Raw genomic sequence first — 57671 nt, 5'->3', positions numbered from 1 at the left:
TCTTTGAGAGGGAGAAGGGCCCGAATAGCAAACCCGCCGCGCTCACTTTTATGGATCTCAATATTCCCTTCGTGAGCATCTATAATCCTGCGAATTATCGCGAGTCCCAGTCCTGTACCTTTGTTGCTACGGGCTTTTTCACCCTGTACGAACGGCTGGAATAGGCGTTGAATGTCTTCTTCTTTGATCCCTGCGCCATCATCTTCAACTTGGAACCAAACATAATCTTCATTTTTACCACTGCTGACTTTGATCCAGCCATTTCCGTAGCGATAAGCGTTGACTATCATGTTGGTAATTGCGCGTTTGATAGCGAGATGGTTACCGTTGAACATCACTGGTCCTGGGACTAAATTGGTTTCAATTTCTCCCACGACGTTGGTTTCAGCAACAACAGCTTCGTTGAGAATAGCGTTAAGGTCGCAAAACTCCATATCCATTTCTTGCCCTGTTTTCAGGTAAGACATGAATTGACCGATGATTGCGTCGCACTCTTCAATATCTTTGTTGATAGATTCAGCGAGATAGCCATCTTCTGGTCCCATCATTTCCGTTGCGAGACGAATGCGGGTTAGTGGCGTTCGAAGGTCATGGCTGACCCCTGCCATTAATACAGTGCGGTCATTTTCGAGGGATTTTATCCCTGCCGCCATATGGTTGAACGAGCGAATAGCCGCGCGAACCTCTGTGGCACCTTTCTCTTGCATCGGCGGCATAACATGCCCCTTACCGACCTCACCCGCGTGATATTCCAGCTCTAATAATGGCTTGTTTTGATAGCGAATATAGAGCCAAACCCCCGCAAAAATCGTGAGGAAGACCGTGAGTGTATAGCGGAAAACTTGAGAAAACTGATTTTGGCCGATTTCGGTGAGCGGAACGCGCACCCAAATATCTGGTGCTAGGTAGGATGTTAACCACAATATCGGATACTCACGCCCAAGTTCCAGATGCACGCTGGCCTTGCCACCCAAGTATTCCGACATGTTTTCACTTAGAAAATCATACTCTTTTGCCCAGTTTAATCCCCCTTCCATCGCCGCTGAATGGGCGTAAAAGGTAATACCGAGCTCATTGTAGATTTTTTTACGTAATGCGGGTGAAACTCGCACTGAGGTTCCATCTTGTAGAACCATTTTCTCTGTCATCAATGTACGTACTTCATAGGCAAGCACTTTATTGAACTGCTGTAAGCTTGGCATCACAACAAAATTCAATACAACCATATAGCTGGTCACAAGGCTTGCGAACAGGAGTGCGACAAACAAAAATAACGAGCGAGAAAATGTACTACGTCGTGAGAACCTCAGTCGCTTCATGCTTTACTTCCATCTGGAACAAATACGTATCCTAAGCCCCAAACGGTTTGAATGTAACGTGGGTGCGCAGGATCTTCTTCAATCATACGGCGTAAACGTGAAATTTGAACGTCGATAGAACGCTCCATCGCACTGTATTCACGACCTCGAGCCAAACTCATCAGCTTGTCACGAGATAATGGTTCGCGTGGATAAGAAACTAATACTTTCAACACCGCAAACTCACCACTGGTTAATGGCATATTCTCTTCGCCTTGGAACATTTCACGGGTTCCGAGGTTCAGTTTGAATTTACCAAAAGTGATGACGGCATCATCTTGCGATGGCGCACCTGGTAGCTCATTCGCTTGGCGACGCAGCACCGCACGAATACGCGCTAACAGTTCACGAGGGTTAAACGGTTTAGGGATATAGTCATCCGCACCAATTTCTAAGCCCACAATACGGTCAACTTCTTCGCCTTTCGCGGTAACCATAATGATTGGAATTGGGTTATTTTGACTACGTAAACGACGGCAAATAGATAAGCCATCTTCCCCAGGAAGCATCAAGTCCAATACGATTAAATGAATAGATTCCCGTGTTAGGATCCTGTCCATCTGTTCAGCATTCGCTGCACTTCTTACCTGAAAACCCTGCTCGGTGAGGTAACGTTCAAGCAGAGCACGTAAACGCATATCATCATCGACGACGAGAACTTTATAACTTTCCTGCATTTATAGCCCCCAAAGTGTGGAATTTTAGAATTATTCTGCTGATGAAAGTAACAAAAATAATATTCATGCCATTAATTTACCATTAACACTAACTTTAATGAATCATTTTACTCGTTAACTGATTAATGGTTTATAGCTAATCTCTAGCACAAAATAGGTGACTTTTCCGCCCGGCGTTGTGACGACCACTTCATCATCAACCTGCTTGCCAATTAATGCGCGAGCGACTGGTGAATCGATAGAAATCCACTGCTTAGCAGGATCAAATTCATCCGCCCCCACTAACCGGAAAATTCTGATATTTTCATTATCATCTTCAAGCTTAACCCATGCGCCAAAAAACACACGCCCCTCTTGTCGAGGATCGGGTTCAACAATTCTAAGCTGATCCAACCTTTTGGATAGAAAACGAATACGGCGGTCTATTTCCCGCAACCGTTTTTTACCGTAGATATATTCTGCGTTTTCGGAACGATCCCCCTGGGCTGCGGCTTCAGAGACAGACTGCGTCACTCGAGGGCGCTCTTCTTTCCAAAGATACTTAAGTTCTTTGTCTAAAGCGTCCCATCCTTCACGGGTAATTAAAAGGCTCTTATTCATCTCATTAAAGGTATATAAATCGGATAATTATAATATTTTATAAAATATAATCTGCGACTTGCCTACCACTAGACAAAAATTCTGTCTGGCAATTCTGTCTACCAGCAAGTATAACTGTGCAGTCTATTTTCACTGTTCTTTGAGTAGGTATTTAAACACGACATGAATGAAACTCTAAGCCAAATTATTGCGGCCGAACTACAAGCCCAACCAAAACAGGTGTTTTCAGCCATTACATTATTGGATGAAGGCAATACCGTCCCATTTATCGCCCGCTACCGTAAAGAGGTTACGGGGGGATTGGATGACACTCAGCTACGTCAGCTAGAGAGCCGTTTAGGGTATTTGAGAGAGTTAAACGACCGTAAGCAAACCATTCTAAAATCCATTGATGAACAAGGTAAGCTTACTCCAGAACTCGCTTCTGCTATCAATACAACGCTGAATAAAACCGAACTCGAAGATCTTTACCTCCCTTACAAACCAAAGCGCCGTACTCGTGGGCAAATTGCTATCGAAGCGGGCTTAGAACCCTTAGCGGATACGCTGTGGAACGATCCAAGCCAGTCACCGGATACACTTGCACAAAGCTATGTTGACGCAGATAAAGGCGTTGCGGATACCAAAGCCGCTTTAGATGGTGCTCGCTACATTTTAATGGAGCGTTTCGCCGAAGATGCTACCTTATTAGCGAAAGTTCGCGACTATATTTGGAAGAATGCGCACATTGTTTCTGTTGTTGCTGATGGCAAACAGACTGAGGGTGTAAAATTTAGCGACTATTTTGATCACCATGAACCCGTTGCTCAAGTTCCTTCACACCGCGCTTTGGCCATGTTCCGTGGTCGCAATGAAGGTGTTTTGCAGTTATCCCTCAACTGCGACCCTCAGTTTGAAGAGCCGCCAAAAGAGAGTTATTGCGAAGAAATTATTACTCGCCATTTAGATGTTCGTTTGAACAATGCCCCCGCTGACCAATGGCGTAAAGCTGTCATCAGTTGGACGTGGCGAGTCAAAGTGTTACTGCACCTAGAAACCGAAATCATGAGCGCCCTGCGCGAGAAAGCGGAAGAAGAAGCAATTAACGTATTCGCCCGTAACCTCAGTGACTTATTGATGGCAGCTCCTGCGGGTATGCGTGCCACGATGGGTCTCGATCCGGGTTTACGTACAGGTGTCAAAGTCGCGGTCGTTGATGCGACGGGTAAAGTCATGGCGACAGATACCATTTACCCGCACACAGGCCAAGCTGCCAAAGCGGCTGCTATCGTTGCCGCATTATGCCAGAAATACCACGTTGAGCTGGTCGCGATTGGTAACGGAACTGCATCACGAGAAACCGAACGCTTCTTTGCTGAAGTGCAAAAACAGTTCCCTGACGTCACGGCGCAAAAAGTCATTGTCAGTGAAGCAGGCGCCTCTGTTTATTCCGCTTCTGAGCTGGCAGCATTAGAATTCCCTGATTTAGACGTATCTCTGCGTGGCGCGGTTTCTATTGCTCGTCGCTTACAAGACCCGCTGGCTGAACTGGTGAAAATCGACCCGAAATCTATTGGTGTCGGCCAATATCAGCATGATGTCAGCCAAACTCAGCTAGCCCGTAAGTTAGATGCAGTCGTTGAAGACTGCGTAAACTCCGTCGGCGTCGATTTAAATACCGCTTCCGTGGCACTACTTACCCGCGTTGCTGGCTTGAGCAAAATGATCGCGCAAAATGTTGTTGATTGGCGTGATGCGAATGGTCAATTCAATGACAGAAAACAGTTACTCAAGGTCGCTCGCTTAGGTCCGAAAGCCTTTGAACAGTGTGCGGGTTTCTTGCGTATCACCAATGGGGATAACCCACTGGATGCCTCAACGGTTCACCCGGAAGCCTACCCAATCGTTGAAAAAATCCTTGAAGCTGTACGTCAGCCACTCAAAGAGATCATGGGCAATTCACAGGTATTAAATGGCTTAAGCCCACGTGAATTTACCACCGAACAGTTTGGGGTTCCTACCGTCACAGACATCATCAAAGAGCTGGAAAAACCGGGCCGTGACCCACGCCCTGAGTTTAAAACGGCAACCTTTGCTGACGGCGTCGAAACGATGAATGACTTAACACCGGGAATGATCTTAGAAGGTGCAGTGACTAACGTCACTAATTTCGGGGCATTTGTGGATATTGGTGTTCATCAAGATGGCCTAGTGCATATTTCTTCCCTTTCAAACAGCTATGTTGAAGATCCTCACAAAGTCGTCAAAACGGGTGACATTGTGAAAGTCAAAGTGCTGGATGTGGATATTGCTCGTAAGCGTATTGCGCTCACTATGCGCTTAGATGAACAAGCGGGTGAAGGTAACAGCGCACCTCGCAGTGCGGCTCCAGCGCAAGATAGAAATACCCGCAAAGCCCCTGCTTCACGAGGGAATGCGCGAGGAAATTCATCATCTAGCTCTGCGTCTAGCAACAGTGCGATGAGTGATGCACTGGCTGCTGCTTTTGGTAAAAAGCGCTAAGATATGATGCCCTTGCTGTTTCATCGGTAAGGGCATTTATTAAAATGTATTCAATCATCTCTCCGTACTTAATTTAAACATATTCCATTTTTCTTATAGAAATAAATTAAATAACTAATTCAATTTATTATCTGCATTTTGTCTTATTTAATTATATTAATTAACAATACTAACATCTGCCTTTTCGTTTTAAAAAACTCCGCCAACTAAATCCCTTTTTGATCCACATCATTTAATATTGCCCGAAAAAGAGGCTAAATATAATCATGGTAGATGATTATGATTCTCATTGTTAATTAGATTTAATTTTATCTTCCATTCTATTTCTTTTAAAGATAACCACTTTTATAATAATAATTATCAATATTATTCTTAATAACACTCTCTGTAATTTAACATCGCAGTTTTCATGTTAAATCAACAGAATAAACCGTAATTGGAAGGTACTATGTCCATACTTCCTCAATGCAGTTATAAAATACTTGGCTTTTCACCAGAGATAAGTCCGGCCTATCGCCAAAAATTACTTTCCCTCGGTCTGCTTCCAGGCTCAGTGTTCAAAGTTGTGCGCGTAGCGCCGTTTGGTGATCCCGTGCAAATTGAAACTCATCGCGTCAGCTTAGTATTACGCAAAAAAGATTTAGCTCTGATTAACTTAGATGAAGCTCAAGCGAACTAATTATTTTTGGATTAATTCCAATAAAGATTTTCATTTTCACGACTGGCATACACTATGAAACCATTAACTATCGGCCTTATTGGCAACCCTAACGCAGGTAAAACAACCTTGTTTAACCAGTTAACAGGGTCACGTCAGCGCGTCGGTAACTGGGCAGGAGTGACCGTCGAACGTAAAGTTGGACGCTTCCACACACCTGAACACAAGATTGAACTCGTTGATTTACCAGGTACTTATTCCCTTACAACTATCTCAGAGCAAACCTCCCTCGATGAGCAAATCGCCTGCTACTTTATTTTAAGTGGCGAAGCCGACATGTTGATCAACGTGGTGGATGCCTCAAACCTCGAGCGCAATTTATATCTGACATTACAGCTTGTTGAACTAGGTGTTCCCTGCATCGTCGCACTGAACATGCTGGATATTGCCAAAAGCCAACATATCGATATTGATGTTAAACAGCTCGAAAAACAGCTCGGTTGCCCTGTTATCCCAATGGTCTCTACCCGTGCAACTGGCCTTGAACAGCTCAAACAAGCGATTGATAGCCATCCTCAAAATAGCCAACAGGCCCTAGTGCAATATCCGCCACAACTGTTACAAACCGTGGATATGCTTTCAGAGCAAATTTCTGCTCAGCAATTTAGTCAGCAGCAGCGCCGTTGGTTAGCTCTCCAGATTTTAGAAGGCGATATTTATAGCCGCCAACGAGCTGATATCTCTGAGCAAGTATTTGCTGAAACTCGCCTTAGACTTAAAGATACCTTGCAAGAAGAACCCGAGTTGCTCATTGCGGACGCTCGCTATCAATCCATTGCCTCAATTTGTGACGCCGCGATTAATAACAGTGCCGCTGAGCCGAATAAACTCACTCAAGCGCTGGATAAATTTATCTTGAACCGCTGGCTTGGCGTGCCAATTTTCTTGTTCGTGATGTATCTAATGTTCGTCCTTGCGATCAATATCGGTGGTGCTTTACAACCGTTCTTTGAAGGGGCCTCTGAAGCTATCTTTATTCATGGTATTCAATGGATTGGAGCAACAGCAAACTTCCCTGATTGGTTGACCGTTTTCCTTGCTCAAGGTGTTGGCGGTGGTATCAATACCGTTCTGCCTCTGGTGCCACAAATCGGCATGATGTATCTGTTCTTATCTATCTTGGAAGACTCAGGCTATATGGCTCGAGCAGCTTTCGTTATGGATAGACTGATGCAATCTCTTGGTTTACCGGGTAAATCTTTTGTTCCATTAATTGTTGGCTTCGGTTGTAACGTACCTTCTATCATGGGAGCAAGAACCTTAGATGCACCTCGTGAACGCTTGATCACCGTGCTTATGGCACCGTTTATGTCCTGCGGTGCTCGCTTAGCTATCTTCGCAGTATTTGCAGCGGCATTCTTTGGTAAAAACGGCGCAAGCGTCGTGTTCTCCCTCTACATTCTCGGTATTGTCGTGGCAATCCTAACAGGCCTGCTACTGAAACATACTTTGATGCGCGGTGAAGCGTCCCCGTTTGTGATGGAACTGCCGGTCTACCATGTACCTCATGCAAAAACATTGCTTATCCAAACTTGGCAGCGTTTAAAAGGCTTTGTGATCCGTGCAGGTAAAGTCATTGTGGTAGCGAGTATTTTTATCGGTGCGCTAAATAGCTTTTCGTTATCCGGCAAGCCTGTGGACAACATTAATGACTCTGCGCTGGCTTCCGTCAGTAAAGTGATCACCCCAGTATTACAGCCTATCGGCGTACACAATGATAACTGGCAAGCGACTGTAGGTTTGATCACCGGTGCAATGGCTAAAGAAGTGGTGGTTGGGACCTTAAATACCCTGTACACCGCCGAAGCGATTACCAGTGAACCTTTCGATGCAGAATCGTTCGACCTGCTCGATGAGTTAGGTGCGGCAGTCACGGATACGTGGGATAGCTTAAAAGAGACATTCTCCATCAGTGCATTATCCAACCCAATCGAAGCGAGTATGGGTGATGCCGAGATGGCAACAGGCTCCATGGGTACCATGGCAGCGAAATTTGGTTCAGATATCGCCGCTTATAGTTACCTAATCTTTGTGCTGCTGTATGTGCCTTGTGTGTCAGTAATGGGAGCAATCGCCCGTGAAACCAACAAAAGCTGGATGACATTCTCTATTCTGTGGGGATTAAACGTGGCTTATAGCCTCGCAGCACTGTTCTATCAAACAGCTACATTTAGCGAACATCCACAAAGCAGCTTGATCACCATTGGCGCGGTGCTACTGTTTAATATTGTACTGATCACCGCTCTACGCCGTATGCGCAGCCGTGTGACGTTTAATATTAAATCCAAAACAGCGCAACAATGTTCAGGTTGTTCTAACAACAGTTGCCACTAAGGAAAATACGATGGTCAGCTTGCTGCAAGTCCGAGATTTAATTGCATTATATGGGCAAGCTGACATTGCGCTTCTGAGTTCTCAACTAAACGCCCCTGCTGCACTGGTCAATGCCATGGCTGAAAAACTGGTCAGTATGGGGAAAATTGAAAAAATCGATGTGAGCGCGTGCCTTACGGGTACCAGTTGTAAAGGATGCCCCGAGAGTCACGATTGCTCACATTTTGTCTATAAGATTAAATAGTTGTTTTCATCTCAGCGAATCAGCTTCTAATACACTGATTTAGTTCAATGATTTCGCAAACTGAACCAATGTTTCACAAAACTCATCGGGATGAGAAATAAACGGCGCATGAGCGCTATTACGCATCACAACGGATAATGAATTGGGATACAACTCATCTAATTTCCCTGCGATTTTACGCGGGACCAAGCCATCTAAATAACCATAAACGCGTAAGAAAGGCACCTGTAAATGGGTGAGTTCCTCTCGTAAATCTTCAGTACGTAAAGATTCCAGCCCCATATTCAAGGCTTCAACCGATGGCATTGGCAACGCCAATACCACAGATTTCAATGTACGCGCATCCTCACGGGCGCTTTCAGTTCCCAATGTTTGCAGTGCCAGAAAACGCTCAACGGTACGCTGGAAATTTTCAGCCAGCATCTGCTCAAAATTAAGTAAGACTTCGGGCTTGATACCTTGCCACTCATCATGAGCCCCAAAGCAAGGGGAAGATGCCACGGTGATTAAGGCTTTTACCTCATTAGGGTGATCAAGCGCGATACGGCTTGCTACTAACCCACCTAAAGACCACCCCAGCCAAATCGCATTTTTAGGTGCTTGTTCCCACACAACATTGGCCATTGATTGAATGGTCATCGGAGTGAAATCGTGACTACGCCCATAACCCGGTAAATCAACTAAATGGATGCGAAATTGCGAAGCCAGTCGAGGAATAATTGTTTGCCAGACTTCGGCATTCAGTCCCCATCCGTGCAGTAACACAATATCTTGTTTTCCGTCACCCACTGTCTGCCAATATAACGTCGCCATGGTTACACTCTCTTCAATGTTATTTTCATTCTGATTTTTCAATCTAGGACTCGCCTATGCTAGCAATGGAAGGGGTCTGTTGGCTATGCCGGCAGTTATTAAAAATTCCCCAGCAAGGAATATGCAGCTTTTGTATCAAAAACTTACCGCCAATGCCGAAGGTTTGTCCACAATGCGCTCTTCCTTGTGAATATCATCAATTTCCTTGCGGGCGCTGCCTTGTACAGCCACCGCCTTGGCAAAGGTTGATTACCGTAACGCCATATCAAGCGCCATTACGCCAGCTTATCCATCAATATAAATTTCGTTATCAACCCCAGTTAGCTATCCCCCTGACGCGGATATTTTTACTTTATTGGCTGAATGGATATCGCCAACAGCAATGGAAAAAACCCGACTTATTGATAACCATACCTCCCCACCCTCGACGATGTTGGCGTCGAGGATTTGATCACATGGCATTAATTGGTGGTAATTTAACCACATGGTTAAATATTGCCTATTCGCAAAATTCATTATTGCGCTCTCGTGATACACTGGCGCAAGTTTCATTAACACGTAAGCAGCGCCGCAATAACCTAAAAGAGGCATTTACCCTTGAAACTTCGGTTTCAGGTCTACACATAGCTATTATTGATGATGTGATTACAACTGGCTCAACCATGCATGCCGCCGCTCAATTGTTGATTTGTGCGGGAGCGCATACTGTTGACGCGTGGTCACTCTGTCGCACCTTGTAGGATGGGTGTAAATGGGCGTATTATAACCAACTAAAGCAGTCAACTATTATTGAGCAAGAGATTATGATTAATATTACAGAAGCAGCACAGACTCACTTCTCCAAGTTATTGGAAAGCCAAGAGTCAGGAACCCAAATTCGAGTATTTGTCATTAACCCAGGCACACCAACCGCTGAGTGTGGTGTTTCTTATTGCCCTCCTGGTGCCGTAGAAGCCACCGATAAAGAGCTGAAGTTTGAAAAACTCTCTGCTTATGTTGATGAAATTAGCGCTCCATTCTTAGAAGATGCTGAGATTGATTTCGTCACAGACCAATTAGGCTCTCAGTTAACCTTAAAAGCACCGAACGCGAAAATGCGTAAAGTGTCTGAAGATGCGCCATTAATTGAGCGTGTTGAATACGTTTTACAATCACAAATTAATCCACAATTAGCGAGCCATGGCGGTCGTGTTTCCTTAATGGAAATCACCGAAGATGGTTTTGCTATCCTGCAATTCGGCGGCGGCTGTAATGGTTGCTCCATGGTCGATGTGACGCTGAAAGAAGGTATCGAAAAAGAATTACTGAAAATGTTCGAAGGTGAATTAAAAGGTGTTAAAGACCTGACTGAGCACCAACGCGGCGAGCACTCTTTCTACTAATAGATTCTGCTCACCCGCATTTTCTACTGAGTATTAGAGCATCCTCAGCACTCCTGTGGATGCTCTTTCATGACATTTCCCCTAATTTTCCGGTATTTTATGGACCATTTTGAGACACTAACACCTGAACAAGCTTATCAGCACTGGCTAGATGGCACTGCTATCCTTGTCGATGTTCGCGATCCCCAAAGTTTTCGTGCTGGTCACGCGACAGGCGCTTACCACTTAACCAATGAATCACTTCACCCGTTTGTCGAAAAAACAGATTACGAACAAACGATTATGGTGATGTGCTACCACGGTCACAGCAGCCAAGGTGCGGCGCAATACTTAATTAATATTGGTTTTGAATCTGTATATAGCATTAATGGCGGATTTGAGGCATGGTCACGGGAATACCCACAAGCCATAACGGCGCTCTAAACGAGACAACGTATTTATGATCCACATTATCTCTTTTGAAAACCCACGGATGGCTCAAGCGTTTGTCGATTATATGGCTGGACAAAATATCCAACTACAACTCCATCCTTCCAACGACCAACAACATTATGAACTTTGGCTCGCCGATGAGCAGCATACTGAGCAAGTACGCCAAGAGTTAGAAACCTTTTTGCGTAACCCTAATGATCCTCGTTACCTCGAAGCCAGCTGGCAAACGGGTCGCACAGATGCCCAATTTCAGTATCGAAACTATCTGACATTCAGTTATTTAAAACAGCAATCAGGCCCATTAACTATCGCCGTTATTTTGCTGTCTATCGCGGTCTATCTTTGGGTCACCCTGACAGATCCCCGTGTCGTTCTATACTATCTAGGTTGGCCTATTGGTGATCAGCAAAGTGAATTGTGGCGTTGGATAAGCCCAGCGTTCGTTCACTTTTCTATTTCGCACATCGGTTTCAACCTTGCGCTCTGGTGGTTTCTTGCCGGGCAAGTTGAGAAAAAAATGGGCACAGGAAAACTGTTCACCATTTTATTAGTCTCCGCATTATTCAGTAACTGGGGTCAATCCCTATTCAGTGAAAATAACTTCGGCGGCTTATCGGGTGTCGTTTATGCACTGGTTAGCTATGTTTGGCTCACTGGCGAACGTCGCCCAGAAATTGGTATCGGCATCCCTCGCGGGCTCATGGTATTCTCAATTATCTGGTTATTTTTCGGTTACTTTGACTTGCTTGGTATGGACATTGCTAATGCCGCACATACTTCAGGGTTAATTATCGGATTATTGATGGGAATATGGGATAATAGGCTCAGTTTTAAACACCAAGGTTCCAAATAGAACATTTTATAATTAGAGGCTAATGCTGTGAAACAAACCCAGAGACATGATGCAATTGTTGAACTTGTGCGTCTTCAGGGATATGTCAGTACTGAAGAACTTGTCGAACAGTTTGAGGTTAGCCCTCAGACCATTCGCCGAGACCTCAATGATCTTGCTGAACAAAATAAAATCCTACGACACCATGGTGGCGCAGCCTTGCCTTCGAGTTCCGTCAATACCGCCTATAATGACCGCAAAACTATGTGGTCTGAAGAAAAGGCGCGTATTGCTCAACGTGTGGCAAGCCAAATTCCTGACGGCGCGACCCTATTTATTGATATTGGCACAACCCCTGAGGCTGTTGCTCACGCATTGGTTAATCATAAAAACCTGCGAGTAGTGACCAACAACTTGAACGTCGCAACATTGCTCATGGCAAAAGAGGATTTTCGTTTGATCCTTGCAGGCGGTGAAGTTCGTTCTCGCGATGGCGGAATTGTCGGTGAAGCTACCCTCGACTTTATCTCTCAGTTTAGGCTGGATTACGGCATCCTGGGGATCAGCGGGATTGATATGGACGGCTCATTGCTTGAGTTTGATTATCATGAAGTGCGCACCAAGCGCGCGATTATCGAAAATTCTCGTCATGTCATGTTGGTTACCGACCACTCCAAATTTGGTCGAAATGCGATGGTAAATTTAGGCAATATGAACCTAATCAATACCTTGTTTACCACCCAAGCGCCTCCAGCCAGTATCCTAAAGGTTATCGAACAGCATAACGTTCAATTAGAGCTCTGCTAACCCCCTAGCTTTAACCTCCCAATGATGGTAGCTTGCCTACCATCAATTCTTATTTTTTCCTTTCTTTTCATTCTGTTGTCATCCCTTTGTCATATTGCCAACTTATTAAACAGATTAAATTTATACACAAAATGTTATTAGCATCACGCGCTTGTTATTTTTATGGATTACAGGTTGGCAGACGTACAAAATTTGATTACAATCAAATGAGCGAAAACGAACATTATAGAAAATGGTTCGAACATCTCAGGGGGATGCATGGAAACGAAAGACTTGATTGTAATTGGCGGCGGAATCAACGGCGCTGGTATTGCGGCTGATGCTGCTGGGCGTGGATTATCTGTACTGCTGCTTGAATCTCAAGACTTAGCGAGTGCAACTTCATCTGCAAGTTCGAAACTAATCCACGGTGGTTTACGCTACCTCGAACATTATGAATTTAGACTGGTGAGTGAAGCACTTGCAGAGCGTGAAGTCTTATTGCGACTGGCTCCGCATATCGCATTTCCAATGCGCTTCCGTCTACCTCATCAGCCTCACTTACGCCCAGCTTGGATGATCCGTATCGGCCTGTTCCTGTACGACCATTTAGGTAAACGCGTTAGTCTGCCAAGCAGCAAGAGCTTAAAATTCAACCAGAATTCTGTGTTAAAACCTGAACTAACCAAAGGTTTCGAATACTCAGATTGTTGGGTTGATGATGCGCGTTTAGTAGTATTGAACGCTCAAGAAGTAGTACGCAAGAACGGTGAAGTGCGCACTCGTACAAAAGTGACTCGCGCATACCGTGAAGGTGGTCTTTGGGTGGTTGAAGCTCAAGACTTACGTACTGGCGAAACTCATACTTGGAAAGCTAAAGGTCTGGTCAATGCAACAGGACCTTGGGTTAAAGAGTTCTTCGATGACGGCTTAAAACTGAAATCCCCTTATGGTATTCGTCTGATCAAAGGCAGCCATATCGTGGTTCCACGCGCTCACGATGAACCACAAGCATATATCCTACAAAACGAAGATAACCGAATTGTCTTTGTGATCCCTTGGATGGATGAATTCTCAATTATTGGTACCACCGATGTTGAGTACAAAGGGGATCCAAAAGATGTGAAAATTGACGAAAACGAAGTTAATTATCTGCTGAAAGTGTATAACGACCACTTCAAAAAACAGCTGACTAAACAAGATATTGTGTGGGATTACTCTGGTGTTCGCCCTCTGTGTGATGACGAGTCAGACTCTCCACAAGCTATCACTCGTGACTACACTTTAGATATTCACGATGAAGAGGGTAAAGCGCCATTACTGTCAGTCTTCGGTGGTAAATTAACGACTTACCGTAAACTGGCTGAAGCAGCTGTGGGTAAATTAGCGGCGTACTACCCTAACGCTAGCGGTCCATGGACTAAAAATGGTCAGTTACCGGGTGGCGATATCGAAGGTTGTGACCGCGATGGTTACGCACGTGTATTAACCCAGCATTACCCATGGCTCCCAGAAGGCTTAGCACTGCGTTATGCAAGAACTTACGGCAGCAACAGTAAGTTGATTTTAGCAGGTGCAAACTCACTGTCTGATTTAGGTGAAGCATTTGCCGCAAACGTCTATGAAGCTGAATTACGCTACTTAGTCGAAAATGAGTGGGTTGTAGAATTAGACGATGCAATTTGGCGTCGTACCAAATTGGGCATGTGGCTGAACGACGCTGAGAAACAGCACATTGCACAATGGCTTGCAGAGCACACTAAAGTGGCTGTGACAGCATAATCTCGCAAGAGATACGCAGTAAAGATAGAATCGTAAAAAACTCGTTGTTGTACCAAAAGCGCCTATCTGTGCCCACAGACTGGCGCTTTTACTTTATTATCTTTCTAAGAATTTGATGTTGTCATCAATTCTGGATTGGATCTGTTTCAATGTCGTGGACGTAATTCTATTAGGATAATGTTCATTTGCGATATCGCTAAATTTGCGAGCAACATGGCATAGGCGTGATATCGTCTCATTAGCTTCTTGCGCAGTGATATCCGCATCATCAGCCAATGCTAGCAAATGCCTCTTTCCAATTTTTAGCGCTTCACCCATCACATCCATTTGATGATACCCTCCAGGCCCTTCACAGAACGTCACATCATAGGCAGGCGCCAAAGCCCATTGACCCGACTGAGACAGGGTGTAAGCGAAATTCTTTGGGTGGTCATCACGATTATTAAAGATGACATTAAAGGCCACACGTTCAAATGCAGATTTTTTCTCTCTAATATCATTCGTGCATTTATGTGTTGCACGAAGAAAACTAAGATAATCAATGCTGCCTGGAATTGCATAATCTGCTCCAGTCAAAGCCGCTAAACTTTGAACAGGAATTTTGAAGCCGCCCTGCCTATCAAAACGTTCAGATGCAAATGCAGCTAGCCCATTTTTTAAATTAAACAGCAATGTGTTTGGGGTTGGGATACCGCAACGTCGTAAACATTCCGAATAGACCATTTCAATAGCGCAAACTTCAGGATGCTCATGTTTTGCAGGGAATTTAACTAGCCAAGCCTCAAGATTTGGCGCAGCAACGGTGGTAAAAATATTCGATTTTGGGTCTCGGTAAACAAGCGCTTTTGGTCTAGCACCTTGAGGTGAACCCCCAATTTGCAATAGTTGCTGTAAAAACTGCTCGCCTTCACCATTTAAAACATCTTGTACTTCTTCCGCTAATTGGTCGAGAGGAATATTAATTTGCTCATCAAGAAGCTCCGTGGCAACAGGCTCAAATGACATTGCCCCAATTGCATTATGCCCAACATACACTAAGCGTTCTAATGCACCGATACGAGCCACATTCAGGCCTCTTCGTCGAAATAATCTGTCCATCAACAACATTCCCCAGCCATCAGGTAATGAATCATAGACAGGTCCAGGTAAACCTAATTGATGAGCAGGAAAATCAGTGCGAAGTTGAGTCTCTTTCAGTGGCAGGAGCAGAGGTGAAAGTTCAAGTCCTCTGCGCTTAGCGGCATCGGAGTATTCAAATGCAATAAGTGGGCGACCTGTAATTGCGGTACTAGAAATCAAAGACCCCCATAACCAATGCTCCCCCCAGCCATTATAATAAACATCAACTTGCTTCAGCATTTCACTTATCCTTTTTCACGCGCTGACGGTTTTTGCTTTCATCGTAACGAACAATATCATCAATGCTGTTTAAATTTGGCATAAACAATCCTTCAAGCTCTTTACTGCGACCAAGCACCATCGCAATACGGATCATGTTCTCAAAACTAACATTTCTCCCTGCCTCTAGGTTTGAAACTGTATTCGCACTCACACCCGCACGTTCCGCGACATCTGCCTGCGTCATTTTTAATGTCAGTCGCTCTAAACGTAATCTTTCACAGAGTTTTTTGACAATTTCACTCGGTTTACTCAAGCTTAAATCCAACATATTGCGCCTTAAGTTAAAATATTACCAATAACACACAATATTATGGATTTAGAAGTCGATTACTGCAAGTTTACTTTTCATACAACCCATGCTTGCTTCCACCTCGCAATCCTGTTTATAATTCACCCGCAATTTTGCCCCTTTTAAAGTGAGCCTTTCCGACGATGAACTAAGTACTGCCAGAAAATATCCACAATGCCTTGTTTAAGGTCATTATTTTTCTGTTCTTGGCAGACACAGTTTTCATCGCTTCTTTTTCGAAATATGCTTTTTAAAAGAAAATGCTTCGAAAAATGATCGTGCGAAAGATAGCGTAACGTTGTCTGCCCCTCTATTTGGAGGTCTCTATGACAATAGCTAACCCAGCTCTCGCGTGCCATTTTTCACAATTAACCATCGAGTTCGATCAGTCCACACTCTTTCCGCCATTGAGTGGTAGCTTATTTAGCCAAAAAAATGCGCTGATTGGTCACAATGGTCGTGGAAAATCCGTATTAATGCGATTACTTGCCCGACAACTCACTCCAACTCACGGCAAAGTTGATTGGCATTTACCGATAATTCATGTGGATCAACTCAACCGCTTAACGGGCGACACCCTTGCTCAAGCGCTAGGCATTGATGCACTTTGGCAAGCTTTTTCGCGCATTGAACAAGGTCGCGGCACCATGACCGATTTCGAGCTAACGGAAGATAATTGGCATCTACCCGCAACATGGGAAACGCTGTTAGCGTCTGCGCAGCTAACGGCATCAATGGATGCCGCTATTAAACAACTGAGCGGCGGTGAACGCACTCGCTTAGCGCTATGTCGTGCATTTTTACATCCTGACCACTTTCTTTTGCTCGACGAACCCGACAACCATCTTGACCAACAAGGACGCCAATGGCTAAGTGAAAAACTCAGTCAGCACAAAGCCGGCTGTTTAGTCATCAGCCATAACCGGCATCTTCTCGAAGAGATGGACGCAATTTTTGAATTAACCGATAAAGGCTTAGTGGAATACGGCGGAAATTACACCCTGTATGATGAGCAGAAAACCTTTGCTATCAACGCTATTGAAGCGGAAGGCGAACAACTCGAAAAACAAATTCGCCAAGAGAAAAAACAGCAGCAAGCCAACCTACAAAAAGCCGCTCAACGACGTAAGCAAGGCGAAAATATTCGCTATGGCGGTTCTCAATCCTTACTGTTGCTCGATATGCAGAAAAACAGAGCCGAAAAAAGACAATCCAATGTGGCAGAGCGTCACCAGCGAGTATTAGGCGAATTACAACATCAACATCAGCAAAATCAAGACAAAGTCAGCCATATTCAACCTCAAAAAATGGTACTCAATTACCAAAGCGAAGGTGGGAAAATGCGCATTTTTGTCTCCCAATTAAAGCTACCTTATGGGCAAATTGCGCCACTCTCGTTCACTGCCTATAGCGGTGAGCATTGGCATATTCAAGGACGCAATGGCTCGGGGAAATCCACCTTATTGAAAGTGTTGGCAAATAAGTTGCAGGCACTTTCTGGGGAATCCCGCATTAGCGGTGCTTTTTGCTATTTAGACCAACATCTGAATCTTTTGGATAAATCATTACCAGTTGCCGAAGCTCTCTATCAATATCAACCAGCAATTTCCGTAGAGCACTGGAGAACTCAATTAGGTATGTTGCGTATTCGAGGGGATAAATCGTTACTGCCGTTGTGCCAACTCAGTGGTGGTGAGCAGCTCAAAGCGACGCTCCTAGCTCTGACGCATAGCCCTTATCCTCCCGCTGTTTTACTGCTCGATGAGCCAGACAATCACTTAGATTTAGATTCAAAACAGCTATTGGAAGGGCTATTACGGGATTACCAAGGGACACTATTATTGGTTTCTCACGATGAAACATTCGTGGAACAGTGCAATATTACCCATGATTTACAACTAGGTGGTTAATAAAGGTTAGATAGTTAACTGTGCGGGCTGTGCTTCGCAGCCCTTTCTTTAATTCACAAAGGTATTTTTAACGCGGGCAGAAACCAGAAAATAAGGAACCCAAATCAAGCAATAAAAACTGCCATTAAAAAAACTAGTAATGTAGCTATAGTCGATTTCGAGGTGAAACGCGACAGGAAAAGCGATGCGCGAGGCACCAATTACCACGACATAGAGCATCATCGTAATGATAAACAACCACTTAACCATAGCTTTCTTTTTAACCACCGCAATTAACGACCCCACCATTAATGCGATAATTACCCCAAGGCTGAACTGTACAGTATAAAAACCAGAGGCAAACCCTGACATATAAAAGTCCGATGCTGGATTCGTTGCCAACGACCAAGCACCTTGAACCTCAGAAATATCATTCACCATCATTTTGACCAAATTACCCAGCATATACAGTTGACCTAACAGAGGTAAAATCAGCCAGCCTCCAATCCCTTGGAAGAATTTTTGAGGTTTAGTATGACTCTGCGCAGGTATTTGAGCCGCGGGCAATGATTCGGGATTAGATGATAAATTCACATCCATAGTAATAACCTTTTTATTCTTTACGCTCTTTGAGTTTTTCTTCGATAAATGCTTTCAGAACCAACGCCTGATTATGTTGCGTATCTTTCGCGCTATATAACAACGTGATATCTCCTTGTTGCGCCTTCGTAAATACAGCACACCATTCATCATTTTGCTGAAGTTCTTGCTGATATTTCGTCACAAACTGCTCAAACTGGTCAGTATGTTGATGAAACCATTTGCGCAATTCATTGGAGGGCGCAACCGCTTTGTTCCATTCATCACACTGCAAATCCACCTTTTTGATCCCTCGAGGCCACAGCCTATCCACCAAGATGCGATAGCCATCCTGAGGACTACAAGGGTCATAGACTCGTTTACAGTAAATCATTAGCAGGCTCCACGGTCATTGGGGTTCACTAATTAATAAAAGTATTGCGAACACGCACAGAGACAAAAAAGTAAGGCACCCAAACGAAACAACCAAATAATCCTCGTATCAATTCACGAATATCATTGGAATCTATTTCGAGGTCTAACAATTGATTGGCAAGCACCAAATCAAAAACCATCACAGCCAATGAAAAAATTTGAAAAAAGGCATACACCTTAATAATTAATTTTTTCTTAGTGAAAAAGAGATAACAAAGATACAAGACTGTACCGTAAATAATCGCGTTACCAACCATTTCAAAATATATCACTTCTTTGAATAGCGGAATGAAATAGTCTGAACCCGGTGACGTCAATTCACTCCAATATTCAATCACTTCTTGATTATGATGCCAAAGTCTAAACGGCATAAATAGTGCCGAAAAAATCACCCCAAGTAATGGGAGAATCAACCATCCACCGATACCATTTAATTCAGGCTTAGGTTTTGGTACAGGAGGCATTTCATTATTTACTGCGTTCACCTTCACATCCTTGATTTAATTTATGCAGTTAATCTGCTCATCGATTTGCGCAAGAATTTGCTGAATAGATATGAGCAAGCTAAATTAGCACATGATTATCTGAGTCACCTTTTTGCTAAGCTAACATACTCTAACGGCTAAAAATGTAGCGTTTGACGTTTTTTGTCAAAATTTAACCAAAAATGAGCATAAATCAGAAGAAGACGAACTATGGCATCAACACAATCTGTTTCTATATCACTGCCACCTTATTATCGTATTGATGATTTTTTTGCTTTTCACTTGCGAGATCCGCAAAATATCGCTGAGATTGTTGAAAAAAACACCTTGCGCAAAGGGATTATCTGGCAGGAACGTGCTGCGCAAATTCGCCTATCCATTAACGACCAAGCCACTGACAATAAACAAGCAATATTGCAGCTTGATGTTGATAATGCAGAAACCTCGCCTTCCTTAAATGAGCTACACACACTTGCGATTCATTTACTCGGATTGAATCAACCCGTTGAGCAATTTGAAGAAAAATACCTTACCCACCCAATACTCGGTAAACTGATTGCGCCACAGCGAGGTGTGCGAGTATATCAATCCGCCACCACGTTTGAAGCGCTCGTATGGGCCATTATCGGTCAACAAATTAGTGTTCTTGCCGCCATCGCCATCCGCCGACGTTTTATTCAAGCTGTTGGGCAACAGCACTCATCAGGAATTTGGTGCTTTCCTACCGTTACCTCAGTCATCAATGTGGACGATGAAATTTTACGACAAGCGGGGTTTTCTCTTGGAAAAATCATCGCCTTACGCGGGCTTTGTAACGCTATTCAAGCGGGTGAATTAGACTTAGACAACGCCGTTACCCCCGAAAATGTCCATGATGTCACCGAAAAATTGCTAGCCATCAAAGGCATTGGGCCTTGGACTGTCAGCTATGGTCTCCTGCGGGGATTTAATTACCTAGATGGCTCCCTGCATGGGGATGTTGCCGTGCGGCGCAATCTACAAACTTTATTAGTTCAAGATGCGCAACCATCCGCGAAAGAAACCCAGCAATGGCTAGCCCAATTTGCACCGTGGCGAGCACTGGTTGCAGCCCACCTTTGGCGCAGCCAATCTGCTGCGGGTTATTAAACAAAAATCCCCAATCCAGTACACCGAATTGGGGATTTATTTATGATACTAATTTTAGGGTGCTACTCGATTAGATAACAATTAACGCAACCAGTTGGTTTTCACCAATTGCACCACCTCATCACCACGACCGCTCATAATCGCCTTCAACATATATAAGCTAAAGCCTTTGGCTTCTTGCGCTTCAATTTCCGGAGGCATTGAAAGCTCTTGCTTCGCCGTCAATACATCCACAACAACTGGACCATCATGGGCAAAAGCTTCTTTCAGCGCACCGTCCAGATCTTCACTTTTCTCAACGCGAATGCCTTTGATACCTGCCGCATTGGCAATCGCAGCAAAGTTTGGATTCTGTAAATCGGTGCCCGCAGTCATAAAGCCTGCAACCTTCATTTCCATCGCCACAAAGCCCAACACACCGTTGTTATGAATGATGATTTTTACTGGTAATTTCATCTGCGACAGTGAAATAAAGTCACCCATCAACATACTGAAACCGCCATCACCACACATCGCAACCACTTGGCGATTTTTATCAACAGCTTGCGCACCAATCGCTTGCGGCATTGCGTTGGCCATCGAGCCGTGGTTAAACGAACCGATCAGACGACGTTTACCATTCATTTTTAAGTAACGCGCAGCCCACACCGTTGGTGTGCCCACATCGCAGGTAAAGATAGTGTCGTCGTTCGCCAACTCGCTCAATTTGGTAGCTAAATATTGTGGATGGATCAACCCTTCATGACCCGGCTTAGCCAAATCATCCAACCCTTTACGCGCCTCGGCATAGTGCTTCAGTGCGCCATCCAAATGTTTGCGGTTCTGTTTCGCCGTTAAATGTGGCTGTAAGGCAGTCAATGTCGCCTTAATATCCCCGATTAGCCCCATATCAATATGACAATGGGAGCCTAAGCTTCCGGCATTCAGGTCAATCTGAATAATTTTCGCATCAGTTGGGTAGAACGGACGATACGGGAATTGGGTGCCTAGCAATACAACGGTATCCGCATTCATCATCGCGTGGTAGCCAGATGAGAAACCGATTAACCCCGTCATGCCCACGCTATTTGGGTTATCCCACTCAATATGCTCTTTACCACGCAGCGCATGTACCACTGGTGCATTCAAGGTTTCTGCTAGTTTCACCACTTCATCATGAGCGCCAGCACAACCATTACCGCAGAACAATGTGATATTTTCTGACTGATTCAATGCTTCTGCTAGTTTTTCAATTTCAGGGCGCTGAGGCATGATCAAAGGTGCTTGTGGCTGATACCACTCTTCTTTCGCCGATTCTGGTGCATCTTTCAGGGCGATATCACCCGGTATAACGACAACGGAAACGCCTTTATTCAGGATCGCTTTACGCATCGCAATACCCAGAACTTGTTGAATTTGCTCAGGGTTAGTTACCATTTCACAATAGTGGCTACATTCACGGAACAGTTCTGTTGGGTGGGTTTCTTGGAAGTAATTACTACCGATTTCACTCGATGGGATATGTGCAGCAATGGCTAATACAGGTACACGGTTACGATGGCAATCATACAACCCGTTGATTAAGTGCATGTTACCGGGTCCACAAGACCCCGCGCACACCGCTAGCTCACCCGTTAGTTGCGCTTCTGCGCCCGCGGCAAATGCAGCCACTTCTTCATGACGGGTGCCTAACCACTCAATAGCCCCTTGCTTACGTAAACTATCCGTTAAACCGTTTAATGAGTCCCCAGTGACTCCCCAGATGCGCTTAACACCTGCGTTATCCAGTACTTTCGCAATATAGGATGCAATACTCTGTTTTTTCATAATGGCACTCTTTTTAAGTCGGATTAAATTCAATGTATTCTTGTTAACAATGACATATTTAACAAGAGGTGCTAATTTTCAAATACGCTTAATAATATGTATTTGATTCTAACTAAATCGATTCCCCATTCCTACCAATGCAGCACATTCAAAAACAGAACAAGATATTCATCCGCGAATATCGAAAGAAGAATGAGATAACAGGACAAATTTAAGGTCGTAAAAAGAGGGTTAGTTTCAGTTATGAACAACCCAGCAAAATCCCGTTTATTTTGCGCGCATCGAAAGTCATAAATATCTTTATATTTTCCAAAGAACGATTCCAAATTGATAACCTGCACCTAACGTCCAAAATAAGACAATATCTTCATCACGGAGTAAATTCTTTTTCTGGTGGCAATAATAAGCAATAAATGGGCTGGTTGCCCCTGTATAACCATATTCATCCGCAATATATTCTATTTTTTTATTAGGAATATTTAATGCTTCTGCCAATTCTGAAATATTGCTTTTCATTACCTGAGAAAAGAAAAAACAACTTATATCATCAATAGTTAACCCATTATTTTTTAATAATTTGTCAATGTGATAAATAGCATGAGGCAAACACTCTTTTGTTGTAAATTTACCCCAGTAAATTTTCTCATCTTGCATATTTTGGCTCTGTGAAAAACCATGCTTAGGAAAACGAGTCTCCCGGCAAAAACTCGAATCCGTATAATAAAAGCTATCCATCAAACCAGAGCTTGTCCCGTTTTGTACTTTTTCTAATGTCATAGCAACTGCTGCATCCCCAAAGAGAACTGATGGGAATAGCTCATTTTGATTACATAGATTTGAAAGATGGTCCGAGGCAACAATAAGGGCTTTTTTAGCTGTTTTTTTCATCTTTAGTATGATCGCAGCCTGCTCTAACGCCATTAACATTCCGAGGCAATTACCGTTAATATCAATACATACACACTCATTTTTTAAGGCTAAATGATGATGTAAATATAGGGCATTAAGTGGTGACAAATATTCCATCGTCGTTGAGGCAAATATCAAAACATCGATATCTTTATCACTAATTGGGGCTAATGCATTAATCGACATCGTCAACGCATTTTCATCAGGCTGGATCGTGATATATCGCTGCTTCTGCCCAAAATCATTCAATAATTCCGGTAAATTTTTGACATTTGGATACTTATCAAAATAATATTGGTTATTCCTAATATTTTCAGGATGGTAGATATGAATAGATGAAATTTTTATTGCCTCATTCATTGCATTTCCCTTATCTGTATTAGTTTACCCACATGGTATAACCCACCAATTAATAAAAAACAATCGACACAAACCACCGCATTTTACATTTTGTCGATATTATTGTATTATTGGATCATATTTGACTATCTAAAGGTGACATTTTTGCTTTATTTTAAAAACACAATAAATCAGTATTTCCCTATCAATACACTTCGTTATAAAAACTTGATATAGCTTATTCAACAAGTTTATTAATCAATAAATTTCCATTCAATTAGTTTAGATACTGCATTTAATTATCCATACTAATTTTCATTATTTGCAGATTGTCCGAGCAAATCGGATCGGGAAACCCACATCTTAAAATTCAAATAAGAGGATGGTTCCATGAAGATCAGAAAGAAAAAAGAAAAACCATTAAATATCAACGACATTACAATTATTGATGATGGAAAATTGAAAAAAGCAATCACAGCGGCTTCGCTGGGTAATGCGATGGAATGGTTCGACTTCGGTGTTTACGGCTTCTTAGCCTATGTACTGGGTCAAGTCTTCTTTCCGGACGCATCACCGAGCGTTCAGATGATTGCGGCGTTAGCCACTTTCTCCGTGCCTTTCTTGGTTAGACCCCTTGGGGGCGTTGTCTTCGGTATTCTCGGGGATAAATACGGCCGACAAAAAGTGTTGTCCATGACCATTATTATTATGGCAATCAGTACCTTCTGTATCGGTCTGATCCCATCATACGAGAGAATTGGTATTTGGGCGCCTATCTTATTACTGCTCGCTAAACTGGCTCAAGGTTTCTCCGTGGGTGGTGAATACTCTGGTGCTGCTATCTTTGTTGCTGAGTATTCCCCAGACCGTAAACGTGGCTTTATGGGCAGCTGGTTAGACTTCGGTTCTATCGCAGGTTTTGTGATGGGTGCGGGTGTCGTCGTGCTGATTTCAAGCCTTGTCGGTGAAGCTAACTTCCACGATTGGGGATGGAGAATTCCGTTCTTCTTAGCCTTACCGCTAGGTATTATCGGTCTCTATTTACGTCATTCATTGGAAGAAACCCCTGCATTCCAGCAACATATTGAAAGTTTAGAGCAGCAAGACAAAGCCAATATCCAGAATCCACCGAAAGTCTCTTTCCGTGAAGTTGCATCTAAGTATTGGAAAAGCTTGATGATTTGTGTCGGCTTAGTTATCGCCACTAACGTGACGTACTATATGCTGCTGACCTATATGCCGAGCTATTTATCCCATAATTTGAACTACTCAACCGACCACGGTGTGTTGATTATTATCGCCATTATGATTGGTATGCTGTTTGTACAGCCAATCATTGGTTTAGCCAGTGACAAAATTGGTCGCCGACCTTTCGTTATCATGGGCAGCGTGGGGTTAATTGTGTTGGCTTACCCCGCATTTATGATGATTAATAGCGGTTCTGTTGGCTTAATTTTTGTCGGATTGTTGATTCTTGCGGTATTACTCAACTGCTTTACAGGGGTGATGGCATCGATTTTACCGGCTATTTTCCCTACCCATATTCGTTATAGCGCATTAGCCATCGCTTTTAATATTTCGGTATTAATTGCGGGTGCAACACCAACAGCGGCGGCATGGTTAGTTGAAGCGACTAATGACTTGTATATGCCTGCATATTATCTGATAGTCATTGCATTGATTGGTCTGTATACCGGTATTAGAATGCCAGAAACAGCTAATAAACCACTACGTGGTGCAACGCCTGCAGCCTCAGATAAAGCGGAAGCAAAAGAAATTTTGAGTGAGCATTTTGACAATATCGAACAGAAAGTTGAAGATATCGAACAACAAATTGCTGAGCTGGAAAAACAGCGTCAATCGCTAATCAACCAGCACCCAAAATTAGATTAACCCTTAAAAAATAGCGAGGAAAGCGATGTCGGCTTGTCACTTAGTTTGGTTTCGCAACGATCTACGAGTCACCGATAATAAAGCGCTTACCTTTGCTTGTGAGGATCCTACTGCCACTGTGATTGGCGTCTATATTGCGACGCCAGAACAGTGGGCAACTCACAACGTATCACCAAGGCAAATTGCCTTTTTGCATCAAAACCTGGTGGAGCTACAACACGCTTTAGCGAAACGAGGTATTCCCCTGATTTGCCATACCACTGCGACCTTTGCGGATTCCGTGAAATGGTTGCTGGATTTTGCCCAACAGCAAAATGCCACAGGGTTATATTTCAATCACCAGTACGAGTTAAATGAACGCTTGCGAGATGAACAGTTACGCCAGCAGGCGCAACATCTGAATATTTTCACCTATGATGATGCGCTATTACTTACGCCAGGTTTAGTGACGACGCAAAAAGGGGATATGTACCAAGTCTATACCCCGTTTCGCCGCGCCTTTTTGAGCCAATTGATGATGAGTGATTTTCGCTCGTTTCCCGCCCCCAAACCACGGGAAGCGGCATTAGCCGTTGAAAATACACTTCCACTTTTTGCTCACCAATCCGTTGAAATTTCACCGCAATTTATTGCCGGAGAACAAGCTGCATTAGCAAAGTTACGGCAGTTTTGCAGCGAGCGCGTACAAGATTACCAACGCAACCGAGATATTCCCGCCATTGATGGTACTAGCCAATTATCCCCCTATTTAGCCCTTGGAGTGCTTTCGCCTCGCCAATGTGTGAATCGCTTATTGGCAGAGAACCCGCAGGTTTTTGACTCCCAAGAAAGTGGCGGTTTTAGCTGGCTAAATGAATTAATTTGGCGAGAATTTTATAGTCATCTATTGGTCGCTTTTCCGCGCCTTTGTCGTCACCAACCGTTTATTGAATGGACGCAGCATATTCAATGGAACCCCGATGATGCTGTATTTTCGGCATGGAAAAACGGGCAAACAGGCTACCCGATAGTAGATGCCGCCATGCGCCAACTCAATCAAACAGGCTGGATGCATAATCGACTACGGATGATTGTAGCGAGTTTTTTAGTCAAGGATTTGCTGGTCGATTGGCGCAAAGGGGAACACTACTTTATGAGCCAGTTAATTGATGGCACTTTGGCGGCGAATAATGGCGGCTGGCAATGGTCAGCGTCAACGGGTGTTGATGCCTCACCGTGGTTCCGTATTTTTAACCCAACCACTCAGGGGAAAAAATTCGACCCACAAGGGACGTTTATCCGCGAGTGGCTCCCCGAACTTCGCGATGTTCCCGAGAAGTTTATTCACGAACCCCATACATGGGCTGAATCTCACCAAGTTTCTCTGAGCTACCCAACCCCGATTGTTGACCATAAGCAGGCAAGGTTGATGACGTTAGAAGCGTTTGAGGCGGGGAAGCGGGACAGCATAAAAATAGAATAAATTTTATTGATTTAACTTAAACCAATCCCTTATCGTTGAATTCTTGCAAAACCCGTCTATAACCCGACGCCATTACCGATATAAATAATTTTGACAATAAAAATTTTATATCACCCATCCCAAAAGTAACGTCTAGTTACTATAACCACGGCGATAATAAATATTTTTCAGCTTAGATTATATTAATTACTCGTATTTAGACTAAACTTAAAAGTGAAAGCCAATACAGCCAACTTGCTTGTATTTGAATTAACTCTCAATACTCGAGATACCAAAGTACGACAAGCGAATAAACCATACTGGATATCAAAGCACTGCTAATTGCATAAATAAATATTGCCTCTATTACGTGATAAATGTCGCTGCAGCTTGAAAGTTGGCAAGTATAAAACTAGCTCAGTTAGGAGATCCGTCATGAAATACTTATCCTTAATTGCAACCGTTATTACGGTACTAATCTCTAGTTTTTCGTTTGCTTATGCTATTTCTAATGCAGCTAATTCCGCTAGCGGTGGCACTATCACTATAACTGGCGCTATCTATGAACCTCTATGTAACGTGAGAATTAGCAATAGCGAAAAGATTGATCTTATATGTTACCGAAATGGTCAGAATTTAGCTAAAACAAGTTCGCTGAAAAATGCGAAAACACTTAGCTCTAATCTCTTAAAAATGAAATATAGCCAGTTCAACAATAAACCAACTTTAAATATAAATTATAATTAACTATTCATTTATGTTCGGGATGTTTATTTAATATCCCGAATCATCTATTTTATAGGATTAATCCATATACTTATATGATATTTTATATGGATGTATTTATTATATATTAAGTCGCAAAGTTGCTAGCTAGACGAGTTTATCACCTAGCTAAATCTCAAATTATTCAGAGCATTAAAAATATTAGTGTTTGTTTAGCATAAAGGTTGCTTTACTACGTACAATACCAGGCACAACAGCTTCGCTGCCATATCGAACAATTCGAGCAGAAAATGCAACATTGACTGAGGACGCTGCTCCTGATGATGGTATTGATAATGATTGCCAGTTATTTGTATTTGAAATAACACCTCCTGTAGCCGCGAGATTCAAAAGTGGTATTTTAGTGTTATTTGAATTAAGAATTTCAATAGCAACCCCTTTTGCTGTAGACCCCATATTAGAGTCAAGTAGCAATACATCCGTTACGTTTTTGCTTATATTCTCTATTCCAGGTGCAAAACCATAATATATACCTGTTGAACCAGCATCGCATTTTACCGTAACAGAAAAATTAACTGGCGTTGACGGTAAAGCGTTAGCAGAATGAGAGCCCAGTTGTACATTTGTATCATTTTTTTCTATGTAGCATGAATTTACTGCGGTTGTACTCGTCCCGCGCAATCCTACTGTGAAGAATGAAAATACTTCAGGGGCACCAAATCCAAGATTCCCTGCTATTTGCTCGTTAATGCCAGGACCTTTAAAATAAACAAACCCTCTTACATACGGGGGAATTACCGGATTAAAACCGCTGGCCGTTACAGCTACATTAGAACGAACCTGTCTGTTAGTCACTCCAGAAAAATGCTTCCCTTTTATCAAAATATAATTTGAGTTTTTTGGATCAATATCGTACCCAATTCTTTTTGTCCTATTCGGCTGATTGTTAAATGCAGTGCCTGCACTAACTCCATTCCCTAAAAAAAATTCAAAGTTAACACCTGAAATAGGGGTGTTATTGGCACCAGTAATCCACATTGCCCAGTACGGTATCCCACCTATGGTTTGAGCAGGCGTTAAATGTTCATCATATGCTCTAAAGACATAATAACCTTCAAAAATTTGAGATGCATCTGATAATGCACAGCGAAATATTACCGTCTCTGCGGTGATTCCATATACTTCTGCCATTTGTGCGCCAGAAATATAGTCCTGACTTAATTGCGTTCCTGCTGGTTGAAACTGCAATCCAGAAATCGTAATTGGGTTTGACGTTCCTATTTGAATAAATCCACCTGTATTTAAAGGTGTTACTATACTGCAAATTGCATTAGCCAAGAAAGATGTAAACATTAGGCTTGCACACATAATTAATTTCACTTTTTCATTAATCAACATGTTTACCTCAATAAAAATAACAAATAGAATCAGAGACAGTATTTTTATTAGAAATGCTGTAATCTAATTTACAACGTTGGTTTTCTTTATCGCCCCATTTAATAAAAATAGTGCCACTATCAGATTGAGAAATAAAATGAACTAACCCACCCTGACCAACTAAACCAATTTTATTATTGGAACTATCATAGACATCAGAGCCAAATGGTATAGCTGATTTATCTTGTAATAAAATTCGATAAGAAATATTAATGCCTTTTTGGGTATTAAATTTAACTAATACAGCAGTTCCAGCGTAAGGCGCAACTTTTGCCATATTATTATCAATCTCAACATCTGAGCTCATATTTTGAGAATCAAGGTATAAAGTATTATATTGGTATGGCATTAGCGATGGAACAACAGCTTGCCCATGCTTATTCAAAACAATATTACTCCATGAAGATATAGATGCACCTTCACCACCTTCTGCCTCAACAATCGCAAACGTATCACCTAAATAACGTGAAGGGATAGCCCCCCCCTCGTAAATAACAAATGCGCCATTTGCACCTGCCGAGAGTGAACTATAATCACGCCCTTGCGAATACCCAGCATTCACCGAAGCTGATGACAACTCTTTTTGAATACTCGTTGAAAAATTACTATTTGAATGACCAACATCACTTGCTGTCGCATTCCATGAAATAGAATTGTCCTCACCAAAAGAACTACTCACACTGGTATTATTTGACCAACGATCACTAGAATCAGAACGTGTCACAGAGCTACTTAAAACCGTATTTTGTTCAGGATACCAAAGAGAAAACGGTATTGTGACACTCAACATGTAGTTGTTATCACTACCTTGCTCACCATTACGATATAATTTCATATAAGTAAGACTATAGCCGATACCTTTAAAATTATTCATGTAGCCAGCTTGTAATTGCTTACTATCTGGTAAGTTATCACGCCAAGTTTGTAGTGCCCCACTCACATATATGGAACCGTAATAAGCTAGACTCTGATTGACGGTTAAAACATATTGAGCTTTCCTTGGGTTAATTGATTCACCGTTATATAAATAGCTATCACGATATGTATCTGCCTCATATAAACTTAAATAATTTTGTGATTCATAACGGTAGCCTGCTAACGCAATGTTAGTGCTTGTAGATTGGATATCTTTATTCCAAGTCATCCTAGCTCGTGTGCCTTTATATGTTTCATTGTTATTTAATTGAGACTTTGAGCTAGCCATATCAAAACTAAAAGCACCAATTTGAGTATTAACCGCTAAACCTAGCATTCCTGATTGATATTTATTGGTGTATTGCATACCTACAAATGGAGTTAAAATATTATTTAAACCGTATTGCACGGTTGATTGCACAAATACATTTGAAGATGTGTTTGGCCCTCGCAATTCACCACTCACAATACTGTAATCAACCTGTCCAGGTCTCAATAAACCAGGAACTGTGGCAAATGGAACAATATATGTTGAGATACTACCATTTGCCTCGGTTACTTCTACGGTTAAATCACCACCATAACCCGTGGCATAAAGGTCATTAATCACAAACTCGCCTGGCGATACGTTCGTTTCATAGATCGTATAACCATTTTGAATAATTTTTACTCGCGCATTACTATTGGCAATTCCTCTAACTGTTGGGGCAAATCCTTGTAAAGATTGTGGTCGCATGCGATTATCGGTAGCTAACTCTGCACCTGTATAGGAAAAACTGTCAAAAAGACTACCACTAGTAAATGATTGCCCTACGGTTAATTCACTCTCAATTTGAGGGAATGCGCGTTGAATATAAGTTCTAATACTTTCATGATGAAATTTATCATTTTGGTTGTATTGAATATTTGATTGATGACGGACTCGATATAATCCTAAATTTAGTCCTGCATTAATATTTCCATAGGCAGAATGCTCATTCTCACCATGACTACGACTACTATAAGCATTGACGTTATAGTTCATAAATAGTGCAGGGACTCCTTCATTGAGAGAGTTAATGGGTACATAGCCACGAGCATATTCTTCCATCATTGCTTGAGGAATCAATATATCCAACCGTAAAACATCTTGTTTCAAATTAATTTTTACATCGTTTGAAAGCGCGGAAAGATCTTCACATTGACCATTTGATTTCACTAACGACAAAAATTCCGGCTTTATATTAAAGCTATTGATCTCATTTAGAGTTAAGCAAGGAATAACTCGACCTTTATCATTCTCATAAAATAAAATATTTTTGTTATAAATAAATTCATTATTTAGATAAATATCAACCGACCAATCTCCAGGAGAAATTTGATCTTCTGAAATTTTGTCAATAGAAATAGACTTTGCATTACCAACTAAAAAGCCTTCATTATATGAGTATTTTTTTTCATTCTGAATTTGTTCAATAGCAAAAGAAAAACTACTCATTCCTAAACTCAAGGATACAAGTGCAAATATTAATTTAATTTTCATATCAATACCGTATTGTTATATATTCGACTCATATGAATCTACACCACCGTAATCATTAATTACGCTGTAGTTCATTTTTTTAGAGTTAAGAAATTCATTCGGTATCGAATTACCATTTTCATTACCAAGTGAAATGGTTGAGAATGGCGCCACCATATTATTTTCTAATTTTAATTTTTTTGAATTATTCGAAATGGTAATATCCTGTAAAGTAACATACCATGGTGAATCATTTTTTACTAAAACCCTATTACCTTTCTCTGATTTCTCAAATGAAAATTTGAGCTTTTCATTTATTAACGCAGGCATACCAATCCCTTCGGGTCTAAAAAATAATTTTATTCTCGTCCTAATCGCAATTTGCATGGTATTTTGTTGTTTTTCAATCGCATCTTCATTTTCTGGTGGAACTTCTAATATATTTAAATAATAGATGGATTCTTTATTTTTAGGTAATGGTTCACCAAGATAGGTTATGCGTAAATTTTGTCCTGAGTTTGATCCCATTTTAAAAATAGGTGGAGTAATAGCAAATGGTGTTTTAATATTTTCAGGCGGCTCATCGGGGTTACCATTATCCAACCACACTTGAACAAGTGCTGGCCATTTATTTTCATTAACGAGTTGTACAATTTTACTTTTAGAGTTTTCATTATAAACCACGCGAGTGCCATTTATAATCACACTAGCATAAATCGATGTTGATATAGCAAATAATGAGAAAAATAAAATAATTTTATTTCTGATTGATGCTTGAGTTATCATAATGACCTAACCTTGAAATCATCTACTTTATTAAAAATATTTTCCTGAGGTACTGAAATTAATAATCATTATATTAATTAAAAATCATTATTAATTTTTTAATACAGCAAAGTGGGAAATATATTTCCACTTTGCTGATTATCTATATCATGAGGGTATTTTCTCTGACATTACTACACTTATGGGTATGTAATTGAATAGTTCACTTGTGCTACAACAACACCTGCGTTAGTAACCGGGGTTTTAGCAAAATAGTAAGCTTGGAATGGTAATGTTGCACTACCGCTAACAATAGTTGTCTGTCCTGCTACACCGCCATTAACTACAGCCTGCGTACCTGCAGCATCAGCTAAACGAATTTGGACACCCGCAGGACCTTGTGTTGGATTTAAATTTCCATTGCTAGTATCCGTATTTGTTGTATTTTCAAAGTTGGCTGCTACAGCGACGTTTGAAGTACAATTTGATAATAGCAAATCAAACTGTGTTACACCGGCAATATCCCCAGCATTTGCTAACGCCGTTGTTGAGACTTTAGGTAAGGTAACAGTGAAATCTTTGCTGCCCTCACTTGAAGAGATATCGCAAGTTGTTGCAGTAATTTCACCATTAAAAGTAATAACACCATTTTCAGCCATAACTGATGCCGAAATTGAAGATGTAACTAACAAAACTAAAAGAGATTTTTTCATATTTGACCTTTGTAGAATAAAACGAATGCTATCCTTTATTAATAGTAATAAGGATAATTAATAACCTATATTGATAAATAGATTTTAGCTAAATCCCTTTAGTACAACTTCCGAAAACTAAATAACTATAGAATTTGCAATGAATATGTTTTTTTCATAAATTGCCTTATCATAATCTGATAATAAAACTGCGATGCTCACATTAAATGCATTGGCAAATTTAACTAATGATTCAACATCAAGTCTATTTATTCCTCGTTCGAAACGCGAGATTTGCTGTTGGCTTATTCCTGTTATCTTTCCTAACACTTCACCACTCCAACCATTTTGTAATCTGAGTGATTTAATTCTTTGACCAATTTCCAATGAGTATTTATATCTTTCCATTTCCATGAGGGTACCTCTGAATTAATTATTCATGACTTGATTCAGACTGGTTCATAGCAAACATATTACCCACTTAAAGTTTAAAGACAAATAACCTCACTCATTAAAGAGTAAATTGAAATTAAGCAATTACTTGTTCTAGCCATACAATTCTCACAAAAATAAAATCAATTTAAACAAAATGTTACAAAACAACACACAGGCAGAATTAACACCTAAATCAATAAAATTAAACGAGACAAATAAGATAAAACACCTACTTTAAATTATAATATCGACATTAAATCCAAAAAAACTCATTTTATAATCTAATATATAACATTTTAGTTACATTTTTAGAGTGCTATAGCTATCATGTATATACCTAATTTAAATCCTTATTAAAAAACATCTAAATATAGCCGTCAGATAATGATTTGAAAATGAGTAAAGAATTATTTTTTGTTAATGTAATAATAAAAATACTTATTTTTACATATCTTTTATTTATTTCACTTTCCAGACAAATTATAAAAAAATCTAAAAATTATTTTTATAACTGACATTGAAATCATCAAAAATAATTCATGTTAATAAATTACAGATTATCAATAAAATAAGTAAATGATTTTTATTATTCTTATAATACAATAGTTACTCCATTTTGGTGTATAACTACCCCGCAGAAGCGGATTCAATATATTTAAGTTTGCCTGAATTGTTCATAAAGAAATTAAAATATAAGTGAAAATTAATAGAATAACCCATTTCCATTTCCAACATAAATTAAGTAGCAATTCACCATTATTCTTATCTGGTTAGTAAATATTATAACCCTTTGTTTTTTATTAAATTATATTGCATACCGTATAGCTAAATCGATGATTAAATTCTTTCTGTATCCACCGCTCATTCAGCTCCATCACCAATATTTTCCGTACTAACACCGAAACACACCATGCTGAATATGTAATAACCTATGAAAAAATAGTAAATATCCGTACTCCCTACACTTTTTTCCCCCAATCCCCAATTTGATCAATCCTAAATAAAAATTACTGGTTATGATAATCAGACAACAACAATAGGAGGCAATAATGCAGGTGATTTTACAGGTTGATTTCCCATACCAAGGCCCATGGGGTGAAGAGATGGCAACGGCAATGGAAGGATTAGCGCAATCCATTAACCAAGAGCCGGGGTTTATTTGGAAGATTTGGACTGAAAACCAACAAACTCAACGGGCGGGAGGCATTTACTTATTTGCTAACCAAGCCGATGCGCAAGCATATCTCGAGATGCACAGTGCGCGACTCAAATCCTTTGGTGTACCTGAAGTCAGCGGGCAAATTTTTAGTGTGAATACCGCACTCAGCCAGCTTAACCAAGCACAATTTATTCAAAAATAGTTTTAATGGAGAGGGCATTTTGCCTTCTCTTATCCCGTTAAAATTTACTCAGTAAAATCCAATTCATCGACATCCACAGATTGATGAATAACGCGGGAGATAAAAATAAATGGGGTTTGGGGCATGTAATAAATGGAATGTTTTTTAAACTCAAATCGCCTCATCCCTTCACATACCCAATGACATTCTTTACCTATCCATGGCGAACTAGCCAGTAACTCAAACGTTTTTTTTAATTCATTATGGTATTTTTTCGCTTGATTGACACCGAACTGCCGTATTGTGTAACGAGCAATTTGATAAATATCCTCTTCCGCAACTTGAGAAATTTTATACATTTAAATCCTTTTCCGCTCTGGCAAAAATGTCATCCATGCTGCTTTCACTTTCCGGTGAATTCAGTCCATCCAATACCATCTTTCTCACATACTCAAGGCGTTGTTCTCTCTCTTCCATCATACGCAATGCGTCCCTTATCACTTCTGATGTATTACCATAGCGGCCAGACTGGATCATATCGCCAATAAAACGGTTGAAATGCTCCCCCAATGTCACACTTGTTACTCTCGCCATAAACTCACCTGCCATCGAATTGTATTACTCAGTCATACAACTATAGCAATGAATTTCTGTTGCTTCCAGCCAGCGAAAAAGAGGGCATTTGCCCTCTCTGATAACTTCGCCCTCTACCACAGCATCAAAAATCCCCGTGGCGACGCTCCACAAGCGTTAAAATACTGTACAGCGCCACAATGTCATTGTGCTGATTAAACACTTGGACATCCCACTCGATAACTCCATTAGGTTTATCTTCGGCTTTTTTCTGGGCTTTTTTGATCTTTTTCTTGCACGTTAAGCGCACTTGGATGGTATCGCCAATTTTGACTGGCTCGATAAAACGCAAGTTTTCCATCCCATAGTTCGCGATAACAGGCCCGACTCCCGCATCCACAAACAGCCCTGCTGCTGCCGATACCACAAAATAACCGTGGGCGATGCGCTCACCAAACATGGATTGCTCGGCGCCAAGTTTATCCACATGCACATAGAAATTATCCCCGCTGAGACAGGCAAAATTCACAATATCCGCTTCAGTTACTGTGCGTCTCGCGGTCAGTAGAGTGTCGCCAATCACTAACTCTTCGAAATATTTACGGAACGGATGTACTACATCAGCAATAGCCTCAGCGCCGCGCATCCACTGCTTACTAATCGCAGTCAACATGGATGGGCTGCCTTGAAGTGCCGTGCGCTGCATATAATGTTTTACGGCTCGTAAGCCGCCCAGCTCTTCACCGCCCCCAGCACGCCCCGGTCCACCATGTACCAACATTGGCAAAGGTGAGCCGTGCCCCGTGGATTCTTTTGATGCCGCTTCATCCAGAATAAACATCCGCCCATGCGCCCGTGCCGTTGCGCGGATCACCGTCTGCGCTACTTGGCTATCGGCAGTCACCAGCGAACCGACTAAGCTTCCGCCTCCTAGCGCCGCCAATTGCACCGCTTGATCTAACCCGTCATAACTCATTAATGTCGCCACGGGACCAAACGCCTCGGTTTCGTGTACCGCTTGATGCACAAATGGCTCGGCACAGTACAGCAATGTCGGTGGGAAAAATGCCCCTTTCTCGCTATCGCCACCCACCACCTGCATATTGACAAAGCTACCACCACATAAGCGTTCGCAGCCATTGGCTAGCAGATAATTCACTTTGTCCTGCACATCTTGGCGCTGTTCAAGGTTAATCAATGCGCCCATTCGAACCCCTTCGGCAGCAGGGTCACCCACCACGACATTCGAGATGCGTTTTAGGAGGGCATTTTTCACATTTTCCAACTGAGTTTTAGGGACGATAATGCGGCGAATTGCAGTACATTTTTGCCCTGCCTTCGTCGTCATTTCATTAACCACTTCTTTGATAAACAGTGCAAATTCAGGTTGCTCAGGCTGAACATCTGAACCTAAAATGGCGCAGTTTAATGAGTCCGCTTCCATGGTAAAAGGCACAGATTTTTGATTGATGCGCGGGTGAGATTTGAGTTTTTGTCCAGTGCCAGCTGAGCCTGTAAAGGTCACCACATCTTCAAAATCCAAGTGGTCGAACATATCCCCAACGCCGCCACAAATTAATTGAATCGCCCCTTCGGGAACTAACCCGCTCTCCATCATCAGTTTCACCATTGCGTGAGTCAGTTGGGCGGATGCGGTGGCAGGTTTGATAATAGCAGGCATCCCCGCTAACCACGTTGGCGCTAGTTTTTCTAGCATACCCCAGCACGGAAAGTTGAACGCATTGATGTGCAAAGCCACGCCACGGCGCGATGTTAAAATATGGCGGGCAACAAACTGCCCCTGTTTTGATAGCGGGATCATCTCGTCTTCTGACCACACGGTATCATCCGGCAGCTCACGGCTTGCCAGTCCCGCATAGGAAAATAGGGTGCCGATCCCCCCTTCGATATCCACCCAACTGTCTGATTTAGTGGCGCCAGTCTGGGCAGAAATGACATATAACGCCTCTTTATGGGCAAGTAAATGTCGAGCAACTGCTTTAAGCATCTCTCCACGCTGTTGAAACGTTAATTTCCCTAGCGCCTCGCCACCGACATCACGCCCGTACTGTAAGCTTTGCGCTAACGGTAGTCCTTCAGAGGTCACGGCATAGAGTGCTTCATTGGTCAGCGCATGAAAAATCGGACGACCTTCCCCTGCTCCCGTTGCCCACTTCCCCATAATGTAACTTGTTAAATGTTGCATGTTCCATCTCCAGAAAAACGACAATAAACTAGATTTAGATATTAAATATGTATCATATAAACAATCATAGATGCCAATCGAAATTTAACAAATAAAATACAAATAGGGTTAATTTGAATGTTTGCGGCAAGAACCAAACAAAAAATGATGATTTCATTACATTGATTTATATGAATATAATTTAATTACTTGTGAGGTGAATCGCAAAAACCCCACAAACAGCATTGATCTTATTGTTAACTATTCCTAGCATTAATGTTAAATAAATGTGTTCCATATTTTTACATTAGCTTAATTTTTATGAATCACTTTAATGGAAAATAACAATGAGCGAGCAAAACCAAATCCACTTCGATGCCAAAATCGAAGCCGACATCGCCATCGAGCCAAAAGATTGGATGCCCGATGCTTACAGACAAAACCTCATTCGCCAGATTGGGCAACACGCCCATTCAGAAGTGATTGGCATGCTGCCGGAAGCTAACTGGCTCACTCGCGCCCCAACCCTACGCCGTAAGGCTGTTCTGCTGGCAAAAATTCAAGATGAAGCAGGACACGGTTTGTACCTCTATAGCGCCGCAGAAACGTTGGGATGTACTCGCCAAGATATCTACCAAAAAATGCTCGACGAAAAGATGAAATACTCCTCCATTTTCAACTATCCGACGCTCAATTGGGCGGACGTGGGCGTGATTGGCTGGCTGGTTGATGGTGCAGCGATAGTTAACCAAGTGGCACTGTGCCGCGCTTCTTACGGACCTTACGCCCGTGCGATGGTAAAAATCTGCAAAGAGGAGAGTTTTCACCAACGCCAAGGTTATGAAGCCGTCATGGCACTGGCTGAAGGGACTGATGAGCAAAAAGCCATGTTGCAAGACTCTATCAACCGCTTTTGGTGGCCAGTATTAATGATGTTTGGTCCGAATGATTCTGACTCCCCTCATAGCGCGCAAAGTATGGCGTGGAAAATCAAGCGCTTCAGTAATGACGAGCTGCGCCAGAAATTTGTGGATAACACCGTGCCGCAGGTGGAAGCCCTTGGCATGACCATCCCCGATCCTGATCTGCACTGGGATGACGCGCTAGGTCACTACCGTTTTGGTGAGATTGATTGGGAAGAGTTCTACCAAGTGATTAAAGGGCAAGGGATCTGCAACCAAGAACGCCTTGATGCGAAACGCAAAGGTTGGGAAGACGGAGCTTGGGTGCGTGAAGGCGCAATGGCTCACAGCCAAAAACAAAAAGCCATTAAATCTGCAGCTTAACCACCAAGAAGGAAAAGACCATGAACAATCAAGATTGGCCACTGTACGAAGTGTTTGTTCGCAGTAAACAAGGTTTAGCCCATCGCCATGTGGGAAGTTTACATGCCGCCGATGACCAAATGGCGTTGGAAAATGCCCGCGATGCTTACACTCGCCGTAGTGAAGGCTGCTCCATTTGGGTCGTCAAAGCCGCCCATTTGGTCGCATCTCAACCTGATGAAAAAGATCAATTTTTTGCCCCCGCGGACAGCAAGGTTTACCGCCATCCAACCTTTTACACCATCCCTGATGGCATCAAAAACATGTAAGGAGCTTGAAATGACCGAAAAACAGCAGCTCCAACATTATGTGTTACGCCTCGGAGATACCCCACTGATTCTGGCACAACGCCTGTGTGAGTGGTGTGGTCACGCCCCTGAAATCGAAATTGACCTAGCGCTATCTAACATCGGCTTAGATTTACTGGGGCAAGCGCGCAACTTTCTTAGCTACGCCGCTGAACTCAAAGGCGCAGGTTACAACGAAGATAAGCTGGCTTACTTGCGTGATGAGCGTGAATTTAGCAATTTACTGCTTGTTGAGCAGCCAAATGACGGCTTCAACGACACCCTCGTTCGCCAGTTTTTTATCGATGCCTACCATGTGCCTCTTTACAGCGCACTGACCCAAAGCCGCGACCCGCAGCTGGCCGCCATTGCCGCAAAATCCCTTAAAGAAGCCTTGTACCATCTACGTTTTAGTCGTGGATGGATGATCCGTTTAGGGGATGGCACCCCACTGAGCCAGCAGAAATTGCAGCAATCTATCAACCGCTTATGGCGCTTTACCGGTGAATTGTTCCATGCCGATGCCATTGAAATGGCATTAAGCGAGGCAGGCATTGCCGTTGACCCGCGTACGCTGCGCGATATTTGGCTGCAAACTGTGAATGAAACCTTTGAAGAAGCCACTCTCAGCCTGCCTGAACAAGCAGCTTACCGATTAGGCGGTAAACAAGGCAGCCATACTGAGCACCTCGGTTTAATTCTCACGCAGCTGCAATTTGTGCAACGCGCTTACCCCAACAGCCAATGGTGATAGTGATGGAACAGAGAATGCAACTTCAATCCCCCGATATTCATCAGATCTGGCAGCAACTTCAGCAGATCCCAGACCCTGAATTGCCGGCTCTGTCTATTACTGATCTTGGTATGGTGCGCCATGTGAAGCCAACCGAACAAGGCTGGAAAATTGGGTTTACCCCAACCTATTCAGGCTGCCCCGCCACCGAATTTTTAATCAATGAAATCAAAACGGTTCTCGATAGCGCGGGCTTCTCGCCTGTGGATGTGGAAGTAGTATTAACCCCCGCATGGACCACTGACTGGATGAACCAAGATGCCAAAAGGCGCTTACGTGAATTTGGCATTGCGCCCCCACAAGGCGTTGCCTGTGAGCATCCTGAACATACTGGGGCAATTTGTTGCCCACGTTGTGACAGCGAACAGACGGAAAAAATTAGCGAGTTTGGCTCTACCGCCTGCAAAGCGCTATATCGCTGCAACGAATGCTTAGAACCGTTTGATTACTTTAAATGTATTTAAGGGCACACTCATGACTGTCTTTCACCGTTTAAGTATTGCCGCTATTGATCGTGACACACCCGATGCTGTGGCGGTCACCTTTCATATTCCTGAATCGCTGCAAGCGCAGTATCGTTACCGCCCAGGTCAACATTTGACGCTAAAAGCCGCGATTAATGGCGAAAATCTTCGTCGCTGCTACTCCATTTGTAGCGCCCCCGATGAAAACGGGCTCAAAATTGGCGTTAAAGCTATCTACGAAGGGCGATTTTCTAACTTTATCAACCAACAACTGAATGTTGGAGATAGCTTAGAAGTGATGATCCCTCAAGGGCAATTTGGCTACCAACCCGATAGCCAGCAACAAGGACACTATTTAGCCGTGGCGGCAGGCTCCGGTATTACCCCGCTGTTATCCATCATCAAAGCTACGCTGCAAACCGAGCCAAATAGCCGCTTTGTGCTGATTTACGGTAATCGCAATAGCCGCTCAGTGATGTTCAAAGAAGCCATCGCTGACTTAAAAAACCGCTTTGCCACCCGTTTTCAAGTGCTGTATCTGTTTAGCCAAGAGCCTCAAGAAAGCGCGTTGCTCAGCGGGCGCATTGATGCGCAACAACTTAGTGCCTTAGGAAAATCCCTTCTCAATTTTAGCCAATTCAACCGCGCCTTTATTTGTGGTCCAGAGTCCATGATGGATGAGGTTCAAGAAACCTTAATTCATCACGGCATGGCACAAGAGCGCGTACACACTGAGCGCTTTAATACCTCTGGCGCGAAATTCAAACCGACCCTTGCCACCAGCGAAAACCGCCAAGTCACCCTTCAATTAGATGGGCGCACCTTAAATATCAATATGGATGGGCAAGATGACAGCATCCTCGATGCCGCACTGCGCCAAGGCGCTGACCTGCCTTATGCCTGTAAAGGCGGTGTTTGCGCCACTTGCAAATGTAAGTTGCGCTCAGGAGAAGTTGAAATGGGCGTGAACTACAGTCTCGAACCTGACCAAATTGCCGCCGGTTATATCCTCAGTTGCCAAGCATGGCCAAAAGGGGATGGCGTGGTATTGGACTTTGATGTGTAGGGATGAGCAATGGAAAATAATTGGATTTTATCTCAACAACATCACCGCGTTCTGACGCTGACGCTTAATCGCCCCGATGTGCGCAACGCACTGAGTACACCGTGCCTTGAATTACTGGTTAAGCATCTTGAACATGCGCAAACCGACGACAATATCGGCGCTATCGTCATCACGGGTAATCCGCGTTTCTTTGCCGCAGGGGCTGATCTTAAAGAGCTTCAGCAGCAAACCGTTGCCAGCGCTATAACAGATAAACGTCCGCAAGTTTGGCGCCGCTTTGCGCAAATCAGTAAGCCGATTATTTGTGCCGCTAATGGCTATGCGTTAGGCGCGGGGTTCGAGTTATTGCTCGCCAGCGACATCATTATTGCAGGGGAATCCGCTCGCTTTGGTCTACCGGAAATTACCCTTGGACTGATCCCCGGAGCGGGCGGTACTCAGCGACTTATTCGTGCCGTGGGTAAATCCCTTGCAATGCAGATGGTACTTACCGGAGAAACCATCAGCGCTGAGCAAGCCCAACAAGCCGGATTGGTCAGTGAAGTGTGTGTGGACGCACTCACCCTTGAACGCGCTCAAGCCATTGCCAAACGCATTGCAGGTCATGCGCCTTTAGCCGTAAACGCCGCCAAAGCTGCGCTAGTGAGCGCCCAAGAAACTCACCTGACCGAAGGCTTAAAACTGGAGCGCCAATACTTTGTCAGCCTTGCGGGTACTGACGATCGCCAAGAGGGGATCGCCGCCTTTTTCGAAAAACGATCCCCCCAATTTACAGGACGCTAATCATGATAAATGACACTGTGATCACCGACGAGATGATCCTTACAACGCTGGAAAATGGGGTGCTCACGATTACCTTAAACCGCCCTGACCGCCTAAACAGCTTTAACGATGAGATGCATCGCCAGCTGAGCGCAGCCATTAAAATCGCCGAACAAGACGAAACCGTCCGTTGCTTAGTGATCACCGGAGCGGGCCGTGGATTCTGTGCGGGGCAAGATCTTAACGATCGTAATGTCTCCGTCGGATCCAAAGCCCCTGATCTGGGCTTTTCCGTCGAAACCTACTACAACCCGCTGATCCGCCGTTTAGTCGCATTACCCAAACCGATTATTTGTGCCGTGAACGGCGTTGCCGCAGGCGCGGGTGCGGCGATTGCTCTTGCGGGAGATCTTGTTATCGCGGCGAAAAGTGCCAGCTTTATTCAATCATTTTGCCGCCTTGGGCTGGTGCCTGACTCCGGGGGAAGCTGGTTTTTACCGCAATTAGTCGGTCGTGCTCGTGCCATGGGTATGGCGATGCTAGGGGATAAAATTAGCGCGGAACAAGCATTGCAGTGGGGTATGATTTGGCAAGTCACGGAAAATGACCAACTCGCCACCACCGTCAACAACCTCGCGAAGCACCTTGCAACTCAACCGACCTATGGGTTGGGGCTGATCAAAAAAGCGATTCACAGTGCCGCCACCAATACCCTTGATGAGCAGCTCAATTTAGAGCGAGATTTACAGCGCTTAGGCGGGCGCAGCCAAGATTATCGCGAAGGCGTCGATGCGTTTTTAAATAAACGTGAACCGACGTTCCAAGGGAAATAACCATGAAGACTTCACTAAGCTCATCAATACAAAATGTCGCTGTGATTGGTGCAGGTACTATGGGGATTGGAATTGCGCAAGTCGCTGCGAGTGTAGGTCTACAAGTGCACATTTTTGACGTGAACGCCCAAGTGTTGCAGCAATCTTTAACAGCACTCACCACTCGTTTACGCAAACGCGTTGAGCAAGGAAAAGCCGACGCCAAATGCACGGAAGAAACCCTTGATCGCCTCCATGTTGTCGACAGTCTTGCCGCCCTTGCTGACGCCGATTTAGTGATTGAAGCAGTCGCAGAGAAACTTGCCATTAAGCAGGCTATTTTCAGTGAACTTGAAGACATTTGCCGCGAAAATACTATTTTTTCCAGCAACACCTCGTCATTATCTATCACGGCAATTGCCAGCGTACTCAAACACCCTGAGCGTATGGCTGGATTGCACTTTTTTAACCCTGCCCCCGTGATGAAACTGGTAGAAGTGATCCGCGGACTCGAAACCGCGGAGAACGTGATTGAAATCCTAAAAACCCTGACACTGTCATTCAATAAAATTCCGGTGATTTGCCACTCCACGCCAGGCTTTATTGTTAATCGTGTAGCAAGACCTTTTTATGCAGAAGCCTTACGCGCATTAGAAGAGCAAGTGGGCAACCCCGCCACATTAGACAGTGTCATGCGTGATGCTGGAGGCTTTTCCATGGGTCCTTTGCAGCTCACCGATTTAATCGGACATGATGTTAATTACGCCGTGACAGAATCCATGTTCCAAGCATTTGGCTATGACCCGCGTTTCCAAACCGCCTTTGCGCAATTGGCATTAGTACAAGCAGGGCACCTAGGACGTAAATCAGGTCGCGGATTTTATGATTACACCGCCGATAATCATGATGATCATAATAAATCCGCATCTCGGGTCGATATTGCGCCTGCCGTGACACAGCCTCGCCAGCTCGACATCAAAGCCTATGGAAATTGGCAAATATTTCCTGAACTTAAGCAACTCTTACAGCAAAACGGGATCTGCCTCGAAGAAGTTGAACAAAAAACGCGCCCGTCACCCTCACTGGTTGTTAACGGAGTTATTATTATGTTAACAAATGGTGAAATGACATCCACCCTTGTGCAAAAACTTGATAAGCCCGTAGTGCAATTTGATTTATCCGCCAACTACGTTGCGGCAACCACTATCGCTATCAGTTGCGCAGTACAAAATAGCCACCAGCAAAACCAAGATGCGATTGCCTTTTTTCAGTCCCTCGGTAAGCAAGTGATTGTGCTGCCGGACTACCCTGCACTGTTAACCCTGCGTACCGTTGCCATGTTGTGCAATGAGGCTTTGGATGTGGTGAATAAAGGGGTCTCAAGCGCCCAAGATACTGATCTGGCGATGCGTTTCGGCGTGAATTACCCGAAAGGGCCATTAGCATGGGGCGCGCAAATCGGTTGGTCACATATTTTGCACACCCTTGAACAGTTAACTGATTTCTATGGGGACACGCGCTATCGCCCCAACCCATTACTACGCCAGCTTGCTGCCGGTTTTCAATCACTCTCATTGGAGGCGTTGTCATGAATTCACTGCCCAACATCACCCTCGCTCAACAAGCGGCACATGCCATGTATCGCGATGATACTTGCGCTAAAGCCATGGGCATGGTGATTGAAGATGTTGCTGAAGGCTATGCGCAACTCACCATGGTGGTTATGCCCAATATGCTTAACGGGCATAAAACCTGCCACGGCGGGCAGTTGTTTAGTCTGGCAGATACCGCGTTTGCGTATGCCTGCAACAGCCAAGGTTATGCCGCCGTCGCCTCTATGTGCTCTATCGATTTTTTGCGCCCCGGTTTTGAAGGGGATGTACTGACTGCCACCGCAAAAATGCAGCACCAAGGTAAGCGCAGCGGGCTGTATGAAGTAGAGATCATCAACCAAGATGGCAAGCCACTGGCGCTGTTTCAAGGCCGTTCCCACCGTTTAGGTCACCGTTTAGTTGGAGAAGCCTCATGAATGACGCCTATATTTGCGATGGTATTCGCACCCCGATTGGTCGCTATGGCGGCGCATTATCCTCACTGCGTCCCGATGACCTTTCTGCCGTCACTCTTAAAGCATTGATGGCACGTAACCCACAACTGGACTGGACACTGACCGATGACATTATCCTCGGTTGCGCCAACCAAGCGGGGGAAGATAACCGCAACGTCGCGCGAATGGCGGGGCTACTGTCTGGCTTACCAATTTCAGTTTCCGGCACCACCATCAATCGCCTGTGTGGCTCTGGCTTAGATGCCATAGCTCTTGCCGCTCGCAGTATCAAAGCAGGGGAATCGGGATTGATGATTGCCGGTGGTGTAGAATCCATGAGCCGCGCGCCGTTCGTGATGGGAAAACAAGATTCTGCCTTTTCTCGCCAAGCGCAAATTTTTGATACCACTATTGGCTGGCGGTTTATCAACCCATTAATGGAGCAGCAATTCTCCACCGACTCCATGCCAGAAACCGCGGAAAACGTGGCGCACACCTACAATATCAGCCGCGAAGACCAAGATGCCTTTGCCCTGCGCAGCCAACAGCGCACCGAAGCGGCTCGCCTTAAAGGTATCTTTGCCGAAGAGATTGTTCCCGTCACCGTGACATTGCGCAAAGCACAGAAGCAAGTCACTGAAGATGAGCACCCACGCCCTGAAACCACACACGAACAGCTGCAAAAACTAAAAACACCGTTTCGTGAAAATGGCAGCGTCACCGCAGGCAATGCTTCTGGAGTCAATGATGGCGCCGCAGCCTTAATCATCGCCTCCGAAGCGGTTGCCAAGCAGCAAGGATTAACCCCACGAGCGCGAGTGATTGCCACTGCCACCTGTGGCGTCGAACCGCGTTTAATGGGTATCGGCCCTCTGCCTGCCACTCAAAAAGTGTTGAAAATGGCAGGGCTGACTATCGAACAAATGGATGTGATTGAACTTAACGAAGCCTTTGCCGCTCAAGCACTGGCTGTATTACGGGGCTTAGGTCTGCCAGATGACGCCCCACAGGTTAACCCCAATGGTGGGGCTATCTCCTTAGGGCATCCGCTGGGTATGAGCGGGTCTCGCTTGGTGATTTCCGCCATGAATGAACTGCACCGCAAGCAAGGTCGCTACGGGTTATGCACCATGTGCATCGGTGTGGGTCAAGGTATTGCAATGATTATTGAACGCGTCTGAATAACAAAACTGCCTGACTCCCCTACACCTGTTCAGGCAAGTATCAATAATAATAAGGATTGGCAATTATGAGCATGACACAACACGATAATATCGACCCGATCGAGTTTGCTTCCCGCGATGAGATCGAGGCGTTGCAGTTCTCACGAATGAAGTGGACACTCACTCACGCATACGAAAATGTGCCAATGTACCGCAAAAAATTCGATGCCGCAGGCGTACACCCTGACGATTTTAAACAGCTTAGCGACATCGAAAAATTTCCCTATACCACAAAGCAGGATTTACGTGAAAACTACCCATTCGATACTTTTGCCGTACCAATGGATCAAATTATCCGTATTCACGCCTCTTCCGGTACCACAGGGCGCCCGACGGTTGTCGGTTATACCCAACAAGATATTGATAATTGGGCAGATTTAATCGCTCGTAGCCTGCGCTCTGCGGGTGCCACTCGCGGGGATAAAGTCCACGTTGCTTACGGTTACGGGCTATTTACTGGCGGACTCGGAGCACACTATGGTGCTGAGCGTCTTGGCGCGGCAGTTATTCCCATGTCCGGCGGTCAAACCGAGAAACAAGCGCAGCTGATTGTCGATTTTAAGCCCGATATCATCATGGTAACGCCATCTTACTGCCTTAGTATTATCGACGAACTTGAGAAAATCATGGGCGGAGACGCTAGTAAGTGCTCACTAAGAATTGGCGTCTTTGGAGCAGAACCGTGGACAGAATCCCTCAGAACTGAAATTGAAACTCGCTTGGGGATCAAAGCCTTAGATATTTATGGCTTATCTGAAGTGATGGGACCTGGCGTTGCCATGGAGTGTGCAGACTCCGACGAAAGCGGTCCAACTATCTGGGAAGACCACTTTTACCCTGAAATTATCTGCCCAAATAGCCTAAAAACCCTCGGTCATGGGGAGCATGGTGAGTTAGTGTTCACTACCCTTACAAAAGAAGCCATGCCAGTGATCCGCTATCGAACCCGCGACCTTACTCACCTAAAATCCGGTGGAAACCGCCAGATGCGCAGTATCGGAAAAATCACGGGGCGCTCCGATGACATGATGATTATCCGTGGCGTGAACGTTTTCCCGTCTCAAATTGAAGAGCAAATTATGCAATTCAAAGAGTTATCTCCACACTACCAGCTGGAAATCGGTCGCCAAGGCAACATGGATAACCTCTCTGTTCGTGTTGAGCTCAAACACCCTGAACAACTGACCTTTGATGAACGCTGTAATATCTGCCACAACCTCAAACACCGTATTAAATCCATGGTGGGGATCAGCACCCGCGTAAGCATAGTCAACTGTGGGGATATCCCCCGCTCACAAGGCAAAGCCCAACGAGTGATTGATACACGAATTGCCATTTAATCTCCGAGAATGAGGTGTATTCATAATGAATACGCCTCTCGGCAGGTTTCCTCACAATGCTCACACTCTTTGGTATGAAAACAAGACAACCTTCTGGTTTTTGTCTAAGATTTGCCAAGTACCTGATACATTAATTTTAGGGATAAAAGCATAATGGAAACCAAACTCAGCCAATTTATACACTACGCCATCGAGAGCCAACCTATCAGCGGAACATCGCTTATCAGCTCCCTATATGGGGATGCCCTGCACCACCGTGGGGGCGAGGTTTGGCTAGGTAGCCTGACCAAATTGCTTGAGCCTATGGGTTTTTCCGACCGCTTTGTGCGTACTTCCGTATTTCGTCTACAAAAAGAAAACTGGCTGGATGTCGAGAAAATAGGACGCCGTAGCTATTACCGTATTTCAGAGCGTGGGCAAAATCGCTTTCGTCGAGCGGAAAGCAAGATTTACCTCAGCGAACAACCTGAATGGGATGGAACATGGGATTTATTGCTGCTGGAAAGCGCAGATAAAGATGAAAAGATTCGCCTTAAAAAAGAGTTTGGTTGGCTCGGGTTTGGGCAATTTAATAGCGGCTTGATGGCAGCGCCAAGCCGGACACAAAGCGACATTCCCGCCTTACTGGGGGAGTTAAACGCGGCTGATCAAGTCATTTACTTCCGTGCCGATTATCCCTTCAACCGCTCCGAGAAAAAATTAAAAGAGTTAGTGTTTGATGCCTGGTCTCTCCCTGAAATTTCAGAGCATTATCATCAATTTATCAGCTTATTCCGCCCAGTCGCATTATTACTGAAAGAGCATGGAGAACAGGCGATTTCCCCTGAATTATGCTTCCAGCTACGCCTATTACTGATCCATTTTTATCGCCGCGTGATATTAAAAGACCCGTTGCTGCCCGATGAGCTGCTTCCTGCACAGTGGGAAGGACACATTGCGCGCCATTTGTGCACCAATATTTACCAGCGTATCGACCAAGGTGCCACCCAGTACGTTACCGGCTTATGCGAAACCACCGTTGGGGAACTTCCACAACCCTCCAGCGCCTATTATCGACGTTTTGGCGGTATTCTTCGGGAGCTAGCAGCCGCATAATCATTATGCTAAAGGAGCCTTTATGCCATTTTATCAAATTGACGGTATTACCCCTGTAGTCAGCCCTGAAAGTTTTGTTCACCCTACCGCCGTGATCATTGGCGATGTCGTGATTGGAAAACGTGTTTATATTGGACCTAACGCCAGTTTACGTGGGGACTTTGGGCGACTGATTATTAAAGATGGGGCGAATGTGCAGGATAACTGCGTGATGCACGGTTTTCCGCAATTCGATACTATCATTGAAGAAGATGGACATATCGGTCATGGGGCTATTTTGCATGGCTGCCATATTAAACGTAATGCACTGATAGGCATGAACAGCGTGGTGATGGATGGCGCGGTAGTGGGCGAAAATTCTATTGTTGGCGCCTGTGCATTTATCAAAGCGGATGCACAATTCCCCGATAACAGTTTGATTGTTGGAACACCCGCTAAAGTACTGCGTAGCCTGTCAGAGCAAGAAATTGAATGGAAAAGCAAGGGGACACTGGATTACCAAACCTTAGTGACCCGCTGCCTCAATACGTTCCAAGAAGTGACGCCGCTGACGGAGGAAGAGCCTAACCGCCCGAAACTGGCCTTTGACGATGTTGTTCCAAAGTCCAGACTGTAAAAAACCATTCTGTAAAAACTATTGTGTAAAAACCTGCCATAAAAAAGCGCGTGCCAATCACTCACGCGCCCTTATTTCCATCAATGACTCGCCGTATTTATGATTTATTAGCTTTGCTGCCAAACGGCGGCTTCGCAAACCACACCGTCACAATCAACGCGATAAACACCCAGCCACATAACCAGAAAATCTCATTCGCCGCGATAATCAGCCCTTGGCTAGTGATCTGCTGAGCAATAAAGCCGGAGGTTTGCTCCGTGGTCATGCCATGCGCCGCCATTCCTTGGTACATATCGAGGGATTCTGGGTTGTAATCCGTAATAAATTCAGTGAGCTGGCTATGATGCACTGCCTCCCTATCACTCCACAGTGTGGTGGTGATCGATGTCCCAATTGAGCCCGCCAACGTACGGAAAAAGTTCGCCAAGCTGGAAGCTGAGGCTAATTTTTCAGGAGGCAGCCCCGACAGCGTCAAGGTGGTCAACGGCATAAAGAAACAGGCTACCGCCATCCCCTGCACCAACTGCGGCCAGACAACGGCATCGAACCCCATGGATGGCTCAAAAGTATAGGCGCGCCAGAAGAAGCAAATGGCATAAAACACGAAGCTAAAGGTGACTATCCAGCGAATATCTAAAAAGTCAGAGAGTTTTGCGACAGGTGCTGAGAACAAGACTGGCAAAAGACCGATTGGCGCGAGTGCTAACCCCGCCCATGTTGCGGTATAGCCGTACACTTCTTGCAGCAGCTGCGGCAAAAGTACGATCGCCCCAAAATACGCCATATACGCCAAACTGACCGAAATCGTCCCGATGGTAAAATTGCGGGATTTAAACAGTGATAATTCGACAATTGGGTTTTTGGAGGTCAGTTCCCAAATAACCATAAACACCAGCGCAATCGTGGAAATCACGGCAAGAATCACAATCTCATTGGACGCTAACCAACCGAGCTCTTTCCCTTTATCCAGCAATACCTGCAAGCAGCCCACACCGACAGATAACAACGCTAAACCGATCACATTGAATGGCACTTTAACCACTGTCGATTCCATTCCCTTGAGGATGATCGAGCCAACAATGATCACGAAGATCCCAAGAGGGATATTCATAAAGAAGATCCAGCTCCAATGGAAGTTATCGCTAATATAGCCGCCAAAAATAGGTCCAAAAACAGGGGCTAAAATAATGGTCATCGACCAAAATGCCAATGCCATATTCTGCATTTTAGGCGGATAACACCGCATGATGAGACTTTGCGAGAGCGGAATAACAGGCCCAGCAACCGCCCCTTGTAGCACACGGAATAAAATCAGCATGCCAAGGCTATCAGAAAATCCACACAGTAATGAAAATAGCGTAAACAGTGCCGTTGCCCACAGGAAGACTCTTATTTCCCCAAACCGTTTGGCTAGAAAACCGGAAATCGCGATAGAGATGGCGTTCGATACCCCAAACGAGGTGATCACCCACGTCCCCTGAGAGACAGACACCCCAAGATTTCCCGCAATTGTCGGGATAGCCACGTTAGCAATCGTGGAGTCCAACACCTGCATAAATGTCGCCAGAGACAGAGCGATAGTCGCCCAGACGAGTTTAGCCCCTTTTAGCGGTTGAATATCAGCCATGGGACTAATCCGCGTTATCGCTGATAATGGTGTCGATCACCTGATCCACATCGTCTAACTTCAGCACCAAAACATCACTTTCAAACGCAGGGGTAGTGCGTTGAACTTCTGACAACACAGGGCCATTTTGGTCTTTAATATCGATGGTCACATTCATGGATAAACCGATGCGCAGCGGGTATTTCGCCACTTGCTCAGGGTCTAACTCCACACGGACAGGTAGGCGCTGCACCACTTTGATCCAGTTCCCCGTGGCATTTTGCGCAGGTAGCAATGAGAACGCACTTCCCGTCCCCATATCCAGCCCCACTACGGTGCCTTTGTAACTTACATTGCTACCATAAAAGTCACTGTTAATCGTGACTGGCTGACCGATACGCACATTTTCAAGTTGCGTCTCTTTAAAGTTAGCATCGACCCAAACAGGCTGAACCGGCACAATCGCCATTAACGAGCTTTGCGGGCTAACTTGGGAACCCACTTGCACATTACGGCGAGAAACATACCCCGTCATCGGGCTTTTGATTTCTGTCCGCTGTAGATTGATCCACGCACTGCGCACACTATCAGCCGCTTGTTGCACCGCTGGCTGGTTTTTCAGTGCCGTATTACGCAACAACGCGCGGTTGGCATTATATTGTTGAATCGAAATATCCAGCGCCGCTTGCGCCAGTTGAACAGCTTCTTGAGAGTGCTGTAAGTCCTCTTTTGAAATCGTCCCACTGCGACCTAATGCGGCACGGCGCTGATAATCTTTTTGTGCTTGTGCAAGCGAAACTCGATTTTGTTGGATTTGGGCTTGGTACTGATCTCCATTGATATACAACTCTTTAGTTTTGCGCACCGTAGACGCTAAATCATGTTTGGCCTGTTCATAAGCCAGTTGCGCATTGGTTTTATCTAATACCACCAGCACATCACCTGCTTTCACCAAGTCGGTATTCTCAAAGTTCACTTGAGTGACATTTCCGGTAGTTTGCGCAACGATAGGGATCTGCAAACCCGACACATAGGCATCATCGGTATATTCTTGAAAACGCAGAACCAAAAACCAATACACGCCATAGGCGACAAACAGCAAAACAAAAATAACCGTGGCGATGATCATCCACAGTGTTCTTTTATTTTCTTGTTTCGTTTTTTGATGTTCTTCAATTGAATTTGTCGGTTGTTCCATAATAACTCTCAAGGGAAATAGACTTTATTTAAGCAATAAACCTATCTTTACGAACTCACCGTGATAATGCAATAGCCAACTGTTTTATATTAACTAAATATCCATTTTAATTTTTATTTTCTGTTTTAAATCAATCTTCAATCTTGTTTTTAAATTAGAAAAATCAAATGCAATCAAAAAAAGATGAAATTATTTAAAGATAATAAAAAACATTCTAAATAAGATAATTGCGAATCGTTAAATAATAATTGGTATTTATTTCTTTCACTCCAGAAAAGTCATTCTCTCGTTTTTTAGTCCATTTTCTACCATGTGTACGGCTTTTTACTCTCTCTAGTTCCCTCGCAAAAAATGTTAACCGTGATCAAACTTTGCCCAAAAAATAGCTCGCTAATTATTTATTTTCTATCTGCATCGGTGTTAATATTCGCAAACATTATGATTATCATTATCATTTAGTTTTACTAGGGAAAAACATGAGAACGCACTATCACTACTCTTTAATCGCTGCGGGTGTTTGCGCAGCGTTGGCTTCATTTAGCGCCACAGCAGAAGAAAATTCAGACAAAATGATCGTTACGGCATCGGGTTATTCCCAGCAATTACGCGATGCTCCTGCCAGTGTTACCGTTATTACCGCCGAGCAGCTACAAAACAAACCTGTGCGCGACTTAGCCGATGCAGTCAAAGATGTTGAAGGTGTCAGCGTCGTCGGAAGCGCCAATAAACAAGATATTAATATTCGCGGGTTATCCGGCGAATACACCTTAATCTTGGTGGATGGTCGTCGTCAAAATAGCCGTGAATCTCGCCCAAATGGTAGCGGCGGCTTTGAAGCGGGCTTTATGCCGCCTGTTGAAGCTATCGAGCGTATCGAGGTGATCCGTGGTCCTATGTCCTCCCTGCATGGCTCTGATGCCATGGGCGGCGTCATTAACATCATCACCAAGAAAGTGACCAATGAATGGCACGGTAGCGTGACTACGGGCGCAATTATTCAAGAAAATAGCGAAAGCGGCGATTCCATGGACGGTAACTTCTACCTGTCTGGTCCGCTGATCAAAGATAAACTCGGTTTACAACTGTACGGTGGCGGGGATTACCGTAAAGAAGACAAAATTCCAGATGGTCATGATAAAAAGGACAATAAAAGCCTGACCGCGAAATTAACCTTCACGCCGATGGAAAATCAAACCTTCTTATTTGAAGCGGGTAGAACCACCCAAGAACGCTATGCGGAACCGGGTAAATCACTGGCGGAATACTCCATGTTCAATGGTGTAAAACGTGATAATACCAAGTCTGAAACTCACAATAACCGTAACCATATGGCGCTGACCTACAAAGGCGATTGGGATGTTATCCAAACGGAAGTGAGTGTTTATCAAGAACAAACCAAACGTAAGACTAAAGCCGAAACCAAAGACGCAAAAACGGGGCTGTATAATTACGCTTATGAAGCGCGCGTACCAGAAATTACTAACACGGTAGTGGATGGTAAAGTCACCGCCTTCTTGCCGGATAATATCTTAACGGCGGGGACTCAGTACCAACACGCCAAACTGAAAGATACCTCCGCAACTGGTGCGAAAACCACGGAAAATGTCTCGTTAACCGCAGATCAATACGCGCTGTTCTTAGAAGATGAATTTACTGCCACTGAAAACCTGATTTTAACCGGTGGCATTCGTTTAGATCACCACGAATTCTATGGCGACCACTGGAACCCACGCGGCTATGCGATTTATCATTTAACCGATGAAATCACCATCAAAGGTGGGGTCTCGCAAGCATTCCGTGCACCAACCCTGCGTGAAATTAGCCCGAACTACAAAACCTCGACAGAAAAAGGTAAAGGGATCATTTACGGTAATGACAACCTGAAACCTGAAAAAAGCTTTAACCAAGAAATTGGTATCGCATATGACCATGAATCTGGCTTCAACGCGAGCCTGATGTTCTTTAATACTGACTTTAAAAATAAGCTCACCAGCTACTACACCGGTGATAAAGACCCAGTGACAGGCTTAAACCTGTACACCTATGACAACGTCGGTGAAGCCAATATTAAAGGGGTAGAAATCGCAGCAGGTATTCCATTTGCCGAAGATTGGAACCTTAGCCTGAACTACACTTACACCGATTCAGAACGTAAAAGTAATGATGAAAAACTCACCAGTGGCGAATCCCTCAAAGGCTACCCATTGGATAAAACGCCGAAGCACTTAGCCAATGCGAAGTTAGATTGGCAATATAGCCCAGACCTCAACTTATACACCCGTGCGCATTACGAAGGTGAGCAAGTGTGGGCTGCACAGCGTAACGGTTCTTCCGTTCCACGTTACCGTAAAGGCTATACCACTATGGATGTGGGCGCGACTTATCAGCTACTGAAAAATACCAAGCTGAATTTTGCGGTGTTAAATATTGCCAACGAGAAAGGCTCTAAGATTGACGCTGAGAATGGCGGTAACTGGGATGTTGAAGATGGTCGCCGTTACTGGGCGAATGTCAACGTGACATTCTAATCCCTGATTGCGGGTATGATGCTTATCGCTGATTACCCGCTGATCCTTTTTAGTTCGATGGCAATCCCAATGATAAAAAAACGGTTTATAGCGAGTCTCTTGATGTGTATCGCAAGTATGTGTATCGCAAGCAATACTTGGGCGCGTCCCAACCCGAATATTCCTGAATTCGATGCGCGTGTGGCGGACGTATATACGGTGCAGCATCATGACATGCGCAATGGTCAGCGCGAGCTGCGTATCTACAGCGCCGTTCCACAGCATATTTCAGGAAAACGTCCCGTGCTGTTTATGTTAGACGGGAACGGCCTGTACCCGCTCGCGGTCAATCAGGCTGCGCAGCAATTTTCCCCTGAAAAATTACCGATTATTATTGGTATCGGCTATCCCAGCCCTGAGGCTTTTCCCAAGAAAGAACGCACATACGACTACACGCCGAAAGTTGCTGGCGATGCATTCCAACACGGGGGCGGTGCGGAATCTCTGTACCAGTTTCTCACCTTCACCATTCGCCCATGGGCTGAGCAGCAGTTCCCGATAGATACCCAGCGTGAAACCTTATTTGGGCACTCATTTGGGGGGTTATTTACCCTGATGGCATACCAAGACCACCCTGCGGATTTCCAGCATTTTGTCGCGGCAAGCCCATCATTGTGGTGGGGAGAAGGGAAAATGGTGAATTTAGATAAGTTAACGCGCCCATCGAAGGCATCACCGCTAGATATCACTCTCGGTGAGTTAGAAGAGACGCCAGATTTAAGCCGTTTAACCGATGAGCAGAAGCAGAATTATCAAACGCGCAAAAGTTGGATTTCTCCGCGTGAAGTGTGTGAAGCCATAAACAGCCCTCAACGGGTTTGTGATTTCACCTTATTTTCGGGCAAAACTCATGGTGGCGTCATTCCTGATGCCATCAAGAAAGCGTTGGAAATCGCCACATCCGAGCCATAAAAAACTCGGTTTCCTGCCCAAAAGCACGAAACCGAGTTGTTATTGATGAAAACTGACAAGACAACTTAACTGTCTATGGTGGCGCTAACGAGGTAATCCACAATATCTTGTAACCGTCGCCACTTCATCCACACCTCATCCTTTAATGGCTGTTCAGTATATTCCTCTATCGCTGTAATCAATTCCAACAGCTCTAAAGAATCGATATGCACATCGGCAATCAGCTCTGCATCCATGGAATAGGTTTTGTTGATACCTGAATACTCACGAATTTGCTGAAGATGGCGTTCTAGCCATTGCTGCGCAATATCTTGTTGTGTGGTCATGTCATTACCTTATGGAAAACGTTTGGCGTTATCGTTATACCGCTCGACTTCCGCTTGGTTTGGTCTTAAAGCGCCATGCTCCGTACCCGTGAAAAGCTCATCGGCTTTCGCGATAGAATCTGCAAACATTTGCTCCGCAGGTACCGTTTGTGGTGCTGTACGCAACCCTTGATAAATCTCTTTATCTGCTTGGCTGCGGTTTAACCCCCCTACTGTCGTGACAACGGGTTTTGCTGCATTTTCTGATCCATTACTCAATTTCCAGCCTGATTTCGTTTGAATATAGCGATTCTGGAAACCTGAATTTTTCGACAATAGCCATTGAATATCCGCAACATATTTTAGAGGTTGTTTAACTTGCTCGGTGGTTTCTAACTCAATGCCTGGCTGAGTTTCTTGCTCAATTACCGGCTTAGTTTCTTTCTTAACCGTTTTCTCACTTACTAATAGCTTACTTTCTAAAAATGACTTTTCAGCAACTTGTGGTTGGTATTGCTTAATGTTTGGGATTTCAAGTGTGGTTTTCACACTTCCCAATGTTTGAACGACAGGTGAAGCTAATTCTATATTCAAAACAGATTTAAATGACGTCGGTAATAATGGTTTTTCATTTCCTTCATCATTGGATGGAACAGAATTGATGCTCGTCGTTTCATGAGGAAAGGCATAGTTATTATTTGTCGTATTATACGTAGTATAAGTATTATACATATTTTCATTATGGCTAGTGCTGCTTGGCAATAACGGTGTTGACGGTGTTAAAGGCGTTGATGGAGAGGCTCTGAAATGCGGTCTACCAGCATCAATTTCATCACCCACCCCACGACTCACCCTTAATGGTGATTCATTGGTTGGAGATTGGGTCTGAGCTGGGGACTGACCTAAATCCATAATCACTTTTAAAGGGCGAATGGTTTCAATTTTTTCCTCCAACGCCAAAAATAGATTATGAATTTGGCAGGCTTTATCCACAAATGCTTGGCTTTTATGTTGCTGATACTCATTAATCGCACCCGCTGCTCGTTGCTCACAACCATGATTCAGAGAACTCACTAAGAAATCGTTGATCGGGCGACTATCAATTTCCTCTTGATTGAAATAAGTCAGGAGGGTTTCTTTGATTGCAGGGTCAACATACTGTTGCTGAAAACGCTGGGCTAATATTTGCAGTTTATCTTGACCCAATCCAGAGATTACCGATTCGATTTTTTTATCGAATGTTTTTTCTTCATTCCCCAGTACATGTTTTGCCTGCGAGTTTTTTTCACCCATCACATGCAGTTTTTTAATTAGGTTTGCGGCGCTCTCTATAAGACCTCTTTCAGCTTTTAATTCTTCCGGTTTTAATAACGTTAATAGAATTAAATTATTCTCTGGGCGATAATTAATCTCTTGTTGAATCAGATTACCACTCGCACCTGCACAGAGTGCCGATAAGATCATTTCCTTTGAAATTGTTGGAAATGCCTCACTTAACATCTGATGAATAATCGTAGCTTGTTTATTATGATTAGCTCGGTGTAATTCATTACGATCTCCGGTAATCGCAACTTGGTCATTTGTTATAGAACGCCCAGGGAAACTATTTTGATCCCCTACCGAATTAACA

The 57671-nt window shown here is 43.9% G+C and carries 54 protein-coding genes (2 of these 54 running past the window's edge); 31 read left to right on the top strand and 23 right to left on the bottom strand.

Annotated features, from left to right (window positions below; translation table 11 throughout):
* The 3 genes from envZ to greB form a co-directional block, all read right to left on the bottom strand.
* Window positions 1-1319, bottom strand: part of the annotated coding region (gene envZ / locus GKR71_RS15955; protein WP_154634546.1) for a two-component system sensor histidine kinase EnvZ (this coding region is incomplete at its 3' end). The annotated region extends 11 nt beyond the left edge of the window; 1319 of its 1330 annotated nt are in view.
* Window positions 1316-2035, bottom strand: coding sequence for an osmolarity response regulator transcription factor OmpR (gene ompR, locus GKR71_RS15950; RefSeq protein WP_036948456.1), 720 nt, complete (start codon window positions 2033-2035; stop codon window positions 1316-1318). The genes envZ and ompR, both read right to left, overlap by 4 nt.
* A gap of 114 nt (window positions 2036-2149) precedes the next feature.
* Entirely contained in the window at window positions 2150-2635 is a 486-nt protein-coding gene (greB, locus tag GKR71_RS15945) for a transcription elongation factor GreB (protein ID WP_036948453.1), read from the bottom strand.
* A gap of 162 nt (window positions 2636-2797) precedes the next feature.
* Between greB and GKR71_RS15940 the strand changes: the two genes are divergently transcribed.
* The 4 genes from GKR71_RS15940 to GKR71_RS15925 all read left to right on the top strand — a co-directional run bounded on the left by GKR71_RS15940 (window position 2798) and on the right by GKR71_RS15925 (window position 8433).
* Window positions 2798-5137 carry a Tex family protein gene (locus tag GKR71_RS15940; RefSeq protein ID WP_036948450.1) on the top strand — a complete coding sequence of 780 codons (2340 nt, stop codon included), beginning with the start codon at window positions 2798-2800 and terminating at the stop codon, window positions 5135-5137.
* A 448-nt stretch (window positions 5138-5585) separates the two neighbouring features.
* Window positions 5586-5816 carry a ferrous iron transporter A gene (feoA, locus tag GKR71_RS15935; protein WP_036948447.1) on the top strand — a complete coding sequence of 77 codons (231 nt, stop codon included), beginning with the start codon at window positions 5586-5588 and terminating at the stop codon, window positions 5814-5816.
* 54 nt (window positions 5817-5870) lie between these two features.
* Complete coding sequence (gene feoB, locus GKR71_RS15930) at window positions 5871-8189, top strand: Fe(2+) transporter permease subunit FeoB (RefSeq protein WP_036948444.1); 2319 nt, start codon at window positions 5871-5873, stop codon at window positions 8187-8189.
* A gap of 10 nt (window positions 8190-8199) precedes the next feature.
* Window positions 8200-8433, top strand: coding sequence for a FeoC-like transcriptional regulator (locus tag GKR71_RS15925; RefSeq protein ID WP_036948442.1), 234 nt, complete (start codon window positions 8200-8202; stop codon window positions 8431-8433).
* 39 nt (window positions 8434-8472) lie between these two features.
* Here GKR71_RS15925 and bioH read toward each other — a convergent pair whose 3' ends face one another.
* Window positions 8473-9246, bottom strand: coding sequence for a pimeloyl-ACP methyl ester esterase BioH (bioH, locus tag GKR71_RS15920; protein WP_154609438.1), 774 nt, complete (start codon window positions 9244-9246; stop codon window positions 8473-8475).
* Window positions 9247-9302: 56 nt separating this feature from the next.
* On the opposite strand from bioH, the gene GKR71_RS15915 reads away from it, so the two are divergent.
* The 6 genes from GKR71_RS15915 to glpD all read left to right on the top strand — a co-directional run bounded on the left by GKR71_RS15915 (window position 9303) and on the right by glpD (window position 14460).
* On the top strand, window positions 9303-9986 hold the full coding sequence (locus tag GKR71_RS15915; RefSeq protein ID WP_108478700.1) for a phosphoribosyltransferase family protein: 684 nt from the start codon (window positions 9303-9305) through the stop codon (window positions 9984-9986).
* Window positions 9987-10049: 63 nt separating this feature from the next.
* Window positions 10050-10628 (top strand): Fe-S biogenesis protein NfuA, encoded by a 579-nt coding sequence (gene nfuA / locus GKR71_RS15910; RefSeq protein WP_036948432.1) that lies wholly within the window; start codon window positions 10050-10052, stop codon window positions 10626-10628.
* A 99-nt stretch (window positions 10629-10727) separates the two neighbouring features.
* A complete protein-coding gene (gene glpE, locus GKR71_RS15905) occupies window positions 10728-11051 on the top strand; it encodes a thiosulfate sulfurtransferase GlpE (protein WP_036948430.1) in 324 nt (107 codons plus the stop codon).
* Between the two features lie 16 nt (window positions 11052-11067).
* A complete protein-coding gene (glpG, locus tag GKR71_RS15900; protein ID WP_154599868.1) occupies window positions 11068-11913 on the top strand; it encodes a rhomboid family intramembrane serine protease GlpG in 846 nt (281 codons plus the stop codon).
* Window positions 11914-11940: 27 nt separating this feature from the next.
* A complete protein-coding gene (locus GKR71_RS15895) occupies window positions 11941-12699 on the top strand; it encodes a DeoR/GlpR family transcriptional regulator (RefSeq protein WP_036948423.1) in 759 nt (252 codons plus the stop codon).
* Window positions 12700-12957: 258 nt separating this feature from the next.
* Window positions 12958-14460 (top strand): glycerol-3-phosphate dehydrogenase, encoded by a 1503-nt coding sequence (gene glpD, locus GKR71_RS15890; protein ID WP_036948421.1) that lies wholly within the window; start codon window positions 12958-12960, stop codon window positions 14458-14460.
* Window positions 14461-14556: 96 nt separating this feature from the next.
* Here glpD and GKR71_RS15885 read toward each other — a convergent pair whose 3' ends face one another.
* Window positions 14557-15819, bottom strand: coding sequence for a type II toxin-antitoxin system HipA family toxin (locus GKR71_RS15885; RefSeq protein WP_108478698.1), 1263 nt, complete (start codon window positions 15817-15819; stop codon window positions 14557-14559).
* Window position 15820: 1 nt separating this feature from the next.
* Complete coding sequence (locus tag GKR71_RS15880) at window positions 15821-16129, bottom strand: helix-turn-helix transcriptional regulator (protein ID WP_036948418.1); 309 nt, start codon at window positions 16127-16129, stop codon at window positions 15821-15823.
* A gap of 347 nt (window positions 16130-16476) precedes the next feature.
* Between GKR71_RS15880 and GKR71_RS15875 the strand changes: the two genes are divergently transcribed.
* Window positions 16477-18060, top strand: a complete 1584-nt coding sequence (locus GKR71_RS15875) for an ATP-binding cassette domain-containing protein (protein ID WP_154634545.1) — start codon at window positions 16477-16479, stop codon at window positions 18058-18060.
* A gap of 48 nt (window positions 18061-18108) precedes the next feature.
* Here the strand turns inward: GKR71_RS15875 and GKR71_RS15870 are convergent, their stop codons facing one another.
* Genes GKR71_RS15870 through GKR71_RS15860 form a run of 3 tightly spaced genes read right to left on the bottom strand, consistent with a single transcriptional unit; the run spans window position 18109 to window position 19538 of the window.
* The gene (locus GKR71_RS15870; RefSeq protein WP_036948413.1) at window positions 18109-18639 is read right to left on the bottom strand and encodes a DUF2569 family protein; all 531 of its coding nucleotides are present in this window, start codon (window positions 18637-18639) and stop codon (window positions 18109-18111) included.
* Between the two features lie 13 nt (window positions 18640-18652).
* Window positions 18653-19012 (bottom strand): DUF488 domain-containing protein, encoded by a 360-nt coding sequence (locus GKR71_RS15865; protein ID WP_036948410.1) that lies wholly within the window; start codon window positions 19010-19012, stop codon window positions 18653-18655.
* A gap of 28 nt (window positions 19013-19040) precedes the next feature.
* Window positions 19041-19538, bottom strand: coding sequence for a DUF2569 domain-containing protein (locus GKR71_RS15860; RefSeq protein WP_230085102.1), 498 nt, complete (start codon window positions 19536-19538; stop codon window positions 19041-19043).
* A gap of 210 nt (window positions 19539-19748) precedes the next feature.
* Here GKR71_RS15860 and GKR71_RS15855 point away from each other — a divergent pair, with 210 nt between their 5' ends.
* Window positions 19749-20666: a DNA-3-methyladenine glycosylase family protein gene (locus GKR71_RS15855; protein WP_154609435.1), complete on the top strand. Its 918-nt coding sequence runs from the start codon at window positions 19749-19751 to the stop codon at window positions 20664-20666.
* Between the two features lie 81 nt (window positions 20667-20747).
* Here GKR71_RS15855 and poxB read toward each other — a convergent pair whose 3' ends face one another.
* Window positions 20748-22472 carry a ubiquinone-dependent pyruvate dehydrogenase gene (poxB, locus tag GKR71_RS15850; RefSeq protein WP_036948406.1) on the bottom strand — a complete coding sequence of 575 codons (1725 nt, stop codon included), beginning with the start codon at window positions 22470-22472 and terminating at the stop codon, window positions 20748-20750.
* 300 nt (window positions 22473-22772) lie between these two features.
* Complete coding sequence (locus tag GKR71_RS15845; RefSeq protein ID WP_036948404.1) at window positions 22773-23741, bottom strand: 3-oxoacyl-ACP synthase III family protein; 969 nt, start codon at window positions 23739-23741, stop codon at window positions 22773-22775.
* Window positions 23742-24110: 369 nt separating this feature from the next.
* On the opposite strand from GKR71_RS15845, the gene proP reads away from it, so the two are divergent.
* The 3 genes from proP (at window position 24111) to GKR71_RS15830 (ending at window position 27801) form a co-directional block, all read left to right on the top strand.
* Window positions 24111-25613, top strand: a complete 1503-nt coding sequence (proP, locus tag GKR71_RS15840; protein WP_108478692.1) for a glycine betaine/L-proline transporter ProP — start codon at window positions 24111-24113, stop codon at window positions 25611-25613.
* Window positions 25614-25638: 25 nt separating this feature from the next.
* Window positions 25639-27075, top strand: a complete 1437-nt coding sequence (gene phrB / locus GKR71_RS15835; RefSeq protein ID WP_154609434.1) for a deoxyribodipyrimidine photo-lyase — start codon at window positions 25639-25641, stop codon at window positions 27073-27075.
* 414 nt (window positions 27076-27489) lie between these two features.
* Window positions 27490-27801 carry a hypothetical protein gene (locus GKR71_RS15830; RefSeq protein WP_154599863.1) on the top strand — a complete coding sequence of 104 codons (312 nt, stop codon included), beginning with the start codon at window positions 27490-27492 and terminating at the stop codon, window positions 27799-27801.
* 180 nt (window positions 27802-27981) lie between these two features.
* On the opposite strand, the gene GKR71_RS15825 is transcribed toward GKR71_RS15830, so the two are convergent.
* From GKR71_RS15825 to GKR71_RS15805, 5 genes are all read right to left on the bottom strand, one after another.
* Window positions 27982-29178 (bottom strand): fimbrial protein, encoded by a 1197-nt coding sequence (locus GKR71_RS15825; protein WP_154599862.1) that lies wholly within the window; start codon window positions 29176-29178, stop codon window positions 27982-27984.
* Window positions 29179-29185: 7 nt separating this feature from the next.
* Window positions 29186-31654, bottom strand: coding sequence for a fimbria/pilus outer membrane usher protein (locus GKR71_RS15820; RefSeq protein WP_154634544.1), 2469 nt, complete (start codon window positions 31652-31654; stop codon window positions 29186-29188).
* Between the two features lie 15 nt (window positions 31655-31669).
* Window positions 31670-32419, bottom strand: a complete 750-nt coding sequence (locus GKR71_RS15815; protein ID WP_154599861.1) for a fimbrial biogenesis chaperone — start codon at window positions 32417-32419, stop codon at window positions 31670-31672.
* Between the two features lie 179 nt (window positions 32420-32598).
* The gene (locus tag GKR71_RS15810; protein ID WP_154599860.1) at window positions 32599-33111 is read right to left on the bottom strand and encodes a fimbrial protein; all 513 of its coding nucleotides are present in this window, start codon (window positions 33109-33111) and stop codon (window positions 32599-32601) included.
* A 117-nt stretch (window positions 33112-33228) separates the two neighbouring features.
* Complete coding sequence (locus tag GKR71_RS15805) at window positions 33229-33504, bottom strand: helix-turn-helix domain-containing protein (protein WP_154599859.1); 276 nt, start codon at window positions 33502-33504, stop codon at window positions 33229-33231.
* A gap of 1070 nt (window positions 33505-34574) precedes the next feature.
* Between GKR71_RS15805 and GKR71_RS15800 the strand changes: the two genes are divergently transcribed.
* A complete protein-coding gene (locus GKR71_RS15800; RefSeq protein WP_108478687.1) occupies window positions 34575-34886 on the top strand; it encodes a monooxygenase in 312 nt (103 codons plus the stop codon).
* Window positions 34887-34930: 44 nt separating this feature from the next.
* Here the strand turns inward: GKR71_RS15800 and GKR71_RS15795 are convergent, their stop codons facing one another.
* The 3 genes from GKR71_RS15795 to paaZ all read right to left on the bottom strand — a co-directional run bounded on the left by GKR71_RS15795 (window position 34931) and on the right by paaZ (window position 37644).
* Window positions 34931-35224 (bottom strand): type II toxin-antitoxin system RelE/ParE family toxin, encoded by a 294-nt coding sequence (locus tag GKR71_RS15795; RefSeq protein WP_154599858.1) that lies wholly within the window; start codon window positions 35222-35224, stop codon window positions 34931-34933.
* On the bottom strand, window positions 35217-35459 hold the full coding sequence (locus tag GKR71_RS15790) for a type II toxin-antitoxin system ParD family antitoxin (RefSeq protein WP_006663118.1): 243 nt from the start codon (window positions 35457-35459) through the stop codon (window positions 35217-35219). Before GKR71_RS15790 ends, GKR71_RS15795 begins: the two co-directional genes overlap by 8 nt.
* Before the next feature lie 124 nt (window positions 35460-35583).
* Complete coding sequence (gene paaZ, locus GKR71_RS15785; protein ID WP_036948391.1) at window positions 35584-37644, bottom strand: phenylacetic acid degradation bifunctional protein PaaZ; 2061 nt, start codon at window positions 37642-37644, stop codon at window positions 35584-35586.
* A gap of 326 nt (window positions 37645-37970) precedes the next feature.
* Here paaZ and paaA point away from each other — a divergent pair, with 326 nt between their 5' ends.
* The 13 genes from paaA (at window position 37971) to paaY (ending at window position 49453) form a co-directional block, all read left to right on the top strand.
* The gene (gene paaA, locus GKR71_RS15780; protein ID WP_108478685.1) at window positions 37971-38909 is read left to right on the top strand and encodes a 1,2-phenylacetyl-CoA epoxidase subunit PaaA; all 939 of its coding nucleotides are present in this window, start codon (window positions 37971-37973) and stop codon (window positions 38907-38909) included.
* A 20-nt stretch (window positions 38910-38929) separates the two neighbouring features.
* Window positions 38930-39217 carry a 1,2-phenylacetyl-CoA epoxidase subunit PaaB gene (gene paaB / locus GKR71_RS15775; protein ID WP_154634542.1) on the top strand — a complete coding sequence of 96 codons (288 nt, stop codon included), beginning with the start codon at window positions 38930-38932 and terminating at the stop codon, window positions 39215-39217.
* Between the two features lie 10 nt (window positions 39218-39227).
* Window positions 39228-39986, top strand: a complete 759-nt coding sequence (gene paaC, locus GKR71_RS15770; protein WP_036948384.1) for a 1,2-phenylacetyl-CoA epoxidase subunit PaaC — start codon at window positions 39228-39230, stop codon at window positions 39984-39986.
* Between the two features lie 5 nt (window positions 39987-39991).
* Window positions 39992-40492 carry a 1,2-phenylacetyl-CoA epoxidase subunit PaaD gene (paaD, locus tag GKR71_RS15765; RefSeq protein WP_036948382.1) on the top strand — a complete coding sequence of 167 codons (501 nt, stop codon included), beginning with the start codon at window positions 39992-39994 and terminating at the stop codon, window positions 40490-40492.
* A gap of 10 nt (window positions 40493-40502) precedes the next feature.
* The gene (paaE, locus tag GKR71_RS15760; protein ID WP_154599857.1) at window positions 40503-41558 is read left to right on the top strand and encodes a 1,2-phenylacetyl-CoA epoxidase subunit PaaE; all 1056 of its coding nucleotides are present in this window, start codon (window positions 40503-40505) and stop codon (window positions 41556-41558) included.
* A 9-nt stretch (window positions 41559-41567) separates the two neighbouring features.
* Window positions 41568-42341 (top strand): 2,3-dehydroadipyl-CoA hydratase PaaF, encoded by a 774-nt coding sequence (gene paaF / locus GKR71_RS15755; RefSeq protein ID WP_036948377.1) that lies wholly within the window; start codon window positions 41568-41570, stop codon window positions 42339-42341.
* 2 nt (window positions 42342-42343) lie between these two features.
* Window positions 42344-43153, top strand: coding sequence for a 2-(1,2-epoxy-1,2-dihydrophenyl)acetyl-CoA isomerase PaaG (paaG, locus tag GKR71_RS15750; RefSeq protein ID WP_154599856.1), 810 nt, complete (start codon window positions 42344-42346; stop codon window positions 43151-43153).
* A gap of 2 nt (window positions 43154-43155) precedes the next feature.
* The gene (locus GKR71_RS15745) at window positions 43156-44724 is read left to right on the top strand and encodes a 3-hydroxyacyl-CoA dehydrogenase (RefSeq protein ID WP_154634541.1); all 1569 of its coding nucleotides are present in this window, start codon (window positions 43156-43158) and stop codon (window positions 44722-44724) included.
* Complete coding sequence (gene paaI, locus GKR71_RS15740) at window positions 44721-45161, top strand: hydroxyphenylacetyl-CoA thioesterase PaaI (RefSeq protein ID WP_036948371.1); 441 nt, start codon at window positions 44721-44723, stop codon at window positions 45159-45161. Before GKR71_RS15745 ends, paaI begins: the two co-directional genes overlap by 4 nt.
* Complete coding sequence (pcaF, locus tag GKR71_RS15735) at window positions 45158-46360, top strand: 3-oxoadipyl-CoA thiolase (protein WP_036948369.1); 1203 nt, start codon at window positions 45158-45160, stop codon at window positions 46358-46360. The genes paaI and pcaF overlap by 4 nt, the downstream gene beginning before the upstream one ends.
* 68 nt (window positions 46361-46428) lie before the next feature.
* Window positions 46429-47742, top strand: a complete 1314-nt coding sequence (paaK, locus tag GKR71_RS15730) for a phenylacetate--CoA ligase PaaK (RefSeq protein ID WP_132496859.1) — start codon at window positions 46429-46431, stop codon at window positions 47740-47742.
* Between the two features lie 153 nt (window positions 47743-47895).
* On the top strand, window positions 47896-48837 hold the full coding sequence (paaX, locus tag GKR71_RS15725) for a phenylacetic acid degradation operon negative regulatory protein PaaX (protein ID WP_036983814.1): 942 nt from the start codon (window positions 47896-47898) through the stop codon (window positions 48835-48837).
* 22 nt (window positions 48838-48859) lie between these two features.
* Complete coding sequence (gene paaY / locus GKR71_RS15720; protein ID WP_036949970.1) at window positions 48860-49453, top strand: phenylacetic acid degradation protein PaaY; 594 nt, start codon at window positions 48860-48862, stop codon at window positions 49451-49453.
* Between the two features lie 97 nt (window positions 49454-49550).
* On the opposite strand, the gene GKR71_RS15715 is transcribed toward paaY, so the two are convergent.
* Window positions 49551-51080, bottom strand: coding sequence for a DHA2 family efflux MFS transporter permease subunit (locus GKR71_RS15715; RefSeq protein WP_036949968.1), 1530 nt, complete (start codon window positions 51078-51080; stop codon window positions 49551-49553).
* Window positions 51081-51084: 4 nt separating this feature from the next.
* Window positions 51085-52257, bottom strand: coding sequence for a multidrug efflux MFS transporter periplasmic adaptor subunit EmrA (emrA, locus tag GKR71_RS15710; RefSeq protein ID WP_036949966.1), 1173 nt, complete (start codon window positions 52255-52257; stop codon window positions 51085-51087).
* Between the two features lie 476 nt (window positions 52258-52733).
* On the opposite strand from emrA, the gene GKR71_RS15705 reads away from it, so the two are divergent.
* Both GKR71_RS15705 and GKR71_RS15700 read left to right on the top strand, forming a co-directional pair.
* A complete protein-coding gene (locus GKR71_RS15705; protein ID WP_154634540.1) occupies window positions 52734-54785 on the top strand; it encodes a TonB-dependent receptor domain-containing protein in 2052 nt (683 codons plus the stop codon).
* Between the two features lie 15 nt (window positions 54786-54800).
* Entirely contained in the window at window positions 54801-55736 is a 936-nt protein-coding gene (locus GKR71_RS15700; RefSeq protein ID WP_154634539.1) for an alpha/beta hydrolase, read from the top strand.
* Between the two features lie 65 nt (window positions 55737-55801).
* Here GKR71_RS15700 and GKR71_RS15695 read toward each other — a convergent pair whose 3' ends face one another.
* Together GKR71_RS15695 and GKR71_RS15690 are read right to left on the bottom strand one after the other, a co-directional pair.
* A complete protein-coding gene (locus GKR71_RS15695) occupies window positions 55802-56062 on the bottom strand; it encodes an acyl carrier protein (RefSeq protein ID WP_036949962.1) in 261 nt (86 codons plus the stop codon).
* A gap of 9 nt (window positions 56063-56071) precedes the next feature.
* Window positions 56072-57671, bottom strand: the 3' portion of a protein-coding gene (locus tag GKR71_RS15690) for a hypothetical protein (protein WP_154609574.1). It continues 107 nt past the right edge of the window; 1600 of the gene's 1707 nt are visible here — the last part of the coding sequence; its start codon lies off the right edge, out of view — the gene reads right to left on this strand; its stop codon occupies window positions 56072-56074.

The organism is Providencia sp. wls1922 (genome assembly GCF_009706505.1).
Classification (GTDB): Bacteria; Pseudomonadota; Gammaproteobacteria; order Enterobacterales; family Enterobacteriaceae; genus Providencia; species Providencia lanzhouensis.
Note: the sequence above shows the minus strand (reverse complement) of the source record. Positions and strands in the feature narration are given on the sequence as shown.

Bases quoted from the DNA above. Each gene is read 5' to 3' on its own strand.
- ompR (WP_036948456.1), bottom strand. From the start codon at position 2,035: ATGCAGGAAAGTTATAAAGTTCTCGTCGTCGATGATGATATGCGTTTA.
- greB (WP_036948453.1), bottom strand. From the start codon at position 2,635: ATGAATAAGAGCCTTTTAATTACCCGTGAAGGATGGGACGCTTTAGAC.
- GKR71_RS15940 (WP_036948450.1), top strand. From the start codon at position 2,798: ATGAATGAAACTCTAAGCCAAATTATTGCGGCCGAACTACAAGCCCAA.
- feoA (WP_036948447.1), top strand. From the start codon at position 5,586: ATGTCCATACTTCCTCAATGCAGTTATAAAATACTTGGCTTTTCACCA.
- feoB (WP_036948444.1), top strand. From the start codon at position 5,871: ATGAAACCATTAACTATCGGCCTTATTGGCAACCCTAACGCAGGTAAA.
- GKR71_RS15925 (WP_036948442.1), top strand. From the start codon at position 8,200: ATGGTCAGCTTGCTGCAAGTCCGAGATTTAATTGCATTATATGGGCAA.
- bioH (WP_154609438.1), bottom strand. From the start codon at position 9,246: ATGGCGACGTTATATTGGCAGACAGTGGGTGACGGAAAACAAGATATT.
- GKR71_RS15915 (WP_108478700.1), top strand. From the start codon at position 9,303: ATGCTAGCAATGGAAGGGGTCTGTTGGCTATGCCGGCAGTTATTAAAA.
- nfuA (WP_036948432.1), top strand. From the start codon at position 10,050: ATGATTAATATTACAGAAGCAGCACAGACTCACTTCTCCAAGTTATTG.
- glpE (WP_036948430.1), top strand. From the start codon at position 10,728: ATGGACCATTTTGAGACACTAACACCTGAACAAGCTTATCAGCACTGG.
- glpG (WP_154599868.1), top strand. From the start codon at position 11,068: ATGATCCACATTATCTCTTTTGAAAACCCACGGATGGCTCAAGCGTTT.
- glpD (WP_036948421.1), top strand. From the start codon at position 12,958: ATGGAAACGAAAGACTTGATTGTAATTGGCGGCGGAATCAACGGCGCT.
- GKR71_RS15885 (WP_108478698.1), bottom strand. From the start codon at position 15,819: ATGCTGAAGCAAGTTGATGTTTATTATAATGGCTGGGGGGAGCATTGG.
- GKR71_RS15880 (WP_036948418.1), bottom strand. From the start codon at position 16,129: ATGTTGGATTTAAGCTTGAGTAAACCGAGTGAAATTGTCAAAAAACTC.
- GKR71_RS15875 (WP_154634545.1), top strand. From the start codon at position 16,477: ATGACAATAGCTAACCCAGCTCTCGCGTGCCATTTTTCACAATTAACC.
- GKR71_RS15870 (WP_036948413.1), bottom strand. From the start codon at position 18,639: ATGGATGTGAATTTATCATCTAATCCCGAATCATTGCCCGCGGCTCAA.
- GKR71_RS15865 (WP_036948410.1), bottom strand. From the start codon at position 19,012: ATGATTTACTGTAAACGAGTCTATGACCCTTGTAGTCCTCAGGATGGC.
- GKR71_RS15855 (WP_154609435.1), top strand. From the start codon at position 19,749: ATGGCATCAACACAATCTGTTTCTATATCACTGCCACCTTATTATCGT.
- poxB (WP_036948406.1), bottom strand. From the start codon at position 22,472: ATGAAAAAACAGAGTATTGCATCCTATATTGCGAAAGTACTGGATAAC.
- GKR71_RS15845 (WP_036948404.1), bottom strand. From the start codon at position 23,741: ATGAATGAGGCAATAAAAATTTCATCTATTCATATCTACCATCCTGAA.
- proP (WP_108478692.1), top strand. From the start codon at position 24,111: ATGAAGATCAGAAAGAAAAAAGAAAAACCATTAAATATCAACGACATT.
- phrB (WP_154609434.1), top strand. From the start codon at position 25,639: ATGTCGGCTTGTCACTTAGTTTGGTTTCGCAACGATCTACGAGTCACC.
- GKR71_RS15830 (WP_154599863.1), top strand. From the start codon at position 27,490: ATGAAATACTTATCCTTAATTGCAACCGTTATTACGGTACTAATCTCT.
- GKR71_RS15825 (WP_154599862.1), bottom strand. From the start codon at position 29,178: ATGTTGATTAATGAAAAAGTGAAATTAATTATGTGTGCAAGCCTAATG.
- GKR71_RS15820 (WP_154634544.1), bottom strand. From the start codon at position 31,654: ATGAAAATTAAATTAATATTTGCACTTGTATCCTTGAGTTTAGGAATG.
- GKR71_RS15815 (WP_154599861.1), bottom strand. From the start codon at position 32,419: ATGATAACTCAAGCATCAATCAGAAATAAAATTATTTTATTTTTCTCA.
- GKR71_RS15810 (WP_154599860.1), bottom strand. From the start codon at position 33,111: ATGAAAAAATCTCTTTTAGTTTTGTTAGTTACATCTTCAATTTCGGCA.
- GKR71_RS15805 (WP_154599859.1), bottom strand. From the start codon at position 33,504: ATGGAAATGGAAAGATATAAATACTCATTGGAAATTGGTCAAAGAATT.
- GKR71_RS15800 (WP_108478687.1), top strand. From the start codon at position 34,575: ATGCAGGTGATTTTACAGGTTGATTTCCCATACCAAGGCCCATGGGGT.
- GKR71_RS15795 (WP_154599858.1), bottom strand. From the start codon at position 35,224: ATGTATAAAATTTCTCAAGTTGCGGAAGAGGATATTTATCAAATTGCT.
- GKR71_RS15790 (WP_006663118.1), bottom strand. From the start codon at position 35,459: ATGGCGAGAGTAACAAGTGTGACATTGGGGGAGCATTTCAACCGTTTT.
- paaZ (WP_036948391.1), bottom strand. From the start codon at position 37,644: ATGCAACATTTAACAAGTTACATTATGGGGAAGTGGGCAACGGGAGCA.
- paaA (WP_108478685.1), top strand. From the start codon at position 37,971: ATGAGCGAGCAAAACCAAATCCACTTCGATGCCAAAATCGAAGCCGAC.
- paaB (WP_154634542.1), top strand. From the start codon at position 38,930: ATGAACAATCAAGATTGGCCACTGTACGAAGTGTTTGTTCGCAGTAAA.
- paaC (WP_036948384.1), top strand. From the start codon at position 39,228: ATGACCGAAAAACAGCAGCTCCAACATTATGTGTTACGCCTCGGAGAT.
- paaD (WP_036948382.1), top strand. From the start codon at position 39,992: ATGGAACAGAGAATGCAACTTCAATCCCCCGATATTCATCAGATCTGG.
- paaE (WP_154599857.1), top strand. From the start codon at position 40,503: ATGACTGTCTTTCACCGTTTAAGTATTGCCGCTATTGATCGTGACACA.
- paaF (WP_036948377.1), top strand. From the start codon at position 41,568: ATGGAAAATAATTGGATTTTATCTCAACAACATCACCGCGTTCTGACG.
- paaG (WP_154599856.1), top strand. From the start codon at position 42,344: ATGATAAATGACACTGTGATCACCGACGAGATGATCCTTACAACGCTG.
- GKR71_RS15745 (WP_154634541.1), top strand. From the start codon at position 43,156: ATGAAGACTTCACTAAGCTCATCAATACAAAATGTCGCTGTGATTGGT.
- paaI (WP_036948371.1), top strand. From the start codon at position 44,721: ATGAATTCACTGCCCAACATCACCCTCGCTCAACAAGCGGCACATGCC.
- pcaF (WP_036948369.1), top strand. From the start codon at position 45,158: ATGAATGACGCCTATATTTGCGATGGTATTCGCACCCCGATTGGTCGC.
- paaK (WP_132496859.1), top strand. From the start codon at position 46,429: ATGAGCATGACACAACACGATAATATCGACCCGATCGAGTTTGCTTCC.
- paaX (WP_036983814.1), top strand. From the start codon at position 47,896: ATGGAAACCAAACTCAGCCAATTTATACACTACGCCATCGAGAGCCAA.
- paaY (WP_036949970.1), top strand. From the start codon at position 48,860: ATGCCATTTTATCAAATTGACGGTATTACCCCTGTAGTCAGCCCTGAA.
- GKR71_RS15715 (WP_036949968.1), bottom strand. From the start codon at position 51,080: ATGGCTGATATTCAACCGCTAAAAGGGGCTAAACTCGTCTGGGCGACT.
- emrA (WP_036949966.1), bottom strand. From the start codon at position 52,257: ATGGAACAACCGACAAATTCAATTGAAGAACATCAAAAAACGAAACAA.
- GKR71_RS15705 (WP_154634540.1), top strand. From the start codon at position 52,734: ATGAGAACGCACTATCACTACTCTTTAATCGCTGCGGGTGTTTGCGCA.
- GKR71_RS15700 (WP_154634539.1), top strand. From the start codon at position 54,801: ATGATGCTTATCGCTGATTACCCGCTGATCCTTTTTAGTTCGATGGCA.
- GKR71_RS15695 (WP_036949962.1), bottom strand. From the start codon at position 56,062: ATGACCACACAACAAGATATTGCGCAGCAATGGCTAGAACGCCATCTT.